The organism is Nonomuraea sp. NPDC049646 (assembly GCF_044465525.1).
GTDB lineage: Bacteria > Actinomycetota > Actinomycetes > Streptosporangiales > Streptosporangiaceae > Nonomuraea.
Window position 1 is genome coordinate 388,972 of the sequence record NZ_JBITLU010000009.1, and the last position, 56,638, is coordinate 445,609.

Annotated in this window: 48 protein-coding genes (1 of these 48 cut by a window edge); 13 read left to right on the plus strand and 35 right to left on the minus strand. The window is 73.4% G+C overall.

Annotated elements, in window-relative coordinates:
- The 6 genes from rbsD to ACIBQ8_RS28235 form a co-directional block, all read right to left on the minus strand.
- Nucleotides 1–363: the 5' portion of a D-ribose pyranase gene (gene rbsD / locus ACIBQ8_RS28210; RefSeq protein WP_397193369.1), read on the minus strand. The gene continues 27 nt to the left of window position 1, outside the view; only the first 363 of its 390 coding nucleotides appear in the window; the start codon lies at nt 361–363; its stop codon lies beyond the left edge, outside the window.
- Nucleotides 360–1,313 (minus strand): substrate-binding domain-containing protein, encoded by a 954-nt coding sequence (locus ACIBQ8_RS28215; RefSeq protein WP_397178606.1) that lies wholly within the window; start codon nt 1,311–1,313, stop codon nt 360–362. Before ACIBQ8_RS28215 ends, rbsD begins: the two co-directional genes overlap by 4 nt.
- Nucleotides 1,314–1,331: 18 nt before the next feature.
- Nucleotides 1,332–2,309, minus strand: coding sequence for an ABC transporter permease (locus ACIBQ8_RS28220; protein WP_352358766.1), 978 nt, complete (start codon nt 2,307–2,309; stop codon nt 1,332–1,334).
- Nucleotides 2,299–3,801 carry a sugar ABC transporter ATP-binding protein gene (locus ACIBQ8_RS28225; RefSeq protein WP_397178607.1) on the minus strand — a complete coding sequence of 501 codons (1,503 nt, stop codon included), beginning with the start codon at nt 3,799–3,801 and terminating at the stop codon, nt 2,299–2,301. The genes ACIBQ8_RS28220 and ACIBQ8_RS28225 overlap by 11 nt, the downstream gene beginning before the upstream one ends.
- Entirely contained in the window at nt 3,798–4,805 is a 1,008-nt protein-coding gene (locus ACIBQ8_RS28230) for a LacI family DNA-binding transcriptional regulator (protein ID WP_352358770.1), read from the minus strand. The genes ACIBQ8_RS28225 and ACIBQ8_RS28230 overlap by 4 nt, the downstream gene beginning before the upstream one ends.
- A 128-nt stretch (nt 4,806–4,933) precedes the next feature.
- Complete coding sequence (locus tag ACIBQ8_RS28235) at nt 4,934–6,454, minus strand: N-acetylmuramoyl-L-alanine amidase (protein WP_397178608.1); 1,521 nt, start codon at nt 6,452–6,454, stop codon at nt 4,934–4,936.
- 227 nt (nt 6,455–6,681) lie between these two features.
- Between ACIBQ8_RS28235 and ACIBQ8_RS28240 the strand changes: the two genes are divergently transcribed.
- The gene (locus tag ACIBQ8_RS28240; RefSeq protein ID WP_397193370.1) at nt 6,682–8,649 is read left to right on the plus strand and encodes a family 10 glycosylhydrolase; all 1,968 of its coding nucleotides are present in this window, start codon (nt 6,682–6,684) and stop codon (nt 8,647–8,649) included.
- 4 nt (nt 8,650–8,653) lie between these two features.
- Here ACIBQ8_RS28240 and ACIBQ8_RS28245 read toward each other — a convergent pair whose 3' ends face one another.
- The 3 genes from ACIBQ8_RS28245 to ACIBQ8_RS28255 all read right to left on the minus strand — a co-directional run bounded on the left by ACIBQ8_RS28245 (nt 8,654) and on the right by ACIBQ8_RS28255 (nt 10,233).
- Complete coding sequence (locus ACIBQ8_RS28245) at nt 8,654–9,142, minus strand: cupin domain-containing protein (RefSeq protein WP_387671366.1); 489 nt, start codon at nt 9,140–9,142, stop codon at nt 8,654–8,656.
- Nucleotides 9,143–9,146: 4 nt separating this feature from the next.
- Complete coding sequence (locus ACIBQ8_RS28250) at nt 9,147–9,752, minus strand: TetR/AcrR family transcriptional regulator (protein ID WP_358291749.1); 606 nt, start codon at nt 9,750–9,752, stop codon at nt 9,147–9,149.
- 76 nt (nt 9,753–9,828) lie between these two features.
- Complete coding sequence (locus ACIBQ8_RS28255; RefSeq protein ID WP_397178611.1) at nt 9,829–10,233, minus strand: ATP-binding protein; 405 nt, start codon at nt 10,231–10,233, stop codon at nt 9,829–9,831.
- Between the two features lie 119 nt (nt 10,234–10,352).
- On the opposite strand from ACIBQ8_RS28255, the gene ACIBQ8_RS28260 reads away from it, so the two are divergent.
- Nucleotides 10,353–11,201 (plus strand): Scr1 family TA system antitoxin-like transcriptional regulator, encoded by an 849-nt coding sequence (locus ACIBQ8_RS28260; RefSeq protein WP_397193371.1) that lies wholly within the window; start codon nt 10,353–10,355, stop codon nt 11,199–11,201.
- Complete coding sequence (locus ACIBQ8_RS28265) at nt 11,194–11,424, plus strand: DUF397 domain-containing protein (protein WP_397193372.1); 231 nt, start codon at nt 11,194–11,196, stop codon at nt 11,422–11,424. Before ACIBQ8_RS28260 ends, ACIBQ8_RS28265 begins: the two co-directional genes overlap by 8 nt.
- On the opposite strand, the gene ACIBQ8_RS28270 is transcribed toward ACIBQ8_RS28265, so the two are convergent.
- The 6 genes from ACIBQ8_RS28270 to ACIBQ8_RS28295 are packed head-to-tail and all read right to left on the minus strand — an operon-like array spanning nt 11,412 to nt 18,213.
- Nucleotides 11,412–12,833 carry a pyridoxal phosphate-dependent decarboxylase family protein gene (locus ACIBQ8_RS28270; protein ID WP_397193373.1) on the minus strand — a complete coding sequence of 474 codons (1,422 nt, stop codon included), beginning with the start codon at nt 12,831–12,833 and terminating at the stop codon, nt 11,412–11,414. The genes ACIBQ8_RS28265 and ACIBQ8_RS28270 overlap by 13 nt on opposite strands.
- The gene (locus ACIBQ8_RS28275; protein ID WP_397193374.1) at nt 12,830–14,212 is read right to left on the minus strand and encodes an MFS transporter; all 1,383 of its coding nucleotides are present in this window, start codon (nt 14,210–14,212) and stop codon (nt 12,830–12,832) included. Before ACIBQ8_RS28275 ends, ACIBQ8_RS28270 begins: the two co-directional genes overlap by 4 nt.
- Nucleotides 14,209–14,904, minus strand: coding sequence for a TetR/AcrR family transcriptional regulator (locus tag ACIBQ8_RS28280; RefSeq protein WP_397193375.1), 696 nt, complete (start codon nt 14,902–14,904; stop codon nt 14,209–14,211). The genes ACIBQ8_RS28275 and ACIBQ8_RS28280 overlap by 4 nt, the downstream gene beginning before the upstream one ends.
- 60 nt (nt 14,905–14,964) lie before the next feature.
- Nucleotides 14,965–15,384 carry a hypothetical protein gene (locus tag ACIBQ8_RS28285; RefSeq protein WP_397178617.1) on the minus strand — a complete coding sequence of 140 codons (420 nt, stop codon included), beginning with the start codon at nt 15,382–15,384 and terminating at the stop codon, nt 14,965–14,967.
- Nucleotides 15,385–15,415: 31 nt separating this feature from the next.
- A complete protein-coding gene (locus ACIBQ8_RS28290; protein WP_397193376.1) occupies nt 15,416–16,072 on the minus strand; it encodes a response regulator in 657 nt (218 codons plus the stop codon).
- Between the two features lie 29 nt (nt 16,073–16,101).
- Nucleotides 16,102–18,213, minus strand: coding sequence for a sensor histidine kinase (locus ACIBQ8_RS28295; protein WP_397193377.1), 2,112 nt, complete (start codon nt 18,211–18,213; stop codon nt 16,102–16,104).
- Between the two features lie 143 nt (nt 18,214–18,356).
- Between ACIBQ8_RS28295 and ACIBQ8_RS28300 the strand changes: the two genes are divergently transcribed.
- Nucleotides 18,357–19,001, plus strand: a complete 645-nt coding sequence (locus tag ACIBQ8_RS28300; protein ID WP_397193378.1) for a hypothetical protein — start codon at nt 18,357–18,359, stop codon at nt 18,999–19,001.
- Here the strand turns inward: ACIBQ8_RS28300 and ACIBQ8_RS28305 are convergent.
- The 10 genes from ACIBQ8_RS28305 to ACIBQ8_RS28350 all read right to left on the minus strand — a co-directional run bounded on the left by ACIBQ8_RS28305 (nt 18,998) and on the right by ACIBQ8_RS28350 (nt 34,465).
- The gene (locus tag ACIBQ8_RS28305) at nt 18,998–21,037 is read right to left on the minus strand and encodes a histidine kinase (RefSeq protein ID WP_397193379.1); all 2,040 of its coding nucleotides are present in this window, start codon (nt 21,035–21,037) and stop codon (nt 18,998–19,000) included. The two genes, ACIBQ8_RS28300 and ACIBQ8_RS28305, sit on opposite strands and share 4 nt — an antisense overlap.
- A complete protein-coding gene (locus ACIBQ8_RS28310) occupies nt 21,034–22,287 on the minus strand; it encodes a sensor histidine kinase (RefSeq protein WP_397193380.1) in 1,254 nt (417 codons plus the stop codon). Before ACIBQ8_RS28310 ends, ACIBQ8_RS28305 begins: the two co-directional genes overlap by 4 nt.
- Nucleotides 22,288–22,317: 30 nt before the next feature.
- Complete coding sequence (locus tag ACIBQ8_RS28315; protein WP_397178623.1) at nt 22,318–23,496, minus strand: ABC transporter permease; 1,179 nt, start codon at nt 23,494–23,496, stop codon at nt 22,318–22,320.
- On the minus strand, nt 23,496–24,170 hold the full coding sequence (locus tag ACIBQ8_RS28320) for an ABC transporter ATP-binding protein (protein ID WP_397178624.1): 675 nt from the start codon (nt 24,168–24,170) through the stop codon (nt 23,496–23,498). The genes ACIBQ8_RS28315 and ACIBQ8_RS28320 overlap by 1 nt, the downstream gene beginning before the upstream one ends.
- A complete protein-coding gene (locus ACIBQ8_RS28325) occupies nt 24,163–25,896 on the minus strand; it encodes a peptidoglycan-binding protein (RefSeq protein WP_397193381.1) in 1,734 nt (577 codons plus the stop codon). Before ACIBQ8_RS28325 ends, ACIBQ8_RS28320 begins: the two co-directional genes overlap by 8 nt.
- A 7-nt stretch (nt 25,897–25,903) precedes the next feature.
- Complete coding sequence (locus tag ACIBQ8_RS28330) at nt 25,904–26,794, minus strand: hypothetical protein (protein ID WP_397193382.1); 891 nt, start codon at nt 26,792–26,794, stop codon at nt 25,904–25,906.
- A gap of 33 nt (nt 26,795–26,827) precedes the next feature.
- On the minus strand, nt 26,828–27,727 hold the full coding sequence (locus tag ACIBQ8_RS28335) for a hypothetical protein (RefSeq protein ID WP_397193383.1): 900 nt from the start codon (nt 27,725–27,727) through the stop codon (nt 26,828–26,830).
- Complete coding sequence (locus ACIBQ8_RS28340) at nt 27,724–28,047, minus strand: PadR family transcriptional regulator (RefSeq protein ID WP_189651648.1); 324 nt, start codon at nt 28,045–28,047, stop codon at nt 27,724–27,726. The genes ACIBQ8_RS28335 and ACIBQ8_RS28340 overlap by 4 nt, the downstream gene beginning before the upstream one ends.
- Before the next feature lie 75 nt (nt 28,048–28,122).
- The gene (locus tag ACIBQ8_RS28345; RefSeq protein WP_397193384.1) at nt 28,123–30,651 is read right to left on the minus strand and encodes a glycoside hydrolase family 9 protein; all 2,529 of its coding nucleotides are present in this window, start codon (nt 30,649–30,651) and stop codon (nt 28,123–28,125) included.
- A gap of 304 nt (nt 30,652–30,955) precedes the next feature.
- Nucleotides 30,956–34,465, minus strand: coding sequence for an ATP-binding protein (locus ACIBQ8_RS28350; RefSeq protein WP_397193385.1), 3,510 nt, complete (start codon nt 34,463–34,465; stop codon nt 30,956–30,958).
- Between the two features lie 168 nt (nt 34,466–34,633).
- Between ACIBQ8_RS28350 and ACIBQ8_RS28355 the strand changes: the two genes are divergently transcribed.
- Nucleotides 34,634–35,125, plus strand: coding sequence for a hypothetical protein (locus tag ACIBQ8_RS28355; protein ID WP_397178630.1), 492 nt, complete (start codon nt 34,634–34,636; stop codon nt 35,123–35,125).
- An 85-nt stretch (nt 35,126–35,210) separates the two neighbouring features.
- Nucleotides 35,211–36,416: a PucR family transcriptional regulator gene (locus ACIBQ8_RS28360; RefSeq protein ID WP_397178631.1), complete on the plus strand. Its 1,206-nt coding sequence runs from the start codon at nt 35,211–35,213 to the stop codon at nt 36,414–36,416.
- A gap of 51 nt (nt 36,417–36,467) precedes the next feature.
- Here ACIBQ8_RS28360 and ACIBQ8_RS28365 read toward each other — a convergent pair whose 3' ends face one another.
- Nucleotides 36,468–37,322: an SGNH/GDSL hydrolase family protein gene (locus tag ACIBQ8_RS28365; protein WP_397178632.1), complete on the minus strand. Its 855-nt coding sequence runs from the start codon at nt 37,320–37,322 to the stop codon at nt 36,468–36,470.
- An 80-nt stretch (nt 37,323–37,402) separates the two neighbouring features.
- Nucleotides 37,403–38,533, minus strand: a complete 1,131-nt coding sequence (locus ACIBQ8_RS28370) for an alkaline phosphatase PhoX (RefSeq protein WP_397193395.1) — start codon at nt 38,531–38,533, stop codon at nt 37,403–37,405.
- Nucleotides 38,534–38,761: 228 nt separating this feature from the next.
- On the opposite strand from ACIBQ8_RS28370, the gene ACIBQ8_RS28375 reads away from it, so the two are divergent.
- The gene (locus tag ACIBQ8_RS28375) at nt 38,762–40,732 is read left to right on the plus strand and encodes a hypothetical protein (protein WP_397193386.1); all 1,971 of its coding nucleotides are present in this window, start codon (nt 38,762–38,764) and stop codon (nt 40,730–40,732) included.
- A gap of 76 nt (nt 40,733–40,808) precedes the next feature.
- On the opposite strand, the gene ACIBQ8_RS28380 is transcribed toward ACIBQ8_RS28375, so the two are convergent.
- From ACIBQ8_RS28380 to ACIBQ8_RS28395, 4 genes are all read right to left on the minus strand, one after another.
- Nucleotides 40,809–41,417 carry a GNAT family N-acetyltransferase gene (locus tag ACIBQ8_RS28380; protein WP_397193387.1) on the minus strand — a complete coding sequence of 203 codons (609 nt, stop codon included), beginning with the start codon at nt 41,415–41,417 and terminating at the stop codon, nt 40,809–40,811.
- Nucleotides 41,414–42,898 (minus strand): APC family permease, encoded by a 1,485-nt coding sequence (locus ACIBQ8_RS28385; protein WP_397193388.1) that lies wholly within the window; start codon nt 42,896–42,898, stop codon nt 41,414–41,416. The genes ACIBQ8_RS28380 and ACIBQ8_RS28385 overlap by 4 nt, the downstream gene beginning before the upstream one ends.
- Before the next feature lie 55 nt (nt 42,899–42,953).
- The gene (locus tag ACIBQ8_RS28390) at nt 42,954–43,586 is read right to left on the minus strand and encodes a GPP34 family phosphoprotein (RefSeq protein WP_397178636.1); all 633 of its coding nucleotides are present in this window, start codon (nt 43,584–43,586) and stop codon (nt 42,954–42,956) included.
- Between the two features lie 280 nt (nt 43,587–43,866).
- Nucleotides 43,867–44,364 carry a hypothetical protein gene (locus ACIBQ8_RS28395; protein ID WP_397178637.1) on the minus strand — a complete coding sequence of 166 codons (498 nt, stop codon included), beginning with the start codon at nt 44,362–44,364 and terminating at the stop codon, nt 43,867–43,869.
- Nucleotides 44,365–44,587: 223 nt separating this feature from the next.
- Between ACIBQ8_RS28395 and ACIBQ8_RS28400 the strand changes: the two genes are divergently transcribed.
- Both ACIBQ8_RS28400 and ACIBQ8_RS28405 read left to right on the plus strand, forming a co-directional pair.
- Nucleotides 44,588–46,207 carry a carbamoyltransferase C-terminal domain-containing protein gene (locus ACIBQ8_RS28400; RefSeq protein ID WP_397193389.1) on the plus strand — a complete coding sequence of 540 codons (1,620 nt, stop codon included), beginning with the start codon at nt 44,588–44,590 and terminating at the stop codon, nt 46,205–46,207.
- A gap of 111 nt (nt 46,208–46,318) precedes the next feature.
- Entirely contained in the window at nt 46,319–47,110 is a 792-nt protein-coding gene (locus ACIBQ8_RS28405) for an N-acetylmuramoyl-L-alanine amidase (RefSeq protein ID WP_397178639.1), read from the plus strand.
- Here ACIBQ8_RS28405 and ACIBQ8_RS28410 read toward each other — a convergent pair.
- A complete protein-coding gene (locus ACIBQ8_RS28410) occupies nt 47,107–47,736 on the minus strand; it encodes a TetR/AcrR family transcriptional regulator (protein ID WP_397193390.1) in 630 nt (209 codons plus the stop codon). The genes ACIBQ8_RS28405 and ACIBQ8_RS28410 overlap by 4 nt on opposite strands.
- 100 nt (nt 47,737–47,836) lie before the next feature.
- On the opposite strand from ACIBQ8_RS28410, the gene ACIBQ8_RS28415 reads away from it, so the two are divergent.
- The gene (locus ACIBQ8_RS28415; protein ID WP_397178641.1) at nt 47,837–48,937 is read left to right on the plus strand and encodes a serine hydrolase domain-containing protein; all 1,101 of its coding nucleotides are present in this window, start codon (nt 47,837–47,839) and stop codon (nt 48,935–48,937) included.
- Nucleotides 48,938–48,949: 12 nt separating this feature from the next.
- On the opposite strand, the gene ACIBQ8_RS28420 is transcribed toward ACIBQ8_RS28415, so the two are convergent.
- Nucleotides 48,950–49,135 carry a hypothetical protein gene (locus ACIBQ8_RS28420; RefSeq protein ID WP_397178642.1) on the minus strand — a complete coding sequence of 62 codons (186 nt, stop codon included), beginning with the start codon at nt 49,133–49,135 and terminating at the stop codon, nt 48,950–48,952.
- Between the two features lie 196 nt (nt 49,136–49,331).
- Here ACIBQ8_RS28420 and ACIBQ8_RS28425 point away from each other — a divergent pair, with 196 nt between their 5' ends.
- The 3 genes from ACIBQ8_RS28425 (at nt 49,332) to ACIBQ8_RS28435 (ending at nt 52,113) form a co-directional block, all read left to right on the plus strand.
- On the plus strand, nt 49,332–50,291 hold the full coding sequence (locus tag ACIBQ8_RS28425; protein ID WP_397193391.1) for an NAD(P)H-dependent flavin oxidoreductase: 960 nt from the start codon (nt 49,332–49,334) through the stop codon (nt 50,289–50,291).
- Nucleotides 50,292–50,324: 33 nt separating this feature from the next.
- Nucleotides 50,325–51,227, plus strand: coding sequence for a hypothetical protein (locus tag ACIBQ8_RS28430; protein WP_397178644.1), 903 nt, complete (start codon nt 50,325–50,327; stop codon nt 51,225–51,227).
- A gap of 67 nt (nt 51,228–51,294) precedes the next feature.
- Nucleotides 51,295–52,113, plus strand: a complete 819-nt coding sequence (locus tag ACIBQ8_RS28435; protein WP_397178645.1) for an SAM-dependent methyltransferase — start codon at nt 51,295–51,297, stop codon at nt 52,111–52,113.
- Here the strand turns inward: ACIBQ8_RS28435 and ACIBQ8_RS28440 are convergent.
- Nucleotides 52,107–53,264, minus strand: coding sequence for an FAD-dependent monooxygenase (locus tag ACIBQ8_RS28440; protein ID WP_397178646.1), 1,158 nt, complete (start codon nt 53,262–53,264; stop codon nt 52,107–52,109). The genes ACIBQ8_RS28435 and ACIBQ8_RS28440 overlap by 7 nt on opposite strands.
- A 157-nt stretch (nt 53,265–53,421) precedes the next feature.
- Nucleotides 53,422–56,511, minus strand: a complete 3,090-nt coding sequence (locus tag ACIBQ8_RS28445; RefSeq protein WP_397193392.1) for a BTAD domain-containing putative transcriptional regulator — start codon at nt 56,509–56,511, stop codon at nt 53,422–53,424.
- Nucleotides 56,512–56,638 lie beyond the last annotated feature (127 nt).

The window sequence follows — 56,638 nt, forward strand, 5'->3', positions numbered from 1 at the left end:
CACGTTCGCGTACGGCGTGGCCTCTCCGGTGCGCACGGCCAGCCGCACCCCCGCCGACAGCCGCTTCAGCTCCTCGTGCGGCACGTAGGCCAGCCCCGGCAGCCGGGCCGCGAGCAGCTCGGCGCAGCCGGGGTTGCCCGCGCGCACCTCCTCGGCCGCCGTGGCCCCCTCGACGACGAGCTCGGCGAGCAGCCCGCCGAGCACGTCGGCGAAGGACGGGATGCCCGGCAGGAAGGCCAGGTCGACGACCCGCACGCCGGGCGGCACGGGCATCCCGCTGTCACAGACCAGCACCTGGTCGGTGTGGCCGAGCCGGGCCATGGCCCCCGCCAGCTCGGCGTTCAGAATCCCCGCGCGTTTCACTGGAAGTCCGCGACGTTCTCCTTGGTCGCCACCTTGACGGGCACGGCCACCGTCTTGTCGATGGTCTCGCCCTTGGCGGCCTTGACCGCGGCCTGCACCGCCTGCCGGCCGAGCAGCGACGGCTGCTGGGCGACGCTGGCGGCCAGCGTGCCCGCCTGCACCGCCTTCAGGCCGTCGGGAGTGCCGTCGAAGCCGACGACCTTGACCTGCTGGCCGGCCTTGGCGCCCAGGGCCTTGATCGCGCCCAGCGCCATCTCGTCGTTCTCGGCGAAGACGCCGGTGATGCCGGGGTTCGACTGGAGCATGTTGGTCATGACGTCCAGGCCCTTGGTGCGGTCGAAGTCGGCCGGCTGCTTGGCCACGACCTTGATGTTCGGGTACGCGGCGATGCCGTCGGCGAAGCCCTGGCCCCGGTCACGCGAGGCGGACGTGCCCGCCGTGCCCTGGAGCACGACCACGCTGCCCTTCTCGCCGAGCTGCTTGGCCAGCTCCTGGGCGGCCAGCTTGCCGCCGGCGACGTTGTCGGAGGCCACGGTCTGGGCCACCTCCGCGCCGTTGACGCCGCGGTCGGCCGCGATCACCGGGATCTTGACCCGGTCCGCCGCCTTGACCGCCGGGGCCGCCGCGTCGGAGTCGACCGGGTTGATGATGATCGCCTTCATGTTCTGGCTGGTGAAGTTCTGGACCTGGTTCACCTGCTGGGAGGCGTCGTTCTGGGCGTCGGTGACGGTCAGCGTGACGCCCTCCTTCTTGGCCTCCGCCTCCGCGCCGCTGCGCAGCTGCACGAAGTAGGGGTTGTTCAGGGTCGACACCGACATGCCGATCTTGATGTCCCCGCCCCCCGAGGACGTGCCACCGGAGCCGCCGTCGCCGGAGGAGCCGGAGGAGCCGCACGCGGCCAGGCCGAGCGTGAGCGCGGCGCCGGCCATGACAATCGCGGGAATCCGCATGATCTTTACTTCCTTTTCCTAGTTCGTTCCCCTGCGCCGCAGGGTGTCGACGAGGACCGCGAGCGCGATCACCACGCCGATCACGACCTGCTGCCAGAACGCCGAGACGGACAGCAGGTTCAGCCCGTTGCGCAGCACGGCGAGGATGAGCGCGCCGACGAAGGTGCCGAGCGCCCTGCCCTTGCCGCCGGACAGGCTCGCGCCGCCGATGACGACGGCCGCGATCGCGTCCAGTTCGTAGCCCGCCGCGGCCTGTGGCTGGGCCGAGGCCAGCCGGCTGGCCAGGACGATGCCGGCCACCGCCGCGAAGACGCCGGACAGCGCGTACGTGATGAGCTTCTGCCGGTTGACCTTGATGCCGGACAGCCGGGCGGCCTCCTCGTTGCCGCCGATGGCGTACATGGCCCGGCCCGGGTACGTGCGGTTGAGCACCACGGCCGCGATCACGCCCATGACCAGCATCACCAGCACCGGGATCGGCAGGTAGTCGCCGAGCGTGTCGCCCAGGTGCGAGACCGAGTCGGGCATCGCGATCGGGCTGCCCTGCGAGATGACCAGCGCCAGGCCGCGGGCGATGCCCAGCATGGCCAGCGTGGCGATGAACGGCGGCAGCTTGCCGTACGCGATCAGGGCGGCGTTGACCAGGCCGCACACGACGCCGACGGCCAGCGAGACCACGACGGCGACCGGCCACGGCAGCCCGGCGCTGGTGGCCGTCCAGGCCAGCACGATCGCCGACAGCGCGGCGACCGAGCCGACGGACAGGTCGATGCCGCCGGTGACGATCACGAACGTGGCCCCGAAGGCCAGGATCGCGGTGACGGCCGCCTGGACGCCGACGTTGAGCAGGTTCGTCACGCTGAGGAAGTCGGAGGACAACAACGACAGCGCCACGACCAGCACGACGAGCGCGGCGAGCGCGCCGTTCTCGGCGAACCAGGCCGCGGCGGGCGACCGGCGGCCGGTGAGCTTGTTCGGAACGGTGCTACTTGGCACGGGGACCCTCCACATCCGTGACCGCGAGGGCCATGACGTCGTCTTGCGTGGCCCCGGCCGCGGGCAGCTCGCCGACGAGCCTGCCGCGGGCCATGACCAGAATGCGGTCGCTCATGCCGAGCACCTCCGGCAGATCGCTGGAGATCATGAGCACGGCGTGCCCGGAGGCGGTGAGCGCGTTGATGAGCTGGTAGATCTCGACCTTGGCCCCCACGTCGATGCCGCGGGTCGGCTCGTCGAGGATGAGCACGCCCGCGTCGGCGACCAGCCACTTGCCGATGACGACCTTCTGCTGGTTGCCGCCCGACAGCGTGCGGACCTCCTGGTCCAGGCCGGTCATCCGGATGCCGAGCTGCTCGGCCACCTTCCCGGCGGCCTTCCGCTGGCCGGCGCGGTCGACGAAGCCGGCGCGGGTGGCGGCGCGCATGGTGACCAGGCCCAGGTTCTCGGCCACGTCCGCGCCGAGCACCAGGCCCTGGCCCTTGCGGTCCTCGGGGACCAGGCCGAGCCCGGCCTCCATGGCGGCGTGCACGTCGCCGGGCGCCAGGCGCGTGCCGCGGACGACCACCTCGCCGGCGTCGTAGCGGTCGGCGCCGAAGACGGCCCGCGCGACCTCGGTGCGGCCGGCGCCGACCAGCCCGGCGACCCCGACCACCTCGCCCGCGCGCACCTCGAACGAGACGTCGTCGAAGACGCCCCTGCGGCCGAGGCCGGAGACCTTGAGCAGGGCCTCGCCGCGCTCGGTGGCCTGCCGCGGGAACTGCTGGTCGATCGGGCGGCCCACCATGAGCCTGACCAGCTCGTCCTGGGCGGTGTCCGCGGGGATCTCGGTGACGGACCTGCCGTCGCGCAGCACGGTCACCCGGTCGCCGATCTCGGCGATCTCCTCCAGGTGGTGGGTGATGAACACGATCGAGACGCCCTCGTCGCGGAGCTGGCGGACGATCGTGAACAGCTTGGCGACCTCGCCGGAGGTGAGCACGGCGGTGGGCTCGTCCATGATGAGCACGCGGGCGTCGAGCGCGAGCGCCTTGGCGATCTCCACCATCTGCATGCGGGCGATGCCGAGCCGGGAGATCGGCGTCGCCGGGTCGACGTCCACGCCGACGCGGTCGAGCAGCGCCTTGGCCTGCCGTTCCATGCGCTTCTTGTCCACCAGCCCGAACCGGCGCGGCGGGCGGCCGAGCGCCAGGTTCTCGGCGACGGTGAGCTGGGGGACCAGGTTGAACTCCTGGTAGATGGTGGCGATGCCGAGCCGCTGGGCGTCGCCGGCCGTCCGGATGTCGACCGGCTGCCCGTCGACGGTGACCTGCCCGCCGTCCGGCCGGTACGCGCCCGACAGGATCTTGATCAGCGTGCTCTTGCCCGCGCCGTTCTCGCCGAGCAGGACGTGCACCTCGCCGGCGCGCAGGCTCAGATCGACCCCGTCGAGTGCGACGACGCCGGGGAAGACCTTGCGCAGGCCCTCGGCCTTGAGTATCTCCGCGCTCACTCCATGATCCCTTTCCGCTCGCATGATCGGCGAATCACCAGGCGCGCCGGCAGGACGTGCGAGTCGGCCGCCTGCCCGCTCTGGATCCGGCCGATCACGAGCCGCACGGCCAGGCGCCCCATCTCGGCCGTCGGCTGGGCGATGGCGGTGATCGGCGGGGCGGTGTGCTTGAACCAGGTCACGTCGTCGAAGGAGGCGACGGCCACGTCGGCGGGGATGCGCAGGCCCCTCGCCTGGATCTCCTCCAGCCCGCCGAGCGTCATCAGGTTGTCGCCGAAGAAGATCGCCTCGGGCGGCTCGGGCAGGTCGAGCAGCTCGGCGGTGATGCGCCGGCCGCTGCCCTCGCGGAAGTCGCCGGGGCGCACGTACTCGGGGCGCACCTCCAGGCCCTCGGCGGCCATCGCGGCGGCGAAGGCGGCCGTGCGCTCGCGGCCGGTGGACAGGGTGGCCGGGCCGGAGGCCAGCGCGATCCGGCGGTGGCCCTGCTCGCGCAGGTGGCGGACCAGCTCGGCGATGGCGGCGGCGCCGTCGGAGCGCACGGAGGGCACGTCGAGCCCGGAGATCGTGCGGTCGAGGAACACCACCGGCCGGCCGGCCTCGGCGAGCTGCTGCACCAGCGGCGTGACCTCGGCGGTCGGGCAGATCAGCAGCCCGTCGACGCGCTGCTCCAGCAGCGTGCGCACGTAGTGGTCCTGCTGGTCGGCGCGCTCGTCGGCGTTGCCCATGACGACCGTGAAGCCCTCGCGCCTGGCCTCGTCCTCGACGCTCCTGGCCAGCTCGGTGAAGAACGGGTTCAGGACGTCGCCGATGATCAGGCCGATCGTCCTGGTCGCGGTGGTGCGCAGGGAGCGGGCGACGGCGTTCGGCACGTAGTTGAGCGCGCTCATCGCGTCGTAAACCCGGCGCCGGGTCTCCTCGTTGACCGAGGGGTTGTCGTTGAGCACGCGGGAGACCGTGGCGACGGAGACACCGGCCTGCGCGGCGACGTCCTTGATCCTTGCCATCGTTCCTCCGTGTAATCGATTACACGGCAGCTTATGAAATCGATTACATGATTGGCAAAGTGAAATGGCTCACACCCCCGGGGGAGAGGGTGTGAGCCGGCTTCGCGGGTTCGGGCTCTCCGGGCCCGTCAGACCTTGCTGATCCGGACGGCGTCGGCGATGACGAGGCCTGTGCCGGCGGTCCACCGGCTGATGCCGACGGCGTTGTAGGTGCCGGCGTTCAGCGAGAACGTGCCGATGCTGCGCCAGCCTCCGCCGCCGGAGCGCTGATCGACGTAGACGGTCTGGTTGCCGCCCGAGGCCGCCACGATGTACGGCGCCGAGCTGTTGTAGCCGGGATCGGAGGGGTACCAGACCTCCACCTTGTACGTGCCCGCGCTGGGGATCGCGGCCTGGTACCAGGCCGGGTCGCTGGAGGCGACCGGGTCGGCGAAGCGGTAGTCGGCGCCGTAACGCTGGCTGGAGTAGGCGGAGGTGCCCCAGTTGGCGCTGGCGGTGAACTTGCCGGAGGTGGCGTTGTCCACCGTGGTGGACCACGAGGGCGTGCCGCCGCCGGTCACGTAGTTCATGTACGTGGTCCAGTTCCAGTACGGCCCCGGGTCGGTGTGGTCGGCCCCGGGAACCTCGTTGTGCCCGATGATGTGGGAGCGGTCCTTCGGGATGCCGTACTTGTCGCAGATGGCCTTGGTCAGGGCCGCCGACGCCCGGTACATGGCGTCGGTGAACCACGAGGACTCGCTGACGTAGCCCTCGTGCTCGATGCCGATCGACCTGGTGTTGTACGTCCAGTTGCCGGCGTGCCAGGCGACGTCCTTCTCGCGGACCATCTGGGTGATGGCGCCGCTGGACGACTTCACGACGTAGTGCGCCGAGACCTGCGCGGCCGAGTTCTGGAACCAGGAGATCGTCCCGGCGTACGAGCCCTGCGTCACGTGGATGACCACGCGGTCGATCGCGTAGCTCGACGGCCGGCTGGAGGCGGTGTAGTTGCTGGAGCTGGCCGGGACCCAGGCGGCCGGGCCGTAGTCGGTGCTGAGCACGCCGACGTCGCCTTGGGCGCTCAGGTCGCGGGCCTTGGCGTAGTCGCCGCGGTCGGCGGTGACCTCCTGGGGCTTGACCGTCACGCCCCGGGCCGTGATGCCGAGGCCGAGCTGCTCGTAGACCGAGTCGGCGTACAGCCGGGCGATCTCCGGCGAGGAGGCGTTGCCGTACTTGGCGACGGCCTGGTACCAGCGGCCGGCGTCCTTGCGTCCGGCGTCGTCGAGGCCGAGCTCGTCGGCGTAGGAGCGGAGCAGGGCGGCGCCGCCGAGGATGTTGGCGGCGTTGTCGGAGCGCAGCTTCTCGACCGGCAGGCTGGTGAGCTCGGCGGCCTTCTCCAGCGCGTGGGTCGTGGGGTTGCTGACCAGGTGCATCAGGCCGTAGCCGCCGCTGGCGCTGGGCTTGCCCTGGTGGTCGTCGAGGTGGGTCTCGGCGTAGGCGAGCGCGACCAGCAGGTCGCGGGGCACGTCGCTGGCCGAGGCGGCCTTGGCGAACGCCGCCGGCAGCGCGGGCTCCCTGGCGGCCTGGGCGGCGGGCTGGCCCGCGGCGATCAGGGCGACGGTCAGGGCGGAGGTGGCGAGGGCAGCTAATCGCGTGCGGGCGAGAATCATGGGGGTGCTCCTCGTTGGGGGGTGACGGGTGGAACGCGGGCGCGTGTCCGCGGCCCGCGTTTGGCCGCCGAATGCGGCCCAAGGTATGTCACCCCTGACACAATGTCGATAATTGACATTACAGACGTGTTAGGTGAAACTTTCCGCCCGCCGTCCAGGAGGCGGCGCGAAAGTTGGGCCCCTGAAAACTATTGCGCTCTGCGATCAGGGGACTGAAACTTCCTTTCGTGACCGCGCTCCTGCGTACCGTCCTGGCGGCGCTCACCGCCGCAGTCGTCACCGTCGTCGTCGCCATCGTGGCCTCCGCTCCCGTCTCCGCAGCCCCCGTCTCCGCCTCCGCAGCCTGCGCGACCGATCCCGCGACGCCCAAGCGGCAGCTCCGGGCGATGTGGATCTCCTCGGTCGCCAACATCGACTGGCCGAGCCGTACCGGGCTCAGCGTCTCCGCCCAGCAGGCCGAGTTCCGCGCCTGGCTCGACCTGGCCGTCGCCAAGCGCATGAACGCCGTGATCGTGCAGGTCAGGCCGACGGCGGACGCGTTCTGGCCGTCCCCGTACGAGCCGTGGTCGCAATGGCTGACCGGCACCCAGGGGACGAACCCCGGCTACGACCCGCTGGCGTTCATGGTCGGCGAGGCCCACGCGCGGAACCTGGAGTTCCATGCCTGGTTCAACCCGTACCGGGTCGCCAACAACGACGACCCGACCAAGCTGATCTCCACGCACCCCGCCCGGCAGCACCCCGACTGGCGCTTCGCCTACGGCGGGAAGCTCTACTACAACCCGGGCATCCCGGCGGTACGCGACTTCATCGAGGACGCGATCATGGACGCCGTCACCCGCTACGACGTGGACGGCGTGCACCTCGACGACTACTTCTACCCCTATCCCGTCAGCGGCCAGGCCATCCCGGACTCGGCCGCCTACGCCCAGTACGGCGGCGCGTTCCCGAACATCGCCGACTGGCGGCGGGACAACGTCAACCTGCTCGTCCGCGAGCTCGGCCAGCGCATCCACACCGCCAAGTCGTGGGTGTCGTTCGGGATCAGCCCCTTCGGGATCTGGCGCAACTCCTCGACCGACCCGCTCGGCTCGCGCACCTCCGGCCTCCAGTCCTACGACGCGATCTACGCCGACAGCCGGCAGTGGGTCAAGCAGGGCTGGATCGACTACCTCGCGCCGCAGATCTACTGGCACATCGGGTTCTCCACGGCCGCCTACGAGGTGCTGACCGCGTGGTGGTCGGACGTCGTGCGCGGCACCGGCGTGCAGCTCGTCGTGGGACAGGCCGCCTATCGGGCCGGCGCCTCGGGCCAGGAGGCCGCCTGGCAGGACCCGGCCGAGCTGAGCGACCACCTGTACGACAACAGGAAACATCCCGAGATCGCCGGTGACGTGTACTTCAGCGCCAAGGACGTCAAGGCCGACCGGATCGGGGCGATCACCAAGCTGGTCACCGACCACTACGCCAAGCCCGCCCTGCTGCCCGCCCGGGGCTCCGGGGCCGCGCCCGCCGCGCCGGCGATCACCGCGGCCACCGCGGGCTCGAACGGCGTCCAGCTCACCTGGACCGGCTCCGGCACGGCGTACGCGGTCTACCGCGTGGCCGGCACCCCGCCCTCGGCCGATCCGTGCTTCTTCGCCGACGCCCGCAACCTGATCGGCACGACCAGGCAGAAGTCGTTCACCGACCCCGGCGGCGGGGCGTCCACCTACTACGTGACCGCGCTGAGCAGGACCCACCAGGAGAGCGCGCCGAGCGCGGGCCGGGCGGCAGGCGGCACGGGCGGCTTCAGCGTCGTGATCGACAACGCCGACGCCGGTTTCACGGCCTCCTCCTCCTGGGGCACCTCCAGCTACTCCACCCAGGCCAACGGCGCCGACTACCGCTTCGCCGACCCGGTCGCGGCCAGCGACCCGGCCTGGTTCCGGGCGGCGATCCCGAGCGCGGGCAGCTACCGGGTGGAGGTCTGGTACCCGGCCAACGCGGGCTACAACGGCTCCGCGCCGCACATCGTGGCGGCCTCGGGCGGCAACCAGACGGTCAACGTGGACCAGCGCACCGGCGGCGGGGCGTGGCGGGTGCTGGGCACGTACACGCTGGCGGCCGGGACGTACAACGTGGTCGGGGTGAGCCGGTGGACCTCGGCGACCGGCTACGTGATCGCCGACGCCGTGCGCATCACCAAGGTCTGACGCCTCAGGAGCGGGCCTTCGCCCAGGCGGGGCTGTCGATGAAGTGGTTGTCGAAGCGGTCCTGCGAGGCCAGCAGCTCTTCGAGCGTGGCCTCGCCGGTCTTGAGCCGGGCCAGCAGGCGGAAGTACTCGAACCGCTCGACGCCCGGCGTGATGACGATCAGCAGGTCGGCCTCGGCGCCGGGGGCCGCGGCGAAGGCGTGGGCCACGTGGGGCGGGACGACGGCGACGTCGCCCTGCTCCAGCGTGATCACCTCGTCGCCGGCCAGCACCTGCGCCCGGCCGTCGAGGACGTAGAACATCTCCGAGGCGGTGGTGTGGGTGTGCGGCACGGCGCCGTCGGCGCCCGCGCCGAGCGTGATGCGCACGGTGCTCAGGGCGCCGCCGGTGGCGCTGGAGTCGAGCAGCATGCGGCCCGTGCTGGGCGGGCCGCCGATGACCTCGGCGTCGACGGAGCGGATGACGGCGGTGCTGCGGGGGTCGATGAGCGACATGGTGTTATCCGTTCTCGGAGAGGGCGCCGCGGAGTGCTGTCTCCACGAGGCGTTCGGCGTAGGCGCGGCCGACGGGGAGGCCGGTGATCAGGACGCGGTAGTACAGGGCCCCGGCGAGCTGGTCGAACAGGGCCTCAACGTCGAGGTCGGCGCGTAGCTGGCCGCGGTCCCTGGCCCGTTCGAGCAGGGCGCGGGCCAGGGTGTTGCGGCGGGCGTACATCTGCCGCTCCAGCTCGCCGACGTCGGCGTGGCGGGCGGCAGCGGCCACGAGCTCGGCCACCGTGCCCGCCGACCCGTCGTCGTCGCCGGGCGCGCGGCCCGCCGCGCGCATCCGGTTGAGCCCCGCCGCGATCTTCTCCAGGTACGCGGGCAGGTCGCGGCGGATGTCGCCGGTGTCGGTGATCTCGTCGTGGTCCTGGAGCCGGTTGACGACGGCCAGGGCCAGGTGGTCCTTGGTCGGCCAGCGGCGGTAGAGCGTGGTCTTGGCGATGCCGGCCCGCTCGGCGACCTCGTCGGGGGACAGGCCGGCGTAGCCGCGCGCGAGCAGCAGCTCGGTGGCGGCCCTGAGCACACCCTCGTCGACGTCACTCCTGCGCGGCCGTCCCACCATGCCCTGCCTCCTTTTCGCTACCTGAGTAGCGTAATCCCGCACGGCAGTATTACGCAACCCGGGTATCGAAACTCGGCTACCGGCGCAGCAACGCCCACACGACCCGCTCCCCGGCCCTGTCCTGGTAGGTCCCCCACAGTCCGGTGGTCAGCTCGTGCACCAGCCGGAGTCCGCGTCCCGACGCGTCCGTGTCCGCCGGCACGCGGGGACGCGGAACCAGGCCGTTCCGGCCCGGATCGGTCACGGCCAGCCGCCAGAACCCCGCCTCGGGGGCGAGGGACAGCCGGACCCACTGTGCCGCCGCGTGCTGCAACGCGTTCGTGACCAGCTCCGAGGCGATCAGCCGCAGGTCGTCCAGGGCTTGGTGATCCGCCCCCAGCCACGCCGCCAGTTCGGTACGCGCCAGCCGGGGCAGCATCGCCGGGTCGTCGAGCTCGCCGACCGTCCACACCTTGACGCCCGCATGCAGGGAACTGGACATGATCTCCTCCGGGATGGGCGTACAGGCCGAGGTCGCGTGTACGCGGGTTCTCAGGATGCGGTTGATTCGGCTGACCAGCCCCTGTGATCGGCCGTACAGTTCCTTACAGTGAGTACGCCATGCCTCTGCGTGAACGGTTGTGGGAAGGGCGTGACATGCCGAAGGAAGAGGAAGCGGAAGCGTGGGCCGAGTACGCCAGACGCCTGCGTGCCTTCCGTACGGACCACGGGTTGAGCCAGGAGCGTCTGGCGGACCGGCTGGCCTACAGCGAGAGCGCGGTCGGGCACGTGGAACGCCTCCTGCGTAAGCCGAGCGAGGACTTCACCCGCGAAGTGGAAAAAGCCCTCGGCCTCAAGGGCCAGCTGACGGAGCTGCTGCCGCAGATCCACGGCGCGCTCGGCCCGCGCTGGTTCCGCGAGTGGCCGAAGGTCGAGGCGGCGGCCCACACCATCAGGACGTCCGAGCCCCTGCTGATCCCCGGCCTGCTGCAGACGGAGAGCTACGCCAGGCGGGTGTTCCTCGGAGCACCGGGAGCCACGGAGCAGGAAGCAGAGCGGGCCGTGCAGTTCCGTCTCCACAGGCAAAGCGTCTTCGCCAGCCTGTCCCCGCCCATGTACTCGGCCCTCGTCGATGAGAGCGTCCTGCACCGGCCGGTCGGCGGTCCGGAGGTGATGCGAGAGCAACTCGCCAAGCTGCTCGATGTGCTCAACCCGCCCTATGTCACGCTGCGGATCGTCCCGTTGAAGGCGGGGCTCACCGTGGGCTGTCTCGGAGCCTTCGAGGTGGCGACGCTCCTGGACGGAGGACCCGATCACGCCTACCTGGAAAGCGCCGAGGAAGGGCGGGTGACCAATCGCGCCAGTACGGTGCAAGCGCTTATTGTGCGATGGGAGGCCCTGTCCGGCATGGCGTATCCCGTGGACAGGAGCCGCGTGATCATCCGCGAAGTGATGGAGAGCTATGAGTGAGGCGAGCGGTCTCCGTACGGGCGAATGGACCAAGGCCACGGCGTCGGGCGACAACGGCGGGAGCTGTGTCGAGGTGATGCGGCGGGCGGATGACAGCGTGCTCGTCAGGGACACCAAGGACCGGGGTGAAGGCCCGATTCTGGCCTTCACCCGGGACGAATGGCTGGCCTTTCTCGACGGGGCCGCCAAGGGGGAGTTCGACCTGCCCTGTCAGGAGCCGTAGATCACCGAGAGGAAGCGGAGGAGCAGGGCTTCCCGGGTCTCGGCGGGCAGGGCGTCGAGGACGGCGTTGACCGTCGCCATCCCCGGCTGGCCCGCGCCCGGACGCAGGTCCACGCCCACCGAGGCGGCCAGTTCGGCGAAGGTCGCGTCGTCCAGGGCGTCCAGGTCGAGGCCGATGATCAGTTCCACCAGGCCGTCCGGCACCGACGCGGGGCCGCGACGGCGGGCCTCCGCAGCCGCGTCGGCGATCACCCTGAGCATCGCCTCCACGCCGTTCAGCGTCACGCCGGTGACCGTGACGTGCAGGTTCGCGGGGATCCCGGCGTAGGAGAGCTGCGGTTGCAGGAACCAGCCGCGCTCGCGGGCCGCGTCGGCCAGCACGAACACGTCGAGGTCGTCCCCGGCGAAGGCCACCAGCGACGACTCGGGCGCGCCCAGGACCCGCAGGCCCGGGATCGCGGCGATGCCCTCCCTGAGCCGGGCCGCCGCCTTGAGGGTGGCGCGGCCGAGCTCCACGTACCCCTCCCGGCCGAGCGCCTGGAGCGTGGCCCACGCGCCGCCGAGCGGCCCGGCCGACCTGGAGCTCTGGACGGTGGCGTTGATGATCGTGTAACCGGGCCAGGCGGCCGAGGCGAAGTACGCCCTGCGCCGCGTCGCCGGGTCGGCGAACAGCACCACCGAGGCGCCCTTCGGCGCGTAGCCGAACTTGTGCAGGTCGCAGGAGAGCGAGGTGACCCCCGGCACCGACAGGTCGAACGGCGGCACGTCGGCCCCCGCCTCCCGCAGCCACGGCAGCAGCCAGCCGCCCACGCACGCGTCCACGTGACAGGCCACGCCCGCCTCGGCCGCCACGGCGGCGACCTCCGCGACCGGGTCGATCACGCCCTGCGGGTACGACGGCGCCGAGACCACCACCAGGACCGTGTCCTCGTCGATCGCCGCCGCGACGTCCGCCACCCGCACCTTGTACGTCTCCAGGTCCACCGGCACGGCCTTGACCCGCAGGCCCAGGTAGTGGGCCGCCTTGTGGAAGGCCGGATGGGCGGTCACCGGCAGCACGAGGTTGGCGCCGGGCCGCCCGGCGGCGTCCCGCGCCGCCTTGACGGCCAGCATGATCGACTCGGTGCCGCCGCTGGTGAAGACGCCGTGGCCGCCGCCGAGCAGCTCGGCGACCGCGCCCACGACCTGCTTCTCCATCTCCACGATGCTCGGGAACGCCGTCGGGTCCAGGCAGTTGACCTCCAGCATCTCGGCGTACGCGCGGGCCGCCGCCTCGTGCACCTCGGGCCGGCCGGTGTCGTAGACGTACGCGGTCACCTGCCCGCCCCGCACCGGCAGGTCGTGCTGCTTCATCCTGGCCACCTCGGACAGCAGGTCCTCGGCGGTTCTTCCGGACGGGGGGAGGGTCACACGTTCTCCTTGGCGAGGACGGGGGTGGTGGCGGTGGCGAGCCTGCCGTAGCGGACGACGAACGGCAGGCTGATCAGCATGAGCAGGGCGGGCAGCGCGGTGAAGCCGAGCAGCAGCCCGGTCAGCGCGCCGGCCGGCTGGGCGACGGGCGACTCGACGGGCGACTCGACGGGCGCGGAGACGAACCGCGACACCGTCAGGACCAGCGCGAACAGGCCGGGGCCGAGCGCGAGCCCGGCGGTCTCGCCGGCCGTCCACAGGCCGGTGAATGCGCCGGCCTGGGCGTGGCCGGTACGGGCGGCGTCGGCGTGCACGGTGTCGGGCAGCAGCGACAGCGGCAGCAGTTGCAGCGCGGCGTAGCAGACCCCGGCCAGCGCGGTCAGCGCCAGCGTGGCGACCAGGCTGCCCGCCGCGATGGCGGGGACCAGGGCGAGCGCCACGGCGGCGAACCCGGCCGAGGCGGCCAGGTAGCAGCGCACGGTCCCGTACGCGCGGGCCAGCCGGGCCCAGGCCGGCACGGCGAGCATGCTCGGGCCCACCAGGCAGACGAACATCGCCGAGGTCAGCCCGTAGTCGCCCAGCCGGTACGAGGCCACGTACGGGGCTCCCGCCAGCATCACCGCCACCCCGAGCGCCTGCGTGACGAACGCCGCCAGCAGCGCGAAGAACGGCCGGTTGCCCCGGGCCAGCCGGAAGGCCGCCGCCGGGCCGAGCTGCCGGGGCCCCGGACGCGACGACACCCACCGCGTGCCCAGCGTGGCGGCCACCAGGGCGGCGGCCATGACCAGGCCGATCGCGACGCCCATGACCGCGTACCCCGGCCGGCCGCCGCCCGCCAGGTCCACCACGGCGGGGGCCAGGCCGCCCGCGACCAGGATGCCGACGGTCAGGCAGACCACCCGCCAGGACATGATCCTGGTCCGCTCGGCCGGGCTCGCCGACATCTCGGCCGGCAGCGCCACGTACGGCACCTGGAAGCTCGCGAAGGCGGTCGCGGCCAGCAGGAACGCCACCCCGGACCACGCGGCCCCGGAGAGGCCGCCCGGCACGGCGAACATCAGCGCGAACGCCACCGGCAGCGTGGCCGCGCCGAGCGCCAGCAGCCGGGTCCGGCGGCCGGTGCGCACGGCCTCGCGGTCGCTGGCGGCCCCGACGAGCGGGTTGAGCAGCACGTCCCAGATCTTCGGCGCGACCAGGACGGCGCCCGCGACGGCGGCGGGCACGCCGAGCATGTCGGTCAGGTAGTAGAGCAGCAGCAGGCCGGGCACGGCGGAGAACACGCCGGTGCCGACCGAGCCGACGCCGTAGCCGAGCAGCCGTCCGCGGCTCAGCCGGCCGGTGACCGCCGGGACCGTCCCGGAGGGCCGGGCACCGGTCATCGGGGGTCGCCGGGAAGGTGGCGTCCCGCGTCGCCGGACGGGGGTCCCTCCGGGGAGTCCGGGAGGGCGAGGGGGCCGGGGAGGGCGAGGGTGCGGTGGAGGGTGAGGTGCAGGTGGGCACGGAAGCGGCGGAGCGCGGCCCGGTCGCCCGCACCCCTGCGGCGGCCGTCGGCGTCGAGCACGCCGCCCTTGGCGAAGCCGTGGATCGACCAGATGACCGTCCACATGGCGTACTCCAGGTCGACGGTGCCGTCGATGACGCCGGCCTCGACGGCCGGGCGCAGCGCGCCGGTGACGGCGGCGATCAGCGGCTGGACGTACTGGCGTTCCAGCTCGGTGATGTCGCCGGCGTCGGAGAGCCAGCGGTGCATCCACAGCGCGGGGATCTCCGGGTTGTCCGCGCAGAAGTCGAGGTAGTCGTCCACCAGGCGGTGGATGGAGGCGACCGGGTCGTCACCGGGCAGATGGGCCAGCGCCTTGTCCAGCGCCGCCTTCTCCGCCCGGTGCGCGCGTTCCATGACGGCCAGGTACAGCTCCCGCTTGCCGCCCACGTGGTAGTTGACGGTGGCGATGTTCATCCCCGCCGCGTCGGCGATCTGGCGCGTCGAGGTGCCGTCGTAGCCGAGCGCGGCGAAGAGCTGGGTGGCCGCCTTGAGGATCACGGCCGGCTGTCCGCTGTCGGCAGGTGTCATACGACCGACCGTAGTTCCGTCCCGCCCCCTTGGTCAATCGCTTGATGGAGAGGTTTCCGGTCAGTCCGGAGCCCAGTACTTGACGAGGACCTTGTCCAGATGCGCCACCACCGGCTTCCACGTGCGGGGCAGCGTGTACCGCGTGGCGTGGTGGCCCTTGTGGGTCAGCGTGTACTTGAGGAAGTCCGCGCCCTGCGGCGGGCGTTCGGACCGGCCGATCCGCAGCTCCTTCAGGTAGCCGCGCAGCCGGCGGTCTTCCCTGGCCGTGAGGCACCTGGTCACCACCGGGCCGGTGCGGCGGCTGAGCCGGAAGCAGCCGTCGGTGTAGACCGTCACGCGGTTCAGCAGCCCCGCGAAGCCGCCCTCCTCGCGCAGGTCGACCAGCACCTTCCGCTGCGTGGTCACCGCCTCGGCGGGCAGCGCGGAGGCCGTGACGGCCAGCGCGAGCGCCGGCAGAAGCACGATTCGCCAGATCTTCATACCTCTATGACGTACGGGAGCCCCGAACGGCTCACGTCCCGAGACCCGCGTCGCGGGCCCGGACGATGGCCTCGGCGCGGTCGGCGACGTGGAGCTTGGCGAAGATGTTGGAGACGTTGTTGCGCACGGTCTTCGGCGACAGGAACAGGGCCGAGGCGATCTGCGCGTTCGAGCGGCCGGCCGCCACCAGCGACAGGATCTCCCGCTCGCGCGGCGTGAGCTGCGGGAAGACCGGGTCGCCCGCGGCCGCGGCGGCCCCCTGGAAGAACTCGGCGACGCGCAGCGCCACCGCCGGGCCGAAGATCGCCTCGCCGTGCGCGACCGCGGTGATCGCCCGGACGATCTCGCCCTGGCCCGCGCCCTTGAGCAGGTAGCCGCGGGCCCCCGCGCGCATCGCGGCGAACAGCGTGGCGTCCTCCTCCGACATGGTCAGCACGACGACGGCGACGTGCGGGCTGTCGGCCACGATCCGCCTGGTGGCCTCGATGCCGTCGAGCCCCGGCATGCGGACGTCCATCACCACGACGTCCGGCTGGAGGTCGGCGGCGCGCTCGACCGCCTCGGGGCCGTCGGCGGCGGTGCCGGCCACCTCGATGCCCGGGATCGAGCCGAGCAGCAGCGCGAGCCCGTCGCGGTAGACCGGATGATCGTCGGCCAGCAGGACCCTGATCGGCTCCTCGTCAGACATCTGCGGCTTCCACCCTGATCGGCTCCTCGTCAGGCATCGGCGGCCTCCGCCGGCATCGGCAGGCGGGCCAGGACCAGGGTGCCGCCGCCGGGCGGGCAGCTCACCTGGCAGTCGCCGCCCAGCTCGGCCGCGCGCTCGCGCAGCGAGAGCATGCCCACGCCCGCCGCCACGTCGGGGCCGATGCCCGAGCCGTCGTCGCGTACCGACACCTCAAGCGCCCCCTCCCGCGCGGTGAGCGCGATGTCGCAGCGTGCCGCGCCCGCGTGCCTGGCCACGTTGGCCAGCGCTTCGGACACGATACGGTAGGCCGCCACCTCCACCGCCGCGGGCAGCGCCCCTGCCGCCCCCGCCGCCCCCGCCGCCCCCAGCGGGCCGTCGCCGGTGACGCGGACATCGAGGGCGGCGGTGCGGAACCGGCCCGCCTGCTGCTCGATCGCGCGCAGCAGGCCCAGCTCGTCGAGCGCGGGCGGGCGCAGGTCGTGGACCAGCCTGCGCACGTCCGCCAGCACGCCGCCGACCTCGGCGGCCGTCTGCTCCAGGATGCGGTCGGCCTGCTCGGGCGCGCTCGCGGCCAGGTTGCGGGCCGCCTCGATGCGCAGCGCCACCGCGCCCAGGCTCGGGCCGAGCCCGTCGTGCAGGTCGCGCCGGAGCCTGCGGCGCTCCTCCTCGCGGGCCAGCACCAGCCGGGCGCGGATGCGCTGCAGGTCGGTGCTCAGCTCGACGGCCCGCGCCGCGGCGGCGGCCTGGCGGACCAGGTCGCCGAGCAGCCGCTGGTCCCGCTCGGTCAGGTCGGTACGGCACAACACCAGCCGCCCCACGGTCTCACCCCGGTAGGCCACCGGCAGCGACACCGACGGCCCGCGCGGCGACCCGTGCTCCACCACGGAACGTTCCCCGCCCGGCCGCTCGATCTCCACCCGCACGTAGGACAGCCGGAACGCCTCCGCCAGCGTCGTGGCCACCGCGAGCAGCTGCTCGTCCGGGTCCGTGGCCAGCTCCAGCCGCTCGGCCAGCGTCGAGACCGCGGCGTACGGGTCGTCCCTGGAGCCGCGCACCAGCCTGCGCACCGCCCGCCAGAGCCAGGTGCGCAGCGGGGCGTACAGGACGGCGACGATCGCGATGGCGGCCAGGGCCGAGTCCCGCTCCCCGAGGACGCTGCCCACCAGCGTGAACACCACCACGTCCATGAGCACCACGAGCGCGGCGAGCAGGCCGTAGGCCACGGTGGCCGACAGCAGCCGGTCGATGTCGTACAGGCGGTATTTGGTCACCGCCACCACCACGGCCGCGGCGGTGAACGCGATGGCCAGCGTCAGCAGCACCGCCGGGATCTGCGGGGACAGCGACAGCGGCAGCAGGAGCACGATCATGTCCACCAGCGCGGCCCACATCAGCCAGCGGATCTGGGCCCGCCGCTCGGCGTCGGCGACCACGTACCTGCGCACCATCGACGCGAACGGCACCACCAGGCTCACCAGGACGGATGCGTACGCCAGCGCCAGCGCCGGCTCCCAGAACCCGTACGGCAGGTCCACGGACAGGAAGTCGAGGCCGAGCCGGGCGATCTCCGGCGGCATCGCCTGGTCGTGGTAGCGCTCCATCACCGCCGTCGGCGCGGTCACCAGCAGGGCCGTGAGCAGCCCGGTCAGGACGAGGCTCGTCACCGACAGCGCCCGCCACACCCGCCCCGGCGGCAGCCGGCCGTCCGGGAACAGCAGGATCAGCAGCGGCAGCCCGAGCAGCAGCGACGCCCCGAACCGCGAGTAGGACCAGTACGCCGCCGCGGCCCCCGGCAGGCCGGGCGAGACGTAGGCGGCGTAGGTCGCCCAGCTTCCCGCGAGCCCGTCCAGCAGCCACAGCAGCCCGAACACCGCCAGGACCCAGGCCACCGGATGCCGCGGCAGCCGGCGCAGCAGCAGCGCGCCCGGGACGAGCTGCGCGAGCCCGGTCAGCGCGGCCGGCCACCCGGGCTCCAGCTCCGAGGCCGCGGGCAACCGCACGTCCCCGGCGGCCACGTCCAGCGCCACCGTGGCGACCGCGATCCCGGCCCCGGCCACGGCCACCCCGACGGCCCACCACCCGCGCGCGGCGGCGGGGGACGTCGCTGCCGCCGGATGGGCGGAAGGTCCGGTTTGTAGCACGGGACGTATTACACCCGATGTCGTGTCCTGATGTCCCGGGACACCGGTCCCGTCGGAGGCGGGACCCGTGGCTCTGCCGGCCCGGGGCAGCCCGTCGCGAACCTGGAGGCACGACATCCCCGCAAGGAGAGAGAGGACCTCCCGTGGACGGCAAGATCACCACCACTCCCGCCAGGGCCCGCACCGACGTGCCCGCCGCCCCGCCCCCATCCGCGGACCCCGCCGTCGCCCCGGCCGCCGTCCGCAGGCTCGGCCTCGCGCTGAGCGCCGGCACGCTCGCCTGGACCGCCAGCATCCTCGTCTACGGCACGCAGGCCCAGGGGTTCGGCGAGCGGGTCGGCGACCTGACCGGGCTGCTCTTCCAGCTCGGCCTCTTCGCCCTGCTCGCCGTGCAGATCCGGACCCGGGCGACGGGCACGTCCGGCTTGGCCAGGATGATGCTCAAGGTCGAGCTGGCGCTGCTCGGGCTGGCGAGTGTCTGGTCCCTGCTGCACGGCGTCCTGCCCGACGACCTCCAGGACGGGCCGGTGATGCAGGTGCTCGACGTGTTCTGGCCGGTGTCCATGCTGGGCATGATGGCCATCGGCATCAAGATCGCCTTCGCCGGGCGCTGGCGCGGGGCGCTGCGGTGGTGGCCGCTCGTCGCCGAGAGCTGGGCCGTGGTGACGGTGCCGGCGTACGTGGTGTTCGGCGAGTCGATCTCCAACTGGATCGGCGGCCTCCACCTGATCATCGGGTACGCCACCCTCGGCGCGCTGCTCGCGCTGCGTCCGAGCCTGACGTCCTAGGCCGGCGGCGTGAGCGGCAGGACGGCGGTCACCTCCGTGCCGCCGCCCGGCCGGGGGCCGATCGCGCAGGTGCCGCCGATCTCGGCCGCCCGCTCGCGCATCGACGTCAGTCCCACGCCCGGCGACGGCTCGTCGGGCAGTCCGGTGCCGTCGTCGGCGACCGACACCCGCAGCTCCCCGGCCTCCCGCCGTAACGTGACCAGCACCGAGGCGGCCTGGGCGTGGCGGCGCACGTTCGTCAGCGCCTCCTGCGCGATCCGGTACGCGGCCGTCTCCACCGCCGCCGGCAAGCCGTCGAGGGGCCCTTCGGAACCGTCGGCGGACGGGGGCACGACGACCTCGACCCGCGGGCCCGGGGCCTGGCCGAAGGCGCGCAGGGCGCCCGCGAGGCCCAGCTCGTCCAGCACCGGCGGGCGCAGGCCGTCCACCAGCTCGCGCACCGACATCAGCGTGCTGGTCATCTCCTCGCGCACCCGGACCAGCAGCTCCTCCACCGACTCGGGGTCGCGCTCCAGCCGCCGCCGCGCCTCGTCCAGGGTCATCGTCACGCTGGTCAGCGTGGGGCCGAGCCCGTCGTGCAGCTCCCTGCCCAGCCGGCGCCGCTCCTCGTCGCGGGTGGCGCTGATGCGCTCGTGGGAGTCCCGCAGGTCGGTGCTCAGCCGTACGGCGTGCGCCAGCTCGGCCAAGTGCTTGGCCATGACGTCCAGCGGCTCGCGGCCCGGCCGCGCCCCGGCGATCCGCAGCCGCCCGACCGGCTCGCCGTGCCAGGTCAGCTCGACGGACCGGGGCCGGGCGCCCAACTCGCCGTCCACGAACGACAGCGCGGGCTCGCCCGGCACCTCCACGCCCACCCCGCGGGCGACCAGCGACGTGCGCACGACGGAGATCGCCTCGGCCAGCGCCCCCGCCGGATCCCCGGCCCGCTGCACGGTACGGCTGAGCAGGTCGGCCGCCCGGTACGGGTCGCGTTCCACGTTGAACAGCCGGTCCACCGAGCGCTGGAGGCGCAGGCGCACGGGATGGAAGGCCGCGCCGGTGACCATCGCGGAGGCGAGCCCGGCCGCCCCGCCGTAGCCGTCCGCCACGCTGTTGGACGCCCAGATGAGCGCCGAGTACGTCAGGCCGGCCCCGACCGCGAGCGTGCCGTACACCAGCGTGCGGTTGAGGATGAGCCGGATGCCGTAGAGCTGGTGGCGCAGCACGGCGGCGATGATCGAGATGGGGATGCCCGCGGCCAGGAAGACCCGTACGGCGATGGTGAAGGTGTCCTGGGTGCCCGCGCTGGCGATCCAGTAGACGACGAAGATCACCATGGCGTGGAAGTACCAGGTGATCTGGCGGCGCACCTCGGGCGTCGCCGCCCGGTACCTGAAGCCCAGCGAGACCACGCCGAGCAGGCACAGCAGGATCATCGGGAGCCCGATCCACGACTCCACGACCTCGGGGATCCGGCCCAGCGCCGCCACCCCGAACGGGTTGCCCAGCGGCACCTCGAGCTCGAACGACGGGTCGGGGGACAGGCCGAGCAGCAGCGAGTGCCCGGCCATGAGCGCCAGGTTGCCGTAGAGCACCGGCCGCCAGCGCCTCGACGGCAGCCGCCCGTCCGGGAAGAGCAGCGGCATGATCCCGGTGAACGCGGGCACCGGCAGCAGCCACAGCCAGATGGCCGGCCAGGCGACGTAGGGCAGCAGCGGGCCGGGCGCGTGGAAGTACATCCAGCCGGTCAGCGCGAACAGCAACGAGTACGCCGACCAGATCACGCCCGTCGCCCACATGAGCCACGGGATCAGCAGCCGGGGCCGCCGGCTGATCAGGAACGCGCCGGCGAGGGGGAACATCAGCCCGATCGGGTCGAGCCCCTGCGTCTCGGCCAGCCCGCCGAGCTGCGCCGCCAGCACCGCCGCCGTCACCACGGCCGCGAGCGAGGCCCCGGCCGCCGTCCACACCGCCGCCAGCACCAGCCGCCGCCGCCACGCCGGCGTGCGGCCGGGCCCCTCCGCGACGGGACCGGGATCGTCGTGGTCGGCAGAGGTCATCGTGGCTCCTTGAGCGGCAGTTCCGCGACGACCTCGGTGCCGCCGCCGGGGCGGACGTCCAGCTCGCACACGCCGCCCACCTCCTCGGCCCGCCCGCGCATCAGGGCGGCCCCCTGGCGGCGCTGCTCGGGCAGCCCGATCCCGTCGTCGGACACCGTCAGCCGGAGCCCGTCGCGCCGCTCCACCCTGATCAGGGCGGTGGTGGCGCGGGCGTGCCTGCGCACGTTCGCCACCGCCTCATGCGCGATCTTGTACGCCGCCACCTCCACCGCGGCCGGCAGGTCGGCCAGCGAGCCCGAGACCACCACGTCCACCCTCGGGCCGGGCGCGTCGGCGAGCAGCCGTAAGGCGCCCTCCAGGCCGAGCTCGTCCAGCCGGGCGCCGTCGAGCGCGGGCGGACGCAGGCCGTACACCAGGTCGCGGACGTCCACGATGGCCTCGGTCATCTGCCGGCGTGCCGTGCTGAGCAGGGGCTCGACCGAGCCGGGGTCGCTGGCCAGGCTGAGCCGGGCCTGGTCGACGCTCATCGCCAGGTTCGTCAGCGCCGGTCCGAGGCCGTCGTGCAGGTTGCGGCGGAGCTCGCGGCGCTCCTCCTCGCGGGTGACCATCATGCGCTCGCGCGAGCGTTGCAGGTCGGCGCTGAGCCGTACGGCGTGGGCGACCTCGGCGAGCTGCCTGGCCAGCATGTCCAGCAGCGCCCGGTCGCGCGGCTCGCCGCTGACCGACAGCCAGCCCATCGACTTGCCGTGCCAGACCAGGCGTTCGACCGAGGGGGCCGGGCCCATCTCGCCCGCGATGACGCTGCGCACCCGTCCGCCGGGCAGGACGACCTCCACCGCGACGCCGGGCGCCCCCAGGGCCAGCCGGACGGCGTGGGCCGCCGACGCCAGGGCCTCGGCCGGCCCCCTGGCCTCCTGCACGCTCCGGCTCACCCGGTCGGCCAGCCGGTACGGGTCGCGCTCCCACCGGAACAGCCGGTCCGCCGCGCTCCGCAGGCGCAGCCGTACGGGCTGGAACAGCGCGCCCGCGGCCAGCGCGGCGATCAGGTCGGACCACGAGCCGAGCACGGCGTCGAGCGCGCCGACCCCGAAGTAGACGGCGCCGACCACGGCGGTCAGCGCGAGGTAGACCAGGGCGCGGTTGAGCAGGAGGAGGGTCCGCTCGCGTCCGCGCAGCCCGGACAGGACCGCTGCCTTGACGAGCAGCGGTCTGACCGCTCTGAGCAGCACCCGCCGGACGTTTTTCGCCATATGTCGGGCACATCATAAGTGCCGGAACCGCTATCGCAGAGAGTCCACCGGCTGCATCTTCGCCGCCCGCAGCGCCGGATAGAGCCCGGCCAGCAACCCCACCACCGCCCCGGCCACCGGCGCGGCCAGCGCCAGCCAGGCGTCCAGGAGCGGCGTCCACTCCCTGGCGGCCGAGACGGCCACGACGGCGACCACGCCGAGGCTCGTGCCGATCACGCCGCCGGCCAGCCCGACCAGCGTCGACTCCAGCAGGAACTGGGCGGCCACGTGCCGCCGCGCCGCGCCGAGCGCCCGGCGCAGCCCGATCTCGGGCACCCGTTCCATCACGGTGACGAGCGTGACGTTGGCGATGCCGACCGCGCCGACGACGAGCGAGACCAGGCCGAGGATCAGGAACAGCGCGTTGACGTCGTCCTGGGCGGCGTCGCGGGCCCGGGTGGGGGCGGGCGGCGCGACCACCCGGAGCAGGTCCTCGTTGCCGGGGCTGAGCGCGACCGGCGTCTGGCTCGCGACCAGCGCGGTGGCGCCCAGGCCGGTGTTGACCAGCACCCTGGTGACCGTCCGCAGGCCGAACCCGGCCCCGGCGGTCGGCGGCACGAACACCGCCGCGCCCAGGTCGCGCTCCCGCCGCAGCCCGCCGAGCACGCCGATCACCGTGTACGCGTGCCTCCCGACGAAGACCGCGGGCGCCCCGTCGAGCCGGGTGATCCCGAGCAGCCTGGCCGCCTGGTCGCCGAGCACGGCCACCCGGTCGCCGCGCCGGACGTGCCCGGCGTCGTAGAACCTGCCGCGCAGCATCGTGCCGCGCAGGGCCCCGGGAAGGCCGGTGGTCGCGGCGACCACGGGCAGCGACTGCGTGGTGATGCGCGCCGGATCGACGATGTCGTTGGAGCGCACGGACAGGTTCGCGGTGTCCTCGCTCTCCGACAGCGCGGCGGCCGACTCCACGCCGCGCAGCCTGGTCAGCCGGTCGACGGCGTCCCAGGTCACCAGGGGGGCGCCCGGCGTGCCGGGCACCTCGACGGTGATGGCCGTGGCCACCAGCGCGTCGAAGTGGCCCACGACCTGGTTGCCGGCGGTGGCGGCCACGCCGAGCGTCACGACGAGGGTGGTGATGCCGAGCACGGTGCCGAGCGTGGTGAGCGCCGTGCGCAGCGGCCGGGCCAGCAGCCCGGCGACGGCCTCGGAGGCCAGGTCGCGCAGGTCCATCACTCCTCCACCAGGACGCCGTCGGTGATCCGCACCCGCCGCCCGGCGCGCGCGCCGACCTCCTGCTCGTGCGTGATGACGACGATGGTCAGGCCCTGCCCGCGCAGCTCGTCGAACAGGTCGAGCACCGCCTCGGTGTTGCGGCTGTCGAGGTTGCCGGTCGGCTCGTCGCACAGCAGCAGCGACGGGGAGCCCATGAGGGCCCTGGCGATGGCCGCGCGCTGCCGCTCGCCCCCGGACAGCCGGCCGGGCGGGAAGCCCGTACGGTGACCGAGGCCGACGCGGTCGAGCGCCGCCAGGGCCCGTTCCCGCCTGCCCTTGCGCGGGCGGCGGGTGTAGAGCTCGGCGAGCATGACGTTCTCCAGCACGCTGCGGTGGGCCAGCAGGTGGAAGGACTGGAAGACGAAACCGATGCGCTCGCCGCGCAGCCTGGTCCTGGCGCCGTCGGGGAGCGTGGTGGTCTCGGCGCCGTCGAGCCGGTAGCTGCCGGAGTCGGGCCGGTCGAGCAGGCCGAGCACGTTGAGCAGCGTGGACTTGCCGGAGCCGGACGGGCCCATGACGGCCACGTGGTCGCCGCCGCCGATCCGGAGCGAGACGTCATCGAGCGCCAGGACCGGCGGCTCGGCCGGATACCGCCGCCCCACCCCGACCAGCTCGATGACCGGCTCAGGCATTGCTGACCACCACCCTGTCGCCCTCCTTGAGCGGGCCGGTGACCTGGACGTTCCCGTCGGCGGACAGGCCCGTGCGGACCTCGACGTCCCTGGTCCTGTCGGTGGCGTACTCGACCCGGACGCGGGCCCTGCCGTCGGCCGAGGTGATCACGGCCGCCACGGGCACCACCAGGACCGGCTCCTTCGTCGCGCCCACCGTGATCCGCGCGGTCACCGCGGTCCCGGCCTTGAGGCCCTTCGCCGACCGCGGCGTGATCAGGACGGGCACCGCCCCCGTCTCGGCCGCCTCGGCGTCCGGGACCCTCGCCTTGTCGCCCACGGCGGTCAGCCCGGCCGGGTACGACCGGCCCGAGTCCAGCTCGACGGTCGCCTGCATGCCCGGACGCAGCAGCTCGGACTCCTCCGCCCCGACCGACGCCGTGACCATGAACGACGAACTGGTCACGGTGGCGACCTCGCCCTCCACGGTCTGCCCGGCCTTCACCGACACCTTGCGCACCCGGGCGGGCAGCTTCGGCACGAACACCACCTCACCGGGCGGGATCGAGACCCCGTACGTGCGCGTGTACTCGGCCAGCATCTCCTTGGCCGCCGCCACGTCCCTGCGGGCGCCGGCCACCTTGAGCCTGACGGGGGAGAGCTGCCTGGCCTGGCGCAGCGCCTGCTCGGCGGTCGCCAGGTTCTCCTCGGCGGTGCGCACGGCCGTACGGAGCTCCTCGACCTTGGCCGCGCGGGTCTGCTCGGCCTCCTTCAGGATCAGCTCGCGGGACTCCTGGGCCGCCGCCAGATCGGCGCGCGCGTTCGCGACCCGCAGCTCAAGCAGCCGCGTGTCGGTCGTGGGCTCAGGAGCGGCCGTGGGCGCGGGCGTGCTCGCGGGGGAGCCGGTGGGGGAGCCGGCGGGGCGCTTCCCGGCGGCGTCGAGGGCCTGTTCGGCCTCCAGCAGCCTCTCCTCGGCCGTCCGAACCGCCGAGTCGGCGGCCGTCAGCCTCGCCTCGTCCGCCGGGGAGAGCTCCCCGGCGCGGGCCGCCGTCAGGGCGCGGCGGGCCGTCTTGAGCGCGTCCTTGGCGTTGGCCAGCTTGATCTTCAGCGGCAGCACGTCGCGTCCCTGGTCGAGGGCCTGCTTCTCGGACGCCAGCGTCTCCTCGGCGGTCTGCACCGCCTTGCGCAGCGTGTCGTGAGCCTGCCGGTCGGCGAGCGTGGGCCGCTGGGCCTGGTAACCCTTGGCGGCGTAGAGCCGGGTGACGGCGGTGATCGTGGCCTGGTCGAAGACGCCGGTGGAGGGGGCGCGGTGACCCAGACGGCGCAGCGCCCGCTGCAACTGGGTGACGTCGTCGCCCTCGCTGCCCGGCGTGATCGTGCGGTGCATCGGCACCGAGCCGCGCAGGACGAACACCGGGCGGCCGTTGACCTCCATCAGCACCGCGCCCTCGGCGAACCGGCCGGGACGCGGCGCCCTGGTGGCCCGCTGCGCCTCGGCCGTGCCCCCGACGGCTCCGGCCAGGCTGATCGGCAGCGGGGAGCCGTACTCAAGGGTGCCGTTGACCACCACGGAGCTGACCAGCCTGCGGCGCTCGACGGCGGCGGTGACCAGGGACGGTGTGGGCGCAGCGCGCCTGCTCGCCTCGTCGGCCGGCGAGCGCAGCCGGGTGCTCACCGCCCACCCGGCCAGCGCGACGAGCACGACGCCGGAGATCACGACGGCCAGAAGCCTTCGAGGGGATCCCATGGGCTCGTCAGAAGGCGTACTGGTCGTCGATCTTCTGCAGGAGCGCCGTCTCCTTCGGCGTGTACGCCGCGTAGAAGTCCTTGCCGCACTCCAGGTCGTCGAGCCCCGCCTTGATCTCCTTGGCGAGGTACGGCTTGGCGTCCTCGGGGGTGAGGTTCGGCATGATGAACGTTCCCGTCGCCGTCTTCTTCGCCGCGGGAAGGTTGTCCTGCTGCCGGCGGCCGATCTTGTCCTGCTGCCGCATGAACTCCCTCTCGCCGCGCGTGCTCAGGGCCGTCGGCTTGGTGTCGGTGATCGAGTACCCCTTGCCCGTGAGACAGGTGGCCATGGGGCCGGCCAGCTCGACCAGCTTGGGGTCGCCGTCCAGCTCGGCGGCCCGCGCCCGCTTGCGGGCCAAGCCGTACTGGTTGAAGTAGTCGATGTTCGACTTCACGGTGATGCCGAGGACCTGCTTGCCGGCAGTGGCCATGCAGGCGTTCTTGGCCTTGTAGTAGGCGTCGTTCTGGGCGGCGGAGAGGTCGTCCTGGATCTTTATGTTGGGGTCCGTGTCGCCCTCGGCGTCCGGGGCGTGCATCTCCTTGGGATAGACGTGGACAGCGAACACTCCAAAGCCGTATTTGGCGCGATATTTCCGCATTGCCTGGTAGTCGCCGGAGCCGCGTTTGCGCTCCTCGTCGCTGTCGTCCTCGGGCTTCACGTACGGCACGTACTTGAAGCCCTTCTGCTTCATGCAGTCGGCCTTGGCCGCCTCGAACTGGTGCTTCCTGTCCTTGGCGGCGGCGGCCTGAGACGGCTGGGCGGTCTCGGCGCCGCCGGTCGGCTCGGCGGCGCCCCCGCAGCCGCAGAGCACGGCCGCCGAGAGCGACATGGCGATGGCCAGGCGGGATCTGTTGAGCATGGCGGAGACCATACTCCGTTGAACGAAGTATGGTCAATCCAGGCAGTGCCGCCGCTGGCGGAAGGGCGCGAAGGCGGCCCCCACGACCAGCAGCGCGAGCACCCCCCAATAGGCCAGGTGCTGCCGGGTCAGGGCGTCGGAGTGCAGAACCAGCTCGCCCGACGCCGTCGCCAGGTAGATCGCCGCCGCCAGCGTCCACCGGTGGTCGCGGGCCAGGTAGGCGCTCCCCGCCGCGAGCCCGAACGCGACCGCCTCCACCACCAGCCTGCTCAGGCTGATCGGGAGCCTCGACGGGTCCTCCATCCACTCGGGGCCCGCCCAGCTCGCCGCGACGGCCGCCGCCAACCACCACCACGACCTCGTGCGCGGCGCCCGCCGCAGCGCGAGCAGGCCGGCCAGCGCCACCGCGTAGGTGCCCGCCACCAGGTAGGGGTCGCTGTCCATGAACAACGGCCGGGACTGGAGGAACGTCGGATAGACCGGTAACAGCGTCGTGTCGAACAGTCGCCAGCCGCCGGCCAGTGCCACCGCCTTGGCCCCGGTGAGCAGCGTCAGCGCCGCCGCCGTGCGCAGGCGTCCGCGGGCGGTCGCCAGCAGCGTGAGCGCCGACAGCAGCGTCCAGAGCGGCAGCGTGCCGGCGTAGGGCAGCAGCGCGGCCAGGTTCGCCGCCGCGACGGCGGTGACGGCGAGGTGCACGCCGTCCGCCCAGGGGCTGCCGCTCGCCAGATGGACGACCCGGCTGCGCACCCCGCCCGTGAGCAGCCCCCACGCCTCGCGCGGCACCGGGATCCGCCGGCCCGGCGCGGCCGACTCCAGGAGCACGTCGAGCAGCTCGTCGCCGTGGGCGGTGCGGTAGGTCCTGGGGTAGGCGAGCAGGAGCCTGCGGTAGCGCCGTTCGAGCGCCGACACTCCTGCCGGCCCGACGGCCGTCATCCGGCCGACGGCCGCAGGACGAGCGAGGCGGCCGCCTGCATGCGTCTCGCCTCGGCCTCCACCAGCGCCTGGCCCTCGTCGGTGATCCGGAAGTAGCGCCGGTTGCGCCCGTTGACCGTCTCCTCGCGGTCGACGGTGATGACGCCGCGCTCGTTCAGGCGTTCCAGGATGCCGTAGAGCGTGCCGACGGACGGCTGGACCCGGCCGCCGGACAGCTCCTTGACCGACTTGCTGATCGCGTGGCCGTGCAGCGGGCCGGCGCGCAGCGCGGCGAGCACGAAGTACATCGGCTCGCTGACTTCTGAGGTTCCCCTGGGCATGGGGGAGACATTAATCCGTTCAACGGAGTGTGGGCAACGCGGGCGGCCCCCCGGAGGGCCCGCCCGCGTCGCACGTCACCGGCAGCGGTCGCCGTTCAGGCGGAAGACCTCCGGGGCCGGGTTGGGCCCCGAGGCGTGCGTGCCGACGAAACCGAACGTCACGGTCCCGCCGGGCCTGATCCGGCCGTTGTAGCCGAGGCTGCGCGCCGTCACCGCCGCGCCGGACTGGGCGAGGTCGGCCCCCCAGCCCTCCTTGATCCGCTGGTCGCCGGGGAACGACCAGCTCAGGGTCCAGCCGTCCACGCTCTCCCGGCCGGTGTTCTCGATCACGATCTGGCTGGTGAAGCCGCCGGGCCACGAGCCGTGCGCCGAGTAGCGCACCCGGCAGGCCGATTGCTCGCCCTTGTCCGCCAGGAACGCCGACACCCACGCCAGCGGCGAGTTCCAGTTGATCGTCAGCTCGTTGGTGGACCAGGACTCGATGTCGTCGATGTAGCAGAACTGCGGCCTGCAGCCGCGCAGCAGCCGCTGGGCGACCGGGTCCTGGATGGCGGAGTTGGGGCCGCCGGCCAGCGAGCCGCGCGGCGGGTGCGGCAGCGCGTGGTCGAGCTGGTGGGCGTACCAGCGGCTGTGCTGGTTCTGGGCGGAGACCTCGCCGTAGCCGGTGACGTAGGAGATGTTGAGCGCGTTGCGGCCGAGCAGGTAGTCCATCCCCTCCCGGACGGCGGCCCGGTACTTCTCCTCGCCGGTCAGGTCGTAGGCGGTGGCCAGGACGACCAGGTTGTTGAGGACGAGGTTGTTGGAGCCCCAGTCGAAGTCCGCCGGCGCGTACGGCAGCCCGTACGGGTGCGCCCGCTGGACCGCCAGGTACTTCTCCGCCCCCTCGACGACCGACCGCCGCACCTTGTCCCGGCCCGGCAGCGCGTTGGGCACGGTCGCCAGGCCCAGCCGGCCGAGCTGGGCGGTGTTGCCCCAGTCGAAGCCGCGCTCGCGCCAGATGTCGCCCGTGTGGTGCGGCGAGGCCAGGACGAAGTCCGCGAACTCCTTCTCGCCCGTCGTCAGGTAGAGCTCGGCCGCCGCCCAGTAGAACTCGTCGCTCACGTCGGCGTCGTCGTAGGCGCCGCCGCCCACGCCGTCGGCGGGGTCGGCGTACCGGGCCGGGTTCGCCTTCGCCGCCGCCCACGCCTTGCGCGCCGCCTTGAGGTTCCTCGCCGCGAAGGCCGCGTCGTAGGGCGCGAACAGCCGGGCCGCCTGCGCCGCCGTCGCGGCCAGGTTGAGCGTCGCGGCCGTGGACGGCGGGTGCAGCTCGCGCTTCTGCGGGTCGAGGTGCGGCAGCAGCGGCAGGCCGGTCCAGTTCTGGTCGTGCACCTTGTGGTGGGCCATCCCCGCGTCCGGCTCGCCGTCCGGCACCTGCATGCTCAGGATGAACTCCTGCTCCCAGCGGGCCTCGTCCAGCACGTCCGGGACGCCGTTGCCGCTCTCGGGGATCTTGAGCTGGCCGTCGGTGAAGGCGGCCCTGTCGCGCTCGTAGGCCGCCATGAGCTGGTGGACCGCGATGCCGCCGTTGACCACGTACTTGCCGTGGTCGCCGGCGTCGTACCAGCCGCCCTTGACGTTCAGCGTGTAGTCGCAGCCGCCCGGCTGACAGGGCACGTTCGTGTCGCCCTGGTTGGGGGACGTGCCCGCGTGGCCGGCCGGGCGTCCGTAGCCGGGACGCAGGCTGTCGAGGATCTCGATGCCGCTGCGCTGGGTGTAGTAGAACTTCAGCGCGTCCGTGGGGAGGGAGTCGTAGACGTCCGCGCCGATGTCGAACGGCCTGCTGGTCTCGCCGTCGGCGGTCAGCGTGTAGCCCTCGCCGGGTTTGGCGTAGGCGCCGAAGTCGATGGTGTGCACGTTCTGGCCGGAGCTGGCGTCCGTGCCCTTCGGGGCGGTACGTCCGTTCGCGACCGTTTCCCGTGCCGCGTTCCGCAGCTCCCAGTCCAGGGGCGTGGTCGCCTCGGTGACCAGGGTGGCCTTCTTCGGGCCCGAAGGCAGGTAGCCGACCATGTTCACGCGGACGCGCGGGCCCGTGTCCGGCTCGTAGACCTCGGGTTCGGCGCCGCCCTTCAGCGACACGTCGTCCATGCAGAACCTCCAGGGCTCGGCGCTGCCGCCCAGCTGGAACGCCACCTGGGCGTTCGGCAGCGAGACCGGGGCGGTGAAGGTGTAGGAGTAGTCGTTCCCCGAGACGCTCAGCTCCGGGGCGGCCGACAGGTACTGCGTCCACGGGTCCACCGGGAGCTGGATCAGGGCCTTGCCGACCTTGGCGGGGGTGGCGGAGGCCGAGAACCGGTAGGCGTAGGTGTCGCCGGCGACCAGCGGGACGCCGTCCTGGCCGATGATGACGTCCCAGGGGTTGGCGGTGCCGCCGGGGACGTCGGCGCACAGCCTGCCGCCGTCGAGGGTCAGGGTGGTGTTGCCGGTGCTCCACCAGGGGGCGGTGCCGGCGTCGAAGGTGCCGTTCACGATCTGCTCGGGTCCCTCGTCGGCGGCGCGGGCGGACGCGGCGGGGGACAGGGCGACCATGGTGAGGAGGGCCAGCAGCGCGGCCCGGCATCGGGTCATGGAGGTCCTTCGGGGGGTTGGGAGCGCTCCCAATGGAGCGATCCCGATCCTCCTTGCCCACCGCCGCCCCGTCAACGGCTGCACCCGATCGCGCCCGAAGACCCTGAAACTTTCACCCCTGGGCCCGCTGCACGGGCTTGGGCCCCGTTTCGCGCGCTTGGGCTCGTACGGCGGGGGCAGGCCCGCTTCACGGGCTTGGGCTCGTTTCACGGGCCTGGGATCGTGACAGCCCTGCTTCTCGCGGGCCGGGGGAATGCGACAGCCCCGCCTGTTACGGGCCGGGGGACGGTGAGAGGCCGGGCTGTCACCGGTCGGGGGATCGTGGCAGCTCGGAGGTCAGGTGGTGGAGGAGGTCTGTGGCTCTGCGGCGGTCGTAGGGGGTGGCGAGGCGGTCGGCGGCGGCCAGCGCCTGTCCGGCGGCCCGGACGGCGGCCCGTCTCCGGCCCGCGACGGCCAGCACCAGGGCGCGGGCCCACCCGATCCTGGCCGCCGCGCCCGGGTTGCGGGCCAGGTAACGGGCCAGGTGGGCGTGGAGGCGGCGGGCGGTCGCGCGGTCCACGTGGTCGCGTACGTGCCACATCAACTCCGCCAGCCCCGCCCAGCACTCCAGCATGCCGGGCTGCGCCGACGGCAACCCGTCCGCCATCCCGAGCGCCCGAACCAGCGCCCCCCGCACCCCGCCAACGTCAAGCACCACCGCGCCCCCAGAACCCGCCAAGTCCACCGAAGCGCCCAAGGCCGCCGCACCCGCCGCACCCACCGGGACCTTCGGGAGTGCCAGGCCCATCGCGTCCACTGCGCCGATCGGGTGCGCTGTGGCAGGGGTGGGGGCGGGTGTCGTGCGGGGGGTGGGGGTGATGGTCAGGCGGGTGGTGGCGGTCAGGAGGCGTAGGGACTGGATGGTGTGCAGGGACGGGCTGTCATGGAGGCCCAGCCGGGCGGCGAGGGCGCGCCGCCGTTCCATGGACGCGCGGGCCGCCGCCAGCACTTCCGCGATCCGCTCGGCGGGCACGTCGTCGAGCCGCAGCAGCGCCTCCGCGCGGCCCGCCAGGCACCAGTGGCGGCCGATGTCGTCCCCGCCCACGCGATTGACCGACAGCTCCTCGGTCTCGGCGAACAGTTCCGCCGCCTCGGCGAACCTCCCCTCCCACAGGGCGGTCTCGGCCAGCATGCCCGCGCAGTTCTCCGCCATCCGGGGGTCGAGCGTCCGGGACCGTCCCTCGGCGAACGACCGGCGGGCCGCTCCGAACGCGCCCGCGTGGAGCTGGTCCAGCCCGCGCGCGAGCCGTGCCCGGCTGGCCGCCTCCGTCGGGTGCGGGACGCCGTCCAGCGCCCGGTCGGCGAGTCCGCCGTAGTGGGCGGCGATCCCGTGGCGGCCGGCGATCCGGGCGATCGTGGCGAAGTTCGCGTACGCCTCGGCCCGCAGGGCGGGGTCCGGTGCGCGTTCGGCGGCGTTGAGCTGGCGGAGTGAGGCCACCAGCATCGTCGGCAGGTCCTGTTGGTGGTAGGCGAGCCGGGCCAGCAACGTGAGCGCCTGGGCGGCCTCCGCGTCGGCCGCGTCCGTCCGCCGCGGCGGCACCAGGCGATGGACGGCCTGCCGCACGACGGCGCCCAGCACACCCACAACAGGCCCGGCCTGCCGCACGGCGGCGCCCAGCACCACCACCAAAGGCCCGGCCCACCGCACGGCGGCCGGGACGCCCGCGACGGCCCAGGCCGGGACGCCCGCGCTGGACCAGGTCGGGACGGCCGTGCTGGACCGGCCCAGGATGGTGGGGAGGGGTTGGCCGAGGGTGGTCAGTGCGGTTCGGGCCAGGTGGGCCGCCTCGCCCTCGCGGGCGAGCTGGTACGCGCTGATCCCCGCCATCCGCAACCACCGCGCCCGCAGGCACGGCACGTCCGCGCCGCTCTCCAGCCGCCGCCCCACGACGGCCGCCGACTCCTCGTACAGGCGTAACCGCAGGCACAACGTCCAGTAGTGATCGAGGAAGGCGGGGTCGCCGGACGCGGCCCAGGCCGTCCTGATGTTGTCCAGGTCGGCGCCGAGCACCCGGACGGCCTCGGTGTCCGACGCGTCCTGGAGCGCCGCGGCGTGCCGGTCGAGCAGGCGGGCGAAGCAGGCGGCGTGCCGTCTTCGCACCGCGTCCCGGGTCGCCGGGTCCTCGGCCAGGCGGGCGGCGGCGAACTGCTGGACGAGCGGGTGGACCGCGTACCGTCCGGCCGGGGTGAGGTGCAGCATGCTCTGGTCGACCAGGCGGACCAGCACCCGCGGGGTCGTGCCGGCGACCTCCAGCGCGTGCGGCAGCGTGCAGCCGCCGCCGAACACCGACAGCGCGGCCAGCGCCGCCCGCTCCGGCGGCCCGAGCAGGCTCCAGGACGTCTCGAAGACCGTCCTCATGCACGCGTGCCGCGGGCGGACGGCGGGACCGCCGGCCGTGAGGAGCTCCAGGTCCACGCCGAGCCGCCGGGCCAGCTCCGCGCACGGGACGGCGCGCAGCAGCCCGGCCGCCAGCTCGATGGCCAGGGGGAAACCGCAGGTGGCGGCGCAGATCGCGGCCACCATGGCGGCTTCGGCGTCGGGGTCGAAGGACGGCTGCGCCCGCACCGCCCTGGCCGCGAACAGCGCCTCGGCGGCCGGCCCCGGCAGCCCCGCCACCTCGACGGCCACCTGGCCGGGCAGGTCGGGACGCCGCCGGCTGGTCGCCAGGACCCGTACGCCGGGCGCGGCGCGCAGGATCTCGCCCACGACCGCGTCGAAGCCGGGAAGGTGCTCCAGGTTGTCCAGGACGAGGAGGAGCCGGCGTCCGGCGAGGGCGGCCAGCAGGAGGTCGAGGGCGGGACGCGGCGGCGAGAGGTCCACGCCCAGGCGGCGGGCCAGCGTGGTGACGGCGGCCTCGGGACGTACCCCAACGAACGAGACGAACGCCACCTCCCGGCCGTCGCGGACGGCGGCGGCCGCGACGGCCAGCCGGGTCTTGCCGACCCCTCCGGGCCCGACCAGCGTCACCAGCCGCCGCCCCGCCACCAGCGCGCGCACCCGCCGGACCTCGTCCGCGCGCCCGAAAAGCGTGGAACCGGGAACGGGCAGGGGCGCCCGCCCGGTCCCGGCCGTCGCGGCGGCGGGGCGGCGGGGGAGCAGGTCGCGGCGCAGGGCCTGGGTCTCCGGGGCGGGGGCGACGCCCAGTTCGGCGGCCAGGCGGTGGCGCAGGTCGTCGTAGCAGGCCAGCGCCGCCGCCCGGTTCCCCGCTTCGGCCAGGGACGCCATCAGCAGCCGGTGCGCCTCCTCGTCGAACGGGTCCAGCGCCGCCACGATCCGCGCCAGCCGCACCACCGGCGCGGAGCCGTCGGCCCCGGCCTGCGTGAGCAGGTCGCGCAGCAGCGTGCGCACCCGGCCGCGCTCCTCCGCCAGCCAGCCCGCGAAGGCGGGGGCGTCGCCGATGCAGACGCCGTCCAGGAACTCCCCGCGCCACAGGGCCAGCGCCTGCGTGACCGTCGAGGCGGCCGTGAGCTGCCGGTGGTCCACGAAGCAGCCGTCCAGGTCGCCGAGGAAGCGCACGTGGTCGCGGGTGATGTCGAGCCAGCCGCCGACCTCCCTGCGCAGCTCCGACAGGGCCAGCCGCAGGCTGCCGCGCGCGTTGGCGTCCGGGCGCTCGCCCCACAGCAGCGCGGCCAGCTCCGACCGCGACCGCGGCCCGGTCGTGGTGGCGAGGTAGCACAGCAGGGCCCTGGACTTGGCCGCGCGCAGGCCCACCGGCGCGCCCCCGACGGCCAGGTCGGGCGGCCCGAGCAGCAGCAGGATCAGCGACTCTCCCATGGCGGACGACAGTAGGCGGGCCCGCCCGGACAGACTGCGGCAAAAGCCACAGACAGCGCGTGTTCCGCGCCACTGACCTGTGCTCTCACGATGTGCTCACGATGCCGTCCGCACTCTGAGGACCGGCTTCGCGACCGCCGCGAGGCACGGACCGAAGGACACGACAGCATGCACGCTCACCGACTGATCGCCACGCTCGCCCTGGCCGCCGGCGTCGCCGCCCCCGCGGCCCTGACCGCGGGCCCGGCCGCCGCGACGACCGCCACGACCGCCTCCTGCGTCATCACCCTGTACGACATCGACGCCAACAACGTGGCCGAACGCGACGGCAAGGACGAACTCCGCTTCAAGGTCGACGGGAACCTGTTCCCCAAGTTCAGCGCCAACTACTTCTCGATGAAGACCGGCGGCGACGGCGACCCGGCCGACTTCGAGTACCCGTCCACGCTCCTCGTGGGCAGCGAGGACGTCAAGTTCGACCTGCGCGAGGTCACCCCGCCGATCGTGGGCGAGGGCGACAGCCTGGGCAAGGCCACCGCGCACGGCTCGGTCTGCGCGGGCCTGGCCGTCGGCGCGGACACGACGGAGACGACCATCGTCGAGGGCACCGACGAGACGGACTACACCTACACCGTCCGGCTCAAGCTGACCAGGCAGTGACCCGAGAGGCCCTGACCTGCGCGAGGCCCCGCCGCACGCCGGCGGGGCCTTCACTGACGCCGGATGTTCTGGGAGGGTTTCGAACGTGGTCCCTGCCCTCACCCTGGCCGGGTGCGCCGCGCACGAGCTGCTCGAACGCCAGACCGCCAAGCTGGCCAGGCAGCTCGTCCGCGGCTTCGCCGAGGAGATCCCCCTCTACCGGCGGCTGCCGAAGGAGGAGCTCGACGGCGAGATCACCGTCATCACCGAGCACAACCTGCGGCTGATCGCCCGCATGTTCCGCGACCGCCGCCCGCCCACCAGGGCCGAGCTGGCCCCCCTGCGCTCGTCGGCGGCCCGCCGCGCCCAGGAGGGCGTGCCGCTGGAGGCCCTGCTGGCCGCCTACCACCTGGGCGCGCGCAAGGTGTGGGAGCACCTGTTCGCCGCGGCCACGCCCGCCGACTTCGAGGACGTGCTGACGGCCAACCGCCTCATCCTGCTCTACACGGAGTCGGTGACGGCCGCCGTGTGCACCGCGTACCTGGAGGAACGCGAGGGCATGCTCAGCCACGAGCAGCACGCGCTGCACGCCGCCGTGTCCGCGCTGCTCGGCGGCGACCGGGCGGCCCTGGCCGGGGTGCGGCTGGCCCCCCGCTACCTGGTGCTGGCGCTCTCCGTCGGCCGGCATCCCGACGAGGAGAGCGACGAGCCGGGCGGGTCGATCGCGGGCCGCCGCAAGCTCCACCGGATCAGGACGGCGCTCCAGCGCGGCGCGGCCGAGCCGGTGCTGTCGGTGCTGGACACGACGGGCGGCCTGGTGTTCGTGCCGGTCACCGGCGAGGACCCCGACTGGTACGAGGTCGGCGAGACGGCCGCCGCGATGGCCAAGGCGGCCGGCGTGCCGGTGTGGGCGGCGGCCGAGATCGCCGCGCCGGCCGGGGTGCCGGAGGCGGTCAAGCTGGCCGAGGAGGTCCTGGAGGTGGTGCGGATCTTCGAGCAGCCGCCGGGAGCCTACCGGCTGGCCGACGTGCTGCTGGAGTACCAGCTCACCCGGCCGAGCCAGGCCACCGCCGTGCTGGCCGGGCTGCTCGACCCGCTGCTCGACAACCCCGACCTGCTCAGGACGCTCACGGTCTACCTGGACACCGGCCTCGACCGCCGCCGTACGGCCGAGCTGCTGCACGTGCACCCCAACACGGTCGACTACCGCCTGCGCAGGGCCGTCAGCCTGACCGGCCTCGACCCCGTGGACCCGGCCCACCTGCAACGCATCGGCGCCGCGCTGGCCGCCAGACGCCAGCACCGCAAGTGAACGGGAGCCGCCCCCGGCAGGGGACGGCTCCCGTCGCACGATCCGGAGCGTTCAGACCGAGGACACCGCGGCGGTCACCACGGTGGCGAAGTTCTTCATCCCGAGACCGTTGGGGTGGAACGGGGCGGCGGGCGAGGCCGGCACGTACGGCTCGATCCAGCGCACGCCGGGGGCCTTGCACGGGTCGTGGCCCACGCTCGGCGTCTGCAGGTCGACGAACGACACGCCCGCGGCGGCGGCCTGCTCGGCCAGCATCTGGTTGAAGTACTGGAGCGTGGCCCGGATGTAGTTGGCGTCGGCCTTGATGATCGGGACGGTCGGGTAGCAGCCGTTCGGCGGCGCGTAGGTGGCGTAGCCGACCATGAAGATCCGGGCGCGCGGGGCGCGGGCGCGGATGTCGGTCACCAGCGTGGTCAGCTTGGGCCGCAGCGCGTCGGTCTTGACCCGCCAGGAGTCCTGGCCGTTGACGACGTAGTCGTCGTTGCAGGCGTCGCCGATGGGCGGGGGCAGCAGGTTCAGGCAGTCCTCGATGAAGCCGGTCAGGCCGACGTCGTTGGCGCCGATCTGCACCGTGACCAGGGTGGTGTCCGAGCTGAGCGCGTCGAGCTGGGGCGCGACGCTGCCGAGGTCGGTGCCCTGGGAGTTGTACATGTCGCGGGTCTTGGCGCCGGAGCAGGTGACGTCCCTGAAGGTGGCGGCGCCGATGGCCTGGGCGGTCAGGTGGGCGTAGTTGTGGTCGGAACGCCAGCACCCGAGGTCGGGCACGACCTGGTTGGGCACCAGGGGACCCGACGCGGCGGAGTCGCCGAGCGCCACGTACACCTCGCCCTGGGCGGCGTGTGCGGGGGGCGCGACGCCGAGCGCCAGGGCGGTCGCGGAGAGCAGGACGAGCAACCGTCGGACCATGGAGGACTCCTTCGGCGGGGGTGGGGGGTGCGGAGGCCGCGCCGGCCGCGCTGGTCCGGCGGGGGGTGGAACCGTGCTGGTCAGCGGCGGAAGGGCCCGGTCACCTCGTACGTGATCCCGCCGGTCCCGGCGGTCTCGCCGCTGGTGCCGCGCTGGGAGGAGAAGTAGAGCCGGGTGCCGTCGGGGGAGAAGGCGGGGCCGGTGATCTCCGACTTGGCCTGGCCGTCCAGGCGCATGACGGGGGCGACCACGCGGTCGGGGGTGATGATGTTGATCTCCATGTTGCCGCCGTCCTCGGCCACGTACAGGTCGCCGGACGGGCGGCCGGTGATGTTGTCGACGCCGTCGAGGGTGCCGCCGCCCTCGTAGATCGCGGTGACCGTCTGCCGGGCGGTGTCGTAGGCCCAGACCTTGCGGTCGCCCTTGGCGGTGAAGTAGCAGATCCCGGCGGCGTAGTGGCAGCCCTCGCCGCCGCTGAAGTGGCGGGCCGCCGAGACCTGGTGCCTGGTCTGGGTGTCGAAGACGCCGGGCGTCGCGTCGGGCACGGGCCACCACTCGACGCTGTCGCCGCCGAGGCCGCAGAGCACGTCGAGCCGGCCGCTGGACAGGTCGCCCCAGGTGGTGGGGGTGAAGCGGTAGAAGCAGCCGTCGCCCTCGTCCTCGGTCAGGTAGACGACCTTGTGGTCGGGGTCGCAGGCCGCGGCCTCGTGCTTGAACTTGCCCATCGCGGGGCGCTGCTGGGCGGAGCGGTTGCCGTACGGGTCGGTCTCGTAGACCTTGCCGCGGAAGATCTCCTCGCAGGACAGCCAGGTGCCCCACGGGGTCGCGCCGCCCGCGCAGTTGAGGTTCGTGCCGCTCAGGATCCGGTACGCCCGGTCGATCGAGCCGTCGGCCCTGAATCTGATCGCCGAGGCCCCGCCCACCAGCGGCACCTCGGAGTTGGACACGTAGATCCAGCCGGAGCCGTCGGCGAAGCACGCGCCGCCGTCAGGAGCGGGGTGCCACAGCGTGCCGCCGACGACCCGGCCCGACCTGGCCACCACCCGGCTGGTGAAACCGGCGGGCAGCGCCATGCCGTTCGCGTCCGGGGCGCCGAGCGGCCCGTACGGGCTCACGCCCGCGCCCGCCGCGGAGGCGACGGCGTCGTGCCACATCGCCCCGGAGAACGCGACCGCCGCGGAGACGGTCCTGAGAAAGGTGCGACGGCGCATCATCACTCCACGTGGCTCGCGTCGTTCGAGGTCGTTTGAATTCGCAGACATGACGATGAGCCCTGCTCGTCCTTCTGTGAACTGGACAGGGCGGTAAATCCGGACGGTCAAATCTGTGACGCCTCACAAATCTGCGCGGCATTTCGTGAAGCCATTGACGGCGGCCCCGCGGCGATGAACCATGGCCCGAACCCCCGGCCTCGATCAGCTCCCGAGGTGCCCGTGCGCGTGCTTCCCCGTCTCCTCACCGCCCTCGCCCTGGCCTGCGCGACGCTCGCGGCCCCGCCGGCGTCACCGGCTTCGGCGGCCCCCGTACCGTCCGGCTGCGACCCGATCGACCCGGCCGCCTGCCTGCTGCCGTTCCCGAACGACTGGTTCACCGTCGCCGACCGCGGCACCGGCACGGGCCGCCGGGTGGCCTTCGCGGCCGATTCCATGCCGGTCTCGGCCGCCGGCGTGCCGATCGCGCCCGCCGAGTGGAACAGGAACGACGGCTTTTCCCCGGGCTCGATGCTGCTGGCCAGGGTGCCGGGGCTCGACCTGGCCAGGACGGGCGCCGCGCCGATCACCGACATCGGCAGGTCGCTGGACCGGGACGCGCCCGTCGTGCTGCTGGACACCGTGACGGGGGAGCGGTGGCCGTACTGGGCCGAGCTCGACGCGAACGCGCCCGCCGGCCGCCAGGCCCTGATCGTCCGCCCGGCCCGCAACCTGAGCGAGGGCCACCGCTACGCCGTCGCCCTGCGCGACCTGCGCGACGCCGCCGGGGCCCCGATCCCGCCGAACCCCGCCTTCGCCGCGGTCGCCGGGCCGCCCCTGCCGCCGGACCACGAGCTGCACGACCGTCAGCGCCGCCTCCAGCCCGCGCTGTCCGCGCTGCGCCGCGCCGGCGTCGGCGCCCGCGGCCTCTACCTGGCCTGGGACTTCACCGTCGCCAGTGCGCGCGGCCTGGCCGGTCCCGCGCTGGCCATGCGCGACGACGCCCTGCGCACGCTGCGCGGCCGCGCGCCCGCCTTCGAGGTCACCTCGGTCACCGACCTCACCCCCGAGCAGGACGCCCAGATCGCCCGCCGGGTCGAGGGCACCTTCCGCGTGCCGAGCTACCTCGACCGGCCCGGCGGCCCGCCCGGGTCGGCGCTCAACCGCGGCCCCGACGGCCTGCCGGCCCGCCTGCCCGGCAACGAGCAGGTGGCGCCCTTCCGCTGCGAGATCCCCCGCGTCGCCTTCGACCGCCCCGCCCGGCCCTCCCTGTACGGCCACGGCCTGCTCGGCAGGCACGCCGAGGTGGGCGCGTCGAACGTGAGAACCATGGCGCAGGAGCACGGCTTCCTCTTCTGCGCCACCAAGTGGATCGGCATGGCCGACGAGGACATCCCGAACGTCGTCTCCGTCTTCACCGACATCTCCCGGTTCGGCACGATCCCTGACCGCACGCTGCAGGGCTTCGTCAACTTCATGTTCCTGGGCCGCGCCATGACCGGCCGCGACGGCTTCGCCGCGCACCCCGCCTTCCGCACCGCCGCCGGCCGCCCGCTGATCGACCTGCGCCACGGCCTGGTGTACGACGGCAACAGCCAGGGCGGCATCCTGGGCGGCGCGCTGGTCGCGCTGTCGACGGACATCGAGCGCGGCGTGCTCGGCGTGACCGGCATGAACTACAGCACCCTGTTCAACCGCAGCGCCGACGCCGCCCCCTTCCAGGCCGCCTTCGACCGGGCCTACCCCGACAAGCTGGACCAGCAGCTCATCCTGGCGCTCATGCAGATGCTGTGGGACCGCGGCGAGGCCGACGGCTACGCCGCCCACCTGACCGACCGCCCCTACCCGGGGACGCCGCGGCACCGGGTGCTCATGCACGTGGCCTTCGGCGACCACCAGGTGGCCACGGTCACCGCCGAGGTCGAGGCCCGGACCGTCGGCGCCCGGCTGCTCACCCCGGCCCTCGCCCCGGGACGCAGCCCGGACGCCGTGCCCTTCTGGGGCATCCCCGGCATCCGCGGCCGGGCCCATCCCGGCTCGGCCCTGGTGATGTGGGACAGCGGCGCCCCCGCGCCGCCGCTCACCAACACCCCGCCCACGCAGGGCGAGGACCCGCACGAGAAGCCGCGCAGGACCCCGGCCGCCCAGCTCCAGAAGTCGGTGTTCCTCAAGACCGGCGTGGTCGCCGACGTCTGCGAGGGACCCTGCGTCACCCAGTGACGCCCGGGCGCCGCTGCGTCACCCGGTGACGCCCGGGCGCCGCTGCGTCACCCGGTGACGCCCGGGCGCCGCTGCGTCATCCGGTGACGCCCGGGCGCCACATCGGCCAGAAGAGGGCGCCGTCGGGCAGCGCGAACGGCTCCTCGGCCTGGTAGCCGTGCCTGGCGTACAGGTCGCGGCTGCGGGCGCTGCTGGCCTCCAGGTAGGCGGGCGCGCCGTCCAGCAGGGCGTGGTGGCGGCGCAGCAGCGCCGATCCGAGCCCCCGGCCCTGGTGGTCCGGGTGCACGGCCAGGAACGCCAGGTGGTGGTACGGCGGCTCCGGGTGGTGCCGTTCGAACAGCTCGTCCAGCACCCGGAAGCGCTCGGCCCACCGGCCGGTGGCGGCGGCCAGGCGGCGGTCGTAGTCGGGCGGCCCGGGCAGCGGCGCGTCGGCGGTGTGCCTGAGCCAGACCGCGACCGCGCGGCCCTCGTCGAGCAGGTCCACCTCGCCGTGCTCGATGGCGTGCGAGACGAGGATCAGGAAGTCGGCCACCATGATCTCGTGCCGCCCGGCCGGCTCCGGCACCAGGTACGACACGGCGGGCAGCCGCGCGAACGCGGTCGCGATCAGCTCGGCGACCGCGCCGGCGTCCCCGGCCGTCGCCCGGCGGACGTCGTGCGCCGCCACGTCCTGCGCGCGGGTCAACGGACGGCCTCCGGCGTGGCGGCGGCCTTGGCGCCCATGCCCACCAGCGAGTACACGCTCGGCTGTCCCGTGCGCAGGACCAGCGCCCAGCCCGCGCCGACCAGCGCTGCCAGCGCGTACACGACCGGCAGGATCCAGGCGAGCGGATCGCCCTCGGGCACCCCGAGCAGCGTCGAGAAGTTGTCCAGCGCCAGCCACACCATCACCGCCAGCGCCAGCGCGGCGGGCACGGGGGCCAGGAACCGCCGCGCGAGGCTCTCGCCGCTCGGCTGCCGGGCGAAGAAGGCGACGATCGCGATCGAGGTCACGAACACCAGCAGCAGCACCCCGAACCCGCCGAACGAGCCGCCGTAGAAGAAGAGCTGCACCAGCGGGTCGAGCCCCAGGACCGCGTAGACCACGATGACGACCAGCCCGAGCACGGTCTGCGCGATCGAGCCCGACCGGGGCGCGCCGCTGCGCGGCCGGGTGCGGCCGAAGAAGGCGGGCAGCACCCGCTCGCGGCCGAGCGCGAAGAAGTACCGGGCGGTGGTGTTGTGGAAGGAGATCATGGCGGCGAACACGCTGGTGACGAAGAGCACCCGGGCGACGTCCACGACCGCGCCGCCGAGGTGCTGGTTCGCGATGACGAAGATCGTCTCGGCCTGGTCGCGGCGCGCGGCGTCCACGATGGCCGCCGGTCCCGTGGCGACCGTCATCGCCCAGGACGACAGCGCGTACAACCCGGCGATGATCGCCACCGACGCGTACGTGGCCAGCGGCACGGTACGCCGCGGATCCCGGCTCTCCTCCGAGAACACCACCGACGACTCGAACCCGACGAACCCGAGCGTCGCGATGACCAGCAGCGCCCCCACCCCCGGCACGAACAGCGCCGCGGGCGACAACGTCTCGGCCGAGAACCCCGACGGCGCCGGGTTGACCAGGTCCGCCAGGTCGAACAGCAGGATGACCGCCACCTCGGCGGTGAGCAGGACGGCCAGCAGCCGCCCGTTGACGTCCACCCGCATCAGCCCGAGGACGCCCACCAGCGCCCAGGCGACCAGCGAGATGGCCCACCAGGGCGGCGCGCCGCCGAACCAGCGTTCGAGCAGCGGGGTGGCCGCCGCGCCGAAGGCGCCGTACAGGCCGACCTGGAGGGCGTTGTAGGCGATCAGCGCCATCCAGGCCGCCGCGATGCCCGCCGGACGGCCGAGCCCCCGGCTGATGTAGGTGTAGAACGCGCCTGCGTTGGCCATGTGGCGGGCCATGGCCACGTACCCGACCGCGAACACCGCCAGCACCACGCCCACGACCAGGAACGCGATCGGCAGCCCGGTGATGCCGGTGACGGCGTAGCCGGTGGTGATCACCCCGGCGACGACGGTGAGCGGCGCGGCGGCCGACAGGACGAAGTAGACGACCGAGGGCGCGCCGAGCCGGTCGGCGGCCAGGGCGCCGGCGATCGGGTCGGGCGCGGCGCCGGATCTCGCGGAAGGCATCGCGTTCCTTTCTGGGGGGTTCAGGTGCGGTGTGGTCGGATCGGCGGTGCGGGGCTCACGTCCGGTAGGTCAGGACGGCGTCGCCGACGGCCGCGCTCACCTGGCGGCCGAGGTCGCTGAGCGGCTGGGGCATCGCGGCCAGCACCGTGGTCAGGTACTGGTGGGCGCCGCGCCGGTCGGCCGGGTCCTCGACGACGACGTCGGTCAGGTCGCAGGCCTCGGCCAGCGCCGCCAGCGCCATGTCGTGCGGGGTCAGCGGCTGCCACTTCACCAGCGCGAGCCGCAGCCGGGCGGAGGGCCACATGGCCCGGTTGAAGTCGGTGGAGAAATAGCGGAATTGTTTACGCTTGAGTAGCCGCGGGGATTCGCGTTCGAGCAGACCATTACCCATCAACCGGCCGGTGACTTCGGTGACCGAGCGTTGTGCGAGGTAGGCCAGCCAGGTCCGCACATCGGTGTGCTGCGGGGAATTGCCTATTTCGGTCAGCACCTTTCCGGCCAGCTCGTCCGGGACCCGGCGCCGGTCGGCCACCCGCAGCCGGACCCCCTCGACGGTGATCCGCTGCTCCAGCACCAGCTCCGCGAGCAGCGCCCCGGCCAGGCCGAGCGCCACGCCCGGGACGTGCAGCCGAGGCTTGCCCGAGCCCGTCGCGTCCCAGCAGACGAAGAAGAAATCATCGGCAAGCAAAAATCGGCCCGCTCACTATAGGAATTGGTGGATGACCGGTTCAGGAAGCAGCGTGTAGCCGCCAGCGGCAATTTCTACCAAAAACCGGCATCTCCGGGCTAGACCCTATTTATCGGGAAATAAAAAAAGCACCGGCTTCATGGAGAAGCCGGTGCCGCCCGATCGGGGCCCGTCAGCGGATGATCGCCTGATGGGCGGGCCGCCGCGGTCGCGACCGGATCGGGCGCGCGCCCGCCGGGACGGGCCGGATGACGTGGATCGCCGCCGGGGTTCCGGATCGTCAGTTCGCGCAGTCCTGCTTGTCGAGGGCCAGGCCCATCTCGTAGATCTTGCCGTTGCGGAGCAGGAAGTAGTAATGGGCCTTGGCGTTGCCCGGCACGGCGACGTACGGGAAGCCGCTCGCGGCCGTCCGCAGCTTGTTCGCGTACGCGCGCTTGAGCTGGGCGCCGGTCGAGCCGATGCCGATGCCCTGCGGCGTCCTGGCGCCCTTCGGGGCGAAGATGATCGCCACGCCCTGCTTCTTGGAGATGAAGAGGCCGACCGCGTCGCGGCCGGTGCGCTGGGCCTTGAGGTCCCAGCCGGAGCAGGTCTCGGAGTCGAGGCCGGGCTTGTGGACGATCTTCCCGGTGGCCTGGGCGGCCTTGGCGCTCATGCCCAGCGTGACCCCGCCGTACCCGTTGGGGCCGAAGGCGGGGGCGGCGAGCGCGGGGGAGGCGATCCCGGCCAGCGCGACGCCCGCCGCGAGGGTCGCCGCCGCGATGATGTGCTTCGTCGTCATGCAGGGTTTGACTGCGCGGCGGGCGCACAAGTTCGCCCGGTTCGCGGGCGGCTGCGGGCTGACGTGTCCGTTACGCGGTTGAGGGATGGTCTTGTCCCAGGCCCGGGTACTGGTGCCGGTGATCACAGCCCAGGAGGCACCAGAGATGACGGATGTTCCTATCGTTGTCGGCATAAATCGTACTCAGGATGGTTCTGTTGCTGTCGCTGTGGGCGAGTCGGGCATGTACAGCCTGCAGAAGGAGCGCATCACCCGGCGCAGGCACCACTGGGGCCGCCTGGGCGACCTGCCGGACCTGTACCTGCCCGAGATGCCGCTGCTCAAGGAGCCCGTGGACCTCGTGGTCGAGGGATACGCCGGCGACACCGAGATCGAGCACAAGGGCGCCTACGAGGAGGAGCTGCGCGAGACGCTGAGCCTCAAGGAGGACGCCCGGGTCGTCCTGGTCTCCCACCATCTCAGCCACCTCTACAGCGCGTTCCCGCCCTCGCCGTTCGACCGGGCGGCGGGCCTGGTGATCGGCGCGCAGGGCAGCCGGGTCGGGGACCTCACCGAGCCGGCCCCGCTGCCGAAGGGCACCCGCGACGACATGCTGGAGGTCGCCTCCTTCTACCGTTGCGAGCGCGGCCGCCCGGTCGAGTGCCTGGCCAAACAGCTCTGGGACGGCGACTGGGCCCGGCCGACCGGTCTCGGCTGCTTCTACACCCTGCTGACCAGGCTGCTGTGGCCCGAGGGCGAGGGCAACGAGGCGAAGGTCATGGGCCTGGCCCCCTTCGGCGACGCGTACGTGTACGGCCTGCCCGACCTCGACGTACGCGGCCACGAGGTGTTCATCCCCGAGGAGTGGATCGAGACCTTCGCCCAGCGGGACGCCTACGTCTACGAGCCCGGCGGCGAGCGCTTCTCCCGGGCGGCGGACCTGGCCGCGGCCGGCCAGCGGGTCTTCGAGAACGCCCTCGTCCAGGTGGTCGCCTGGCTGCACGGGCAGACCGGCCTGGACCGGCTGGTCTACGCCGGCGGCGCCGCGCTCAACGCCACGGCCAACGGCCGGATCGTCCGCGAGTCGCCGTTCCGCGAGGTGTTCATCCCGCCGAGCCCGCACGACGGCGGCACCGCCGTGGGCTGCGCCCTGTACGGGCTCATCGAATGCCTCGGCGTCGAGAGCCGCTTCCGCTGGACCGACGACTTCCTCGGCCCCGACCCGGACGAGACCGAGATCGCCGCCGCGGTGCGGAGCCTGCCGGACGGCCTGGTGGCCGAGCAGCCGGCCGACCTCGTCGGCGCGACGGTGTCGCTGCTGGAGAGCGGCCGGGTCGTGGGCCTGCACCAGGGCCGCAGCGAGTCGGGCCCGAGCGCGCTCGGCAACCGCAGCGTGCTGGCCGACCCGGCCAGGCCGGACATGCAGGACTACGTCAACTTCGAGATCAAGGGCCGCGAGTGGTTCCGCCCGCTGGCCGCGCTGGTGCTGGCCGAGCACGCCGAGCGCCTGTTCGGCGTCGACCGCCCGGCCCCGTTCCCGCAGTGCGTCGTGGACGTGCGCCCCGAGCACCGCGCGAGCCTGCCGGGCGTGACCCACGTGGACGGCACGGCGCGGATCCAGACCGTGGAGGAGGGGGCCACGCCGTTCCTGCACGCCCTGCTGACCGGCTGGCACGCGGCCACGGGCTCCCCGGTGCTGGTCAACGCCTCGCTCAACGGCCCCGGCGAGCCGCTGACCGAGACGCCCGAGCAGTCGATCGACACCCTGCTCACGACGGGCCTGCACGCCCTGGTCATGCCGCCGTACCTGATCCGCAAGCGCGAGGAGCCGCCGGTGCCCGGCCTGAACTGGGACCGCGACTAGCCTCGCCGCCGGTCGTCGGGAGAGCCGGTGCAGACCAAATCCAGGTCATTGTTCCCGCAGGTCGAAGCGGGTGGCCGAGCCCGCGGGCCGGTCCGGGTTAGCGTCGGTCGCATGCGCGTTCACCCAGCCGTCCCCGTGGTGCTGACCGCCCTGGCCGCGCTGTCGGCGGCCTGCGGCGGCGGCCCCGTGCGCACCACCCAGGGGGTGGTCGTGACCTCCGCCTCGCCGTCGCAGACGCGGAACGCGCTGGCCGGGAAGGTCGTCGTGCTCGACCCCGGGCACAACGGCGGCAACGCCTCCCATCCCAAGGAGATCAGCCGCCCGGTCGACATCATCACCGGACGCAAACCCTGCAACACCACCGGCACCCAGACCGCCGCCGGCTACACCGAGCACGCCTTCACCTGGGACGTCGCGAACCGCCTGAAGCCGCTGCTCGAAGACATGGGCGCCAAGGTGGTGCTGACCAGGCCGGACGACACCGGCGTCGGCCCCTGCGTCAACGAGCGGGCGGCCATCGGCAACAGGGCGCGGGCGGACGCCGTCCTGTCCATCCACGCCGACGGCGCGCCGCCGGCCGGCCACGGCTTCCACGTGATCCTGCCGGGCCTGGTGCCGGGGCACAACGACGCGATCATCCAGCCGTCCAGGAAGCTCGGCGTGGCCGTCCGGAACGCCTTCCGCGACGGCACCGGCATGCCGTACGCCACCTACACCGGCGAGCAGGGCCTGCAGACCCGCACCGACCTGGGCGGGCTCAACCTGTCCACCCGCCCGGCGGTGTTCATCGAGTGCGGCAACATGGCCAACCCGGGCGACGCCGCCAAGATGTCCGACGGGGAGTTCCGCGGGGAGATGGCCGGCTCGCTGGCCGCCGGGCTCAAGCAGTTCCTGACCGGTTAGGCCCCGTAGGCGCGCAGGAAGACCTCGACCGCGGCGTCGGCGAGCCGGTCGAGCTCGGCCTCGGTGTGGTGCTCGCCGCCGCCCGCGAACATGACCCTGTTCACCGGGATCCACAGCAGCAGGCCGACGAAGTGGTCGGCGGCCAGCCGCGGGTCGTCCATGGGACGCAGGCCGTGCCCGGCCAGGCGGCCGAAGGCCGTGGACATGCTCTCCAGCGAACGCTCGAAGCCCTGCTCGTACCAGGTGCGGCCGAGGTCGGGGAAGCGGTCGGCCTCGGCGATGATCAGCCGTCGCAGCCGCAGCACCTCGGGCTGCATGATCGAGGCCAGGAACTCGCGGGCCAGCTTGCGCAGCCCCTTGTCCAGGTCGTCGTTGCCCTCCAGCGACTCGGTGATCAGCTTGGCCAGGCCCTCGATCTGCGCCGTGGTGTCCAGGATGATCGTGGTGAACAGCTGTTCCTTGTCGCTGAAGTGCTTGTAGACGGTCTGTTTCGAGACCGCGGCGATCGAGGCGACCTCGTCCATGCTCGCGCCCACGTAGCCGTTGCGCAGGAACACCGCGCGCGCCGCGTCCAGGATCTGCCTGCGCTTGCGGGCCGTCCGGCCGTCCTCGTCGGTCACCGTCACGCCACCTTTTCGATCATGAGTTCGCATAGTACTGGACAGTTCCGTACTCATGTGGGTACTGTACCGTCCAGTTCCCGAAACGAACAGGAGTGACGACCTCATGAGCGACCTTCAGCAGCAGGTGCAGCAGACCGCCGACAAGCTGGTCGAGTCAGGCGCCGAGCGCGGGTTGCAGGTGGCCGTCTACCGCGACGGCGTGCAGATCGTGGACGTGGTGGCGGGCGTGGCCGACCCGGAGACCGGCCGCCCGGTCACCGCCGACACCCCGTTCTACAACTTCTCCATCGGCAAGGGCGCGACCTCGACGCTCGCCCACATGCTGGCCGAGCGCGGCCTGTACGACTACGACACCCCGGTCGCCGACCTGTGGCCGGAGTTCGCCGGGAACGGCAAGGGCGGCGTGACCGTCCGCCACGTGCTGACCCACACGGCCGGCGTGCCCGGCGTGCCGCTCGACACGACGCCCGAGGACGTCTGCGACTGGGACAAGATGGTCGCCGCCCTGGAGAACGCCGAGCTGTGGTGGGAGCCGGGCACGAAGATGGGCTACCACGCCTACACCTTCGGCTTCCTCGTCGGCGAGATCGTCCGCAGGGCCACCGGCAAGCGCATCTCGCAGGTGCTGCTGGAGGAGGTCTCCGGCCCGCTGGGCGTGGCCCGCGAGCTCTACTTCGGCATGCCCCCGGCGGAGCAGCACCGCCTGGCCCGGCTGGAGGACGAGCCGATGGACCCGTCGGCGTTCGGCGACCTGCCGGCCGACCTGCCGATGTTCAGGGCCGGGCCGATGGAGCTCATGCCCAACGCCGCCCTCGGCAGCAGGCCCGACTACCTGACCGCCGACATCCCGGCCGGCGGCAAGACCTCGGCCAGGGCGATCGCGCGCATGTACGCCGCCCTGCTCGGCGAGGTGGACGGCGTGCGGCTGATCTCGCCGGAGCGGCTGCGCGAGGCCACCACGGTGGCCTACAGCGGCCCGGACGAGGTCTTCGGCATGCCCTCGACGTGGGGGCTCGGCTTCACCATCGGGCTTCCCGGCGGCTCGCCGCAGGAGAGCGCGACGGCGTTCGGCATCGGCGGCGCGGGCGGCAGCTACGCGTGGGCCGACACCGCGACCGGCACCGCCGTCGCCCTCACCAAGAACCGCCTCACCAACGACTTCGCCGCCGTCGGCGAGCTGGCCGCCCTGATCGCCCGCTCCTGAGGGCGCGGGGGCTCAGCCGTCGCGGCACAGGGGCCGGCCGCCGACCACGCAGGCGATGCCGTCGAGGTCGCAGCTCAGCAGGGTGCCGTCCATGCCGAGCACGAGCACGAGATCCCTCCTCGACCGGTGGGCCAGCATGATCCGGCCGACGACACCGTTGTCCAAGACCACGGTCGGGCGGCTCGCAGCGCTGTCCATGTCCTGGCGACTCCTCTCGGGTTCACAACAGGCCACGCGCCGGACCCGTCCCCACCAGGATGCACAGCCTCCGCCTCCGGCGCATCGGTCATCCGGCTCTACTTTCGTACGGATCCTGCGTTGTCGCCCTCCCGCCATGCTCGCGGGAGGCGTGGTGCGAGACTGGCGGTGGCAGGCGACGTGCAAGGAGGCCGGCGTGCGGACGTGGTTGACCGAGCGGTTCGGGCTGACGGTGCCCCTGGTGGGCGCGCCCATGGCCGGAGTGGGCGCGGGCCGGCTGGCCGCCGCCGTCTGCGCGGCCGGCGCGCTCGGCGTGATCGGGGTGTCCTCCGCCGCCCCCGCCTCCTGGATCGAGGCCGAGGCGGCCGTCGCCGCCGGGAGCGGGCGGCCGTACGGGATCGGGCTCATGGCCTGGGCGCTGCCCGGCAACCCGGCCCAGTTCGAGGCCGTGCTCGCGGCCCGGCCGCGGCTCGTCTCCGTGAGCTTCGGGCCGTACGAGCGGTACGTGGAGGAGCTGCGGCAGGCCGGCATCACGGTCGTCACGCAGGCGGGCACCACCGACGAGGCCCGCGCCGCCGAGCAGGCCGGCGTCGACGCGGTCGTGGCGCGCGGGGCCGAGGCGGGCGGCCACGGCCGGGCCGACGTCGGCACGCTGCCGCTGCTCCAGAGCGTGCTGGCGGCCGTCCGCGTCCCGGTGCTGGCGGCGGGCGGCATCGCCACCGCGCGCGGGCTGGCCGCGGTGCTGGCGGCGGGGGCCGAGGGCGCGTGGGCCGGCACGGCGTTCATGGGCTGCGCGGAGACGGCCCTGCCGGAAACGGCGGCGGCCCGCGTGCTGGCCGCGGCCGAGACCGACACCGCCTACGGCCGCGTCTTCGACGTGGCCCAGCGCCTCGACTGGCCGGCCGAGTACGGCGGCCGGGCCCTGCGCAACACGTTCTTCGACCGCTGGGCCGGTCACGAGGAGGAGCTGGCGGCCGACGAGGAGGCCGCCGCGCTGATCGCCGCCGCCCGCCGCGACGGCGACTACGACACCGCCTGCATCTACGCGGGCCAGGCCGTCGGGATGGTGAACGAACGGCGTACGGCCGCCGACGTGGTGGCTGGCTTCGCCGAGGCGGACGCGCTGCTGCGCCGCTTCGCCCCGCCCGGTGGATGACGCCGGTCCTGGCCTGATGCATCCTCTTGTGCCATGACACATCAGACGCTGCCCCCAGCGCCCCCAGCGTCCCCGCCGCCCGCCGCGCCCTCCGTCGCCACGGCACCGGGGACCGCGTCCGCCAGGGGCAGCGTGCTGGAGGTGATGGAGAAGATCGGCACGGTCGTCGTGCCGATCGCCGTCGCCGTGTACGCCCTGCTCTACCTGGGCTTCGAGAGCGTCTACGACACCTTCGGCATCACCCCCGAGCAGGCCGGGCTCACCCAGGCGAGCATCTTCGGCCACCTGGTGGCGACGCTGGTGCTGCTCTTCCTGACCCTGCTGCCGCTGCTCGGCCTGGTCGTGGGCGCCTGGTGGCTGCTCGACCGGATCACCCGCGGCGCCGCCGGGCGCGTCCTCGACCGGGGGCGGGAACAGCCGTGGCTGGCCGCCGCGGTGGGCGCGGCGCTGTCGGGCGTCGCGTACTGGGGGCTGCTCGGCATCCTCGACGTCACCGGCACGCCGGTGCTGGTCACGGTCGCGGTGGTCGGGCTGTTCTGCCTGCTGGTGCCGTACCGGCTGCTGCGGGCGCGGCCCACCGGACGGGCCGCGATGCGGGTGCTGACCGGCGCGCTGGTGGGGGTGGGCCTGGGGTTCGTGCTCGTCGGCTGGATGACGCAGGGGGCCGAGAGGGTGCACGACCGCGGCGAGGCCAACCTCGTGCTCCAGCTCACCGGGTTCTCCAACCAGTGGGCCGAGGTGCGCGACGACTCCGGCAAGCTCCTGTCGAAGGGGCAGCGCTGGCTGGTGCTCGGCCAGGACTCCGGCGCGTACGTCTTCTACGACTGCGCCACGGCCGGCACGATCCGCCGTCCGATCGACGCGACGGTGCTGAGCAGGATCGAGCTCGACCCCGAGTTCGGCGACGCCCGCCCCTGCGGCTACGCGGCCAAATAGAACACGTTCCGGTAAGTTACCGAGTAGTATGACCACCGAACAGTGGTAGGCGAGGAAATGGGCCACCATGTCTGAGCTAGAACGTGTTCCGCCCGGAGTGGATCCGAACGTGCCAAGCTCTGCCCGGGTGTACGACTACCTGCTCGGCGGCAAGGACAACGTCGCCGTCGACCGCGCGGTCGCCGAGAGGCTGCTGGCCGTCGCCCCCGACGCCCGGGCCGTCGCCAGGGCCAACCGCCGCTTCCAGATCCAGGCCGTGCGCCACGTCGCCCGCCAGGGCGTGCGCCAGTTCATCGACCTCGGCACCGGCATCCCCACCTCGCCCAGCATCCACGAGACCGTCCGCGAGGTGAGCCCGGCCTGCCGCGTGGTCTACGTGGACCACGACCCGATGGTCCGCCTGCACGCCCAGGTGCTGCTCGCCGACCAGCCCGGCGTCGCCGGCATCCAGGGCGACCTGCGCAGGCCCGCCGACGTGCTCGCCGACCCGCACGTCACCGGCCTCATCGACTTCGACCAGCCGGTCTGCGTGCTGATGGCCGGCGTGCTGCACTTCGTCACGGACGCCGAGGACCCGGCCGGCATCGTGGCCGCCTTCAGGAAGCCCATGGTGCCCGGCAGCCATCTGGTGCTCTCCCACGCGATGGCCGAGAGCTCCCCCGAGGCCATCGCCCAGCTCGACCTGGCCACGGCCGGCTCGCCCGCCCAGGGCGCGTTCCGCAGCCACGACGAGGTGCTGCGGCTGTTCGACGGGTTCGAGCTGATCGGGCCCGGCCTGGTGCCCGTCCAGGACTGGCGGCTCGCGGACGACGACCACCTCCCGCTGCTCGACGGCCCGCCCCGGCTCCGGCTCGACGGGGGCGTGGGCCGGGTGCCCGTTCAGTAGTCCTTCAGCGCGATGTTGGTGGCGAACTTGTCGGTCACCTTCATCATCAGGCCGAGCAGGAAGCCGAACTTGAAGGTCCAGTTCCGCATGCGGATCCCGGCGGGGGAGCCGGGCGCCAGGAACGTGCCCGCGTTGTTGCCGCTCCGCGTGACCTTGGAGTAGCGGCGCATCTGGCGCTCGTACTCGGCGAAGGCCACGCGGTGGTCGCCGCCCGCCGCGGCCAGCTCCTCGGCCAGCACGTACGCCCCCACCAGCGCCAGCCCGCTGCCGAACCCGCCCAGCGTGCTGCCGTACGCCGCGTCGCCCAGCAGCGCCACCCGGCCGTGGACGTACCGGTCGATGCTCACCCGGCTGATCGAGTCGAGGTAGACGTCCTTGGCGCCGCGCACCGCGTCGAGGACCTGCGGGGTGCGCCAGCCCATGCCGGCGTAGGCCCGCTCCAGGATCGCCTTCTGCTGCTCGACGTCGTAACGGTCGTAGTCGAGCCGCTCGGAGGCGAAGACGAAGAACGCCGGCGCCTTCGGCCCGCCGACCGCGATCATCCTGCCCGGCTCGTTGTACATCTGGCCGTGCGGCCCGAAGTCGGTGTCCAGCTCCACCAGCGCGTAGTAGTGGCCGAGGAAGTCCACGCAGTCGGACTCGGGGCCGAAGGCCAGCCTGCGGACGTTGGAGTGGATGCCGTCCGCGCCCACGACCAGGTCGAACGTGCGGGGGGCGGAGCGTTCGAAGGTGACGTGCACGCCGCCCGGGGTGTCGGTGAGCGAGGTGATGGAGTCGCCGAAGACGTACTCGCAGGTGGACGCGGTGCGCTCGTACAGCAGGCGGGCCAGGTCGCCGCGGCGGATCTCGATGTCGCCGCCGGTGAACTCGCCGGGCAGGACGCCGAGGGTGCGGCCGGCGGCGTCCACGAAGTACTGGTCGGTGCCGCCGGTCTGGAGGCGGCGCACGTCGTCCATGATGCCCATGCGGGTCAGGACGGTGCGGTGGGTCTCGCCCTTGAAGTCCACCGCCTGGCCGCCCTCGCGCAGGTCCGGCGCCTTCTCGACGACGGTGACGCTGCAGCCGTGGCGGGCCAGGCAGTGGGCCAGCGCGGGGCCGCCGATGCTGGCGCCGGAGATCAGTACGCGGGTGTTGTGCAGGTTGTCTCTCATGCCGGCAAGCCTCGCCGGGAGCGCTGACAGCCCGGCGACGACCGGCTGACAGTCCCCGGCCCGGCTGTGCCGCACTGTCAGAGGCCGTGCCGGGCTGTCAGAGGCCGTCCCGGGCTGTCAAAGGCCGTGCCGCACTGTCAGGGGCCGTCCCGGGCTGTCAGGCGAGGATCGTGGAGCGGGCCTCGTCCCTGGTCATCGCGGCGCCGCGGGCGTACAGGGCGGCGAAGCGCTCCGGGCCGAGCGCGGCCGTGGCGGCGGCGGCCGTCGCGGCGACGTCGTGGTCGCCGGTCACCGCCGTCCCGCGCAGCGCCACCCCCACGCCGAGCAGCAGCGCCGCCCGTTCCGGCGGGTCGTCGAGCAGGGCGGCCCCGGCCAGGCCCTCGACGGCGCCGGCCAGGTCGCTGTCGACCGGCGAGCGCAGCGCGAGGTCCACCGCCTCCCGGTGCCGGGCCGCGGCCTCGCCCGCCTCGCCCCTGGCCTGGGCCAGCCGGGCCAGCGCCGTGAGCACCTGCGGATCCGTGCTGCCGGCCAGCGGGGAGCCCGGAGCGGTGGCGGCCAGCGCGTCCCGCAGCCGTTCGGCGGCCTCGTCGAGATCCCCCTCGATCCTGGCCAGGTCGCCCAGCCTGACGTGCACGGCCGCCGTCCGCTCGGGCCGTCCCAGCTCGCGGGCCAGCTCGCGGGCGCGCAGGCAGTCGGCCCTGGCAGCGGCCAGGTCGCCCGCGCGCGACCGGGCGTCGGCCCGCCGGCACAGCACGTCCACCAGCTCGTCCAGCGCCCCGAGCTCGTCGAGCAGGTCGAGCGCCTGCGCCCACAGCTCCGTCGCCCGGTTCCACTCGCCGCGCCAGCCCGCGATGACCGCCAGCCAGTCGAGCCCCTGCGCCTTCCCCCAGCGCTCGCCCAGCGCGCCGAACTCCGCCAGGACGATCTCCAGCTCCCGCTCGGCCGCCGCGACGCCGCCGTTCAGCAGCAGGAGCAGCGACTCACCGAGCCGGCCGAGCGCCCGGCTCCACGGGTCGCCGCCGAGCTCGCGCTGCCGCGGCCGTTCCGCGCCGCGCTCGGGCGGGCCCGCGGTCATGCCCCACAGCGCGGCGGCGAACGGATGCCGTACCGGCCCGTCCGGATCCGTCGTGATCTCGACGGCCCGCTTCCAGTGCGGCGATCCGGTGCCGGGGGCGGCGTGCAGGACGGCGAGCACGTACTCGTCGGTCAGGCCCGCCGGCGGCTCGGGGCCGATCACGTCGAGCAGCCGCCGGGCGGGCTGGACGGCCTGGCCGCGCCGACCGCTCAGATACCAGTACATGGCCAGGGCGGCGATCAGCCGCAGCGCGGTCGGCGGGTCGTGCTCGACGCTCCAGCGCAGCGCGGACTGGAGATCGGCGTCGTCGGCGCCCAGGCGGGCCAGCCATTCGAGCTGCTCGGCACGGTAGAGGTGGGGTTCGGCGCGCCGGGCGTGCTCCAGGTGCCAGGCGGCGTGCGCGGCGCGCATCCGCTCCTCCTCGCCCGCCTCGGCCAGCCGCCCGGCGCAGAACAGCCGGACGGTGTCGAGCATGCGGTAGCGGTCGCCGGCGGTCTCCACCAGCGACTTGTCCACCAGGTCGGCCAGGAGCACGGAGCTGTCCTCGCCGCACACCCGCTCGACCGCCTCCAGCCGGGCCCCGCCGGAGAACACCGAGAACCGCCTGGCCAGCACCTGCTCCTCGGCGTCCAGCAGGTCCCAGCTCCACTCCACCACGGCGTGCAGCGTCCGGTGCCGGGCGGCGGCCGTGCGGTCGCCGCGCGAGAGCAGCCGGAACCGGCCGTGCTCGGCCAGCCGCGCGGCGATCTCCGCCACGGGGAACGTGCGCACCCGGGCCGCGGCCAGCTCGATGGCCAGCGGCAGGCCGTCCAGCGCCGCGCAGATGCTCAGCGTCGCGTCGAGGTCCAGCTCCAGTCCGGGCCGTACGGCGGCGGCCCGGTCGGCGAACAGCCTGACCGCCGGGTAGGCGAGCGCGTCCCCGGCCGGAGTGCCCGGCGGCGGGGTGCCCAGCGGCGGGAGCGGCACCAGCTGCTCGCCGGTGATGCCCAGCGGCTCCCTGCTGGTGGCCAGGACGCGCACGCCGGGACAGCCGGCCAGCAGGCGGCGGGCCAGCGTGGCGGCCTCGGCGACGACGTGCTCGCAGTTGTCCAGGATGAGCAGCAGGTCCTGCTCGGCGAGGGCGGCGACCAGACGCTCGGCGGGGTCGGCCAGGCCGGGGACGCCGGGGCTGAGCGCCGACTCGCGCAACCCGAGCGCGTTCAGCACCAGCAGCGGCACCTGTCCATCCCCGGCCGCGGGCGACAGGTCGGCGAAGCACGCCTGCCGCTCCTGGCCGCGGGTGGCGGCCTCGACGGCCAGGCGGGTCTTGCCGGTGCCGCCGGGGCCGGTGATCGTGACCAGGCGCGCATCGCGCAGCGCGGCCAGGCGCGCCAGCTCCTCCTCGCGGCCGACGAACGTGGTGAGCTGCGGCGGCGGCGCCGACCGCGTGGCGTGCGCGCGCCGCTGCTCGCCGCGCAGGATCGCCAGGTGCAGCGCCGCCAGCTCCGGCGAGGGGTCGGCGCCCAGCTCGTCGGCCAGCAGCCGCCGCGCCTCGTCGTAGACGGCCAGCGCCTCGGCCTGCCGTCCGGCCGCGTGCAGGGCGCGCATCAGCAGGGCGCGCGGGCGTTCCCGCAGCGGGTGGGCGGCGACCAGCTCGCGCAGCCCCGCCGCGGGCTCGGCCTCGGGCAGGTGCAGGTCGGCCTCGTACAGGTCCTCCCGGGCCGCGAGGCGCAGCTCCTCCAGCCGGTCGGCCTGCCCGGGCGCGTACGCGGCCTCGCGCACGTCCGCGAGCGCCGGGCCGCGCCACAGGTCCAGGCACTCCCTGAGGACGGCCGCCGCCGCCGCGTGCCGGCCCGCCGCGAGCAGCCGCCGGCCGTCACGGGCCAGCCGCTCGAAGCGGTGGGCGTCGACGTCCTCGGGCGGGACCGCCAGCCGGTAGCCGGCGCCGTGGAACTCGATCAGGTCGGCGGGCAGGTTGCGCCGCAGCCGGGAGATCTGCGCCTGTACGGCGTTGGCCGCGCCGGCCGGCGGGCTCTGGCCGTACTGGGCGTCGATGAGCCGCTCGACGCCGACCGTCCGGCCCGCCTCCAGCAGCAGCAGGACGAGCAGGGCACGCGGCCGGGGACCGCCCACGGCGATCGGGTCGCCGTCAGCCGATCGCACCTCCAACGGGCCCAGGATGCCGAACTGCACGTGGTCGATTGTCCAGCATCGTGGCTGTTATCCGCACGTGGATGGGTGTGACCAGCGGTAACAGAAATGTCGGTATGCCTACCGATGAACATACGTATTTTCGCGCAGTCAACCAGCGCTTAGCGTC

Coding starts and splice junctions, on each gene's coding strand:
- ACIBQ8_RS28245 (WP_387671366.1), bottom strand. CDS start 9,142: ATGTCGCTCATCGACCCCCGCAGCACCGCCGTCATCCGCTCCGTCGAC.
- ACIBQ8_RS28355 (WP_397178630.1), top strand. CDS start 34,634: ATGCACGCTCACCGACTGATCGCCACGCTCGCCCTGGCCGCCGGCGTC.
- ACIBQ8_RS28340 (WP_189651648.1), bottom strand. CDS start 28,047: ATGCCCAGGGGAACCTCAGAAGTCAGCGAGCCGATGTACTTCGTGCTC.
- ACIBQ8_RS28230 (WP_352358770.1), bottom strand. CDS start 4,805: ATGGCAAGGATCAAGGACGTCGCCGCGCAGGCCGGTGTCTCCGTCGCC.
- ACIBQ8_RS28345 (WP_397193384.1), bottom strand. CDS start 30,651: ATGACCCGATGCCGGGCCGCGCTGCTGGCCCTCCTCACCATGGTCGCC.
- ACIBQ8_RS28310 (WP_397193380.1), bottom strand. CDS start 22,287: ATGGCGAAAAACGTCCGGCGGGTGCTGCTCAGAGCGGTCAGACCGCTG.
- ACIBQ8_RS28275 (WP_397193374.1), bottom strand. CDS start 14,212: ATGACCGGTGCCCGGCCCTCCGGGACGGTCCCGGCGGTCACCGGCCGG.
- ACIBQ8_RS28370 (WP_397193395.1), bottom strand. CDS start 38,533: ATGCGCCGTCGCACCTTTCTCAGGACCGTCTCCGCGGCGGTCGCGTTC.
- ACIBQ8_RS28260 (WP_397193371.1), top strand. CDS start 10,353: ATGCCTCTGCGTGAACGGTTGTGGGAAGGGCGTGACATGCCGAAGGAA.
- ACIBQ8_RS28285 (WP_397178617.1), bottom strand. CDS start 15,384: ATGAAGATCTGGCGAATCGTGCTTCTGCCGGCGCTCGCGCTGGCCGTC.
- ACIBQ8_RS28280 (WP_397193375.1), bottom strand. CDS start 14,904: ATGACACCTGCCGACAGCGGACAGCCGGCCGTGATCCTCAAGGCGGCC.
- ACIBQ8_RS28320 (WP_397178624.1), bottom strand. CDS start 24,170: ATGCCTGAGCCGGTCATCGAGCTGGTCGGGGTGGGGCGGCGGTATCCG.
- ACIBQ8_RS28440 (WP_397178646.1), bottom strand. CDS start 53,264: ATGAGAGACAACCTGCACAACACCCGCGTACTGATCTCCGGCGCCAGC.
- ACIBQ8_RS28365 (WP_397178632.1), bottom strand. CDS start 37,322: ATGGTCCGACGGTTGCTCGTCCTGCTCTCCGCGACCGCCCTGGCGCTC.
- ACIBQ8_RS28255 (WP_397178611.1), bottom strand. CDS start 10,233: ATGTCCAGTTCCCTGCATGCGGGCGTCAAGGTGTGGACGGTCGGCGAG.
- ACIBQ8_RS28385 (WP_397193388.1), bottom strand. CDS start 42,898: ATGCCTTCCGCGAGATCCGGCGCCGCGCCCGACCCGATCGCCGGCGCC.
- ACIBQ8_RS28315 (WP_397178623.1), bottom strand. CDS start 23,496: ATGGACCTGCGCGACCTGGCCTCCGAGGCCGTCGCCGGGCTGCTGGCC.
- ACIBQ8_RS28395 (WP_397178637.1), bottom strand. CDS start 44,364: ATGACGACGAAGCACATCATCGCGGCGGCGACCCTCGCGGCGGGCGTC.
- ACIBQ8_RS28435 (WP_397178645.1), top strand. CDS start 51,295: ATGTCTGAGCTAGAACGTGTTCCGCCCGGAGTGGATCCGAACGTGCCA.
- ACIBQ8_RS28400 (WP_397193389.1), top strand. CDS start 44,588: ATGTACAGCCTGCAGAAGGAGCGCATCACCCGGCGCAGGCACCACTGG.
- ACIBQ8_RS28250 (WP_358291749.1), bottom strand. CDS start 9,752: ATGGTGGGACGGCCGCGCAGGAGTGACGTCGACGAGGGTGTGCTCAGG.
- ACIBQ8_RS28405 (WP_397178639.1), top strand. CDS start 46,319: ATGCGCGTTCACCCAGCCGTCCCCGTGGTGCTGACCGCCCTGGCCGCG.
- ACIBQ8_RS28330 (WP_397193382.1), bottom strand. CDS start 26,794: ATGCTCAACAGATCCCGCCTGGCCATCGCCATGTCGCTCTCGGCGGCC.
- ACIBQ8_RS28235 (WP_397178608.1), bottom strand. CDS start 6,454: ATGATTCTCGCCCGCACGCGATTAGCTGCCCTCGCCACCTCCGCCCTG.
- ACIBQ8_RS28430 (WP_397178644.1), top strand. CDS start 50,325: ATGACACATCAGACGCTGCCCCCAGCGCCCCCAGCGTCCCCGCCGCCC.
- ACIBQ8_RS28415 (WP_397178641.1), top strand. CDS start 47,837: ATGAGCGACCTTCAGCAGCAGGTGCAGCAGACCGCCGACAAGCTGGTC.
- ACIBQ8_RS28265 (WP_397193372.1), top strand. CDS start 11,194: ATGAGTGAGGCGAGCGGTCTCCGTACGGGCGAATGGACCAAGGCCACG.
- ACIBQ8_RS28420 (WP_397178642.1), bottom strand. CDS start 49,135: ATGGACAGCGCTGCGAGCCGCCCGACCGTGGTCTTGGACAACGGTGTC.
- ACIBQ8_RS28305 (WP_397193379.1), bottom strand. CDS start 21,037: ATGACCTCTGCCGACCACGACGATCCCGGTCCCGTCGCGGAGGGGCCC.
- ACIBQ8_RS28215 (WP_397178606.1), bottom strand. CDS start 1,313: ATGCGGATTCCCGCGATTGTCATGGCCGGCGCCGCGCTCACGCTCGGC.
- ACIBQ8_RS28290 (WP_397193376.1), bottom strand. CDS start 16,072: ATGTCTGACGAGGAGCCGATCAGGGTCCTGCTGGCCGACGATCATCCG.
- ACIBQ8_RS28335 (WP_397193383.1), bottom strand. CDS start 27,727: ATGACGGCCGTCGGGCCGGCAGGAGTGTCGGCGCTCGAACGGCGCTAC.
- ACIBQ8_RS28350 (WP_397193385.1), bottom strand. CDS start 34,465: ATGGGAGAGTCGCTGATCCTGCTGCTGCTCGGGCCGCCCGACCTGGCC.
- ACIBQ8_RS28325 (WP_397193381.1), bottom strand. CDS start 25,896: ATGGGATCCCCTCGAAGGCTTCTGGCCGTCGTGATCTCCGGCGTCGTG.